Source organism: Streptomyces incanus (assembly GCF_042656345.1).
Classification (GTDB): Bacteria; Actinomycetota; Actinomycetes; order Streptomycetales; family Streptomycetaceae; genus Streptomyces; species Streptomyces incanus.
The window spans coordinates 114,747-168,566 of sequence record NZ_JBHSPC010000014.1; the positions used below are offsets into that span (position 1 = coordinate 114,747).

A 53,820-nucleotide genomic window follows, 5' to 3' on the forward strand; every position below is an offset into this window, starting at 1 on the left:
GAGCGTGTCCGGGAGGCGCTGGAGGCGGTGGGGGAACAGGTCAACGCCCTGGACGAGGAGGCGTATGCACTCGCCGATCGGTTCGGCTTCGCCTCGGAGTTCGTCAGCTCGGCGCAGTCCGAACTCATCGACTCCGAGGCCGAGTTGCGCCGCATCGGCACCGCGTCAGAGGTACACAGCGCGGCACGGACGCTGCGCGATCACCGGGGTGCTGCTCTGGCCACGTCGCCCGCAGCGGTCAAGGCCGAGGTCTCCTCGGCGCCCGGTTCCGAAACAGCGCAGCCCAACGCGGCCGGATACTCGCCGTGCGTCTCGGGCCCCCGGCGGTGACCCAGGTCGTCTTCATCACCGCCGGCCTGCCGCGCGCCCCGCCGGCCGTCCTCGCTGAAGCGTTTCCGTTCAAGCCCTCAGGAGTAGCCCCATGCGCTGTACGAGAGCCGAGCGCGCCCCGCCCCCGCACGCTCGCACACCCAAGGAACCGCCGTGCCCTCCCCGCGCACCAGCGCGCCCTCGACCACCACCGGATCGGACGCGCTCCTCTACCTCCTGTTCGGAGTCCTCGGCACCGCCGTGGCCTTCGGCTCCCTCGCCTGGCTGACCGGAAACCTCACCAACACCCTCACAGGAAACGGACCGTGGGCCCCGTTCCACGCCACCGACGCCCTGCTGCACCCCGACGTGCTGTGGCCGAACCTGAACACCACCGCGCTGCTGATCGGCGCCCGCGTCGTTCCCGGCATGCTCACCATGGCCCTGATCACCACCGGAGCGGTGCTGTGGACGCGCTGGCGCGGCGGCTCAAAGTCCGGCCTCGCCCGCAAGGCCGACCTGGCACCCCTGCTGGACAAGGAGATCGTCGCCAAGGCGAAGAGCCTGCGTCCGTCTCTGGGCGGCCGGGAGATAAAAGAGGTCGCTCCCGCTGACCGCGGCGTCCTGCTCGGCACCCTCGACCCCGGTCGTGCCGAGGTCCGCGCGTCCTGGGAGGACGTGATCGTCGCGATCATGGCCCCGCGCTCCGGCAAGACGTCCGGGCTCGCGATCCCAGCGATCCTTTCGGCGCCCGGCCCGGTCCTGCTCACCAGCAACAAGGCCGCGAACGACGCCTTCACCGCCACCGTGGACGCCCGCGCCGAGGTCGGCGCGATCTGGACCCTCGACCCCCAGCAGATCGCCCATCATCCCCGCGAGATGTGGTGGGACATCCTCGCCGACGCCCGCGACCTCGCCGGAGCGAAGCGCTTGGCCGGGCACTTCGTCACCGCGAGCGTGGACGATTCCAGCGGCTCCGACTTCTGGTCCACTGCCGCGAGCAACACCCTCGGCGCCCTGTTCCTGGCCGCCGCCAGCCACCGGCGGCCGATCACCGACGTCCTGGCCTGGCTCGCCATGCCGGCCGACCGCACCCCGGTGGACCTGCTCACCGACGCCGGCCACGACGCGGTCGCCGCCCAGCTCCAGGGCACCGTCTCCGGCGCGACCGAGACCCGTGACGGCATCTACGAAACGGCGCGGCAGTACGCGAGCTGCCTGCTCGACCCCGATGTCGCCGCCTGGGTCACGCCGGACGAGGACCTCCCCGAGTTCCAGCCGTTCGCCTTCGCCACCTCCCGCGACACCCTGTACCTGCTCAGCAAGGACGGCGGCGGCAGCGCCAGCGCGATCATCGCGGCGGCGGCCGATGCCGTGATGCGCGCGGCCGTGATCGTCGCCGAGCGCTCCGGCGGTCGGCTCGACCCGCCAGCCTTGTGCGTCCTCGACGAGGCGGCGAACGTGTGCCGCATCTCGGACCTCCCGGACCTGTACAGCCACCTGGGCAGCCGGGGCGTGATCCCGATGACGATCCTGCAGTCCTACCGGCAGGGCCAGCGGTGTTGGGGCGAGGCCGGCATGGACGCCCTGTACTCCGCCGCCACCGTCAAGATCATCGGATCGGGTATCGACGACGCCGACTTCGCCGACCGCCTCAGCAGGCAGGTGGGTGACCACGACGTCCAGACCACCTCGGTGTCCACCAGCGAGGGCGGCAAGTCAACCTCGGTGAGCATGCGCACCGAGCGGATCCTGCCGCCGGACGCGATCCGCGCCCTGCCCAAGGGCAAGGTGCTGCTGCTGGCCACCGGCATCCGGGTCGCCATGCTCAACCTCAAGCCCTGGTACAAGGAGCCCTCCGCCAAGGTGGTCGGCCCGGCCTCCGCCCGCGCCACGAAGGCGATCACCGAGCGGGCCCTCGCGAAGAACATCGGCCGCGACGAGCTCGGGCTGTCGGCATGAACGCGCCCACACCGCGTCCCCAGCGGCTGCCCCACTCTCCGGTCGTTCTGCGCAGCGGCCAGTGGTGGCTGATCGGAAGGACCGGCTCGGTCCCCGCCTCAGATCCCGCCTTCACCGCCGTCCTGGACGACTTCGCCCAGGCGATGGCTGCTGCCGACCGGACAGTCGCCAGCCTCCGCCTCCGGCAGAGCGAGCCCTCGTCACCTGATCCGGGAGACCGTCGATGAACCCGCTGCTGAGTGCCGAGCAGGCGGTTCTCGGCGCCGTGCTCCTCGACCCCGACCAGCTCTCGCACCTGGACTGGCTCGCGCCGGATCACTTCTACCGACCCGTCCACCAAGCGCTGTTCGGCGCGCTCCGCAAGCTCCGCAGCGACGGTCACCCTGCACTCTCGGCCGATGGTCCGCTGCCGCTGTCGTGGGTGACCGACGCGGTCGACGAGGCCGGCCTGCACGTGCGAGGGCTCACCGCGGCGTACGCCCACACCATGATCCAGGCGTGTCCACGCACCGAGCACGCCCCGGTGTACGGCCGTATGGTGCTGGAAGGAGCGATCCACCGCACCATCGCCCAGCACGCGATCCGTCTCCATCAGGCGGCTCGGGCCGACGCCGTCCAGGGCGAGGTCGAGGGAGCGCTGCGTACGGCGGACGTCCTGAACGGAGTGCTCACCGACCTTGCACGCCGCTGGGGAACCGACCCCCGTCCGGTCGCGCCCACCGGTGCGCCCACTGCCGCCTCGGCCGTCCCGCCGCCGGTCCGGGCCGACCAGGTCGCCGAGGACGAGCGGTTCCTCCTGGCCGTCCTCACCGAGCAGCCGAGGGCCATGGACGAGGTGGTGGCCTGGCTACGGCCGGGCGACTTCGCCGACCCGGCCCACGGGCAGCTCTACCGGTGCCTGAGCGCGCTGCACCACCGGGGCGAACCCATCGACCGGATCACCCTGCTCTGGGAGGCCCAGCGGCGCGGCCTCCTGGCCGACGGCACCCTGTCGAGCGAGCGACTGGCCGCCGTCTGCGACGGGATGGTCCCAAGCAGCGCCGACTGGTTCGGGCACCGGGTGATGCGCTCCTCGCTCACCCGCACCGCAGCCGCCTCCGCGCGTGCCATCCGGGCCCTGGCTGAGGACGAGGCCCTGGGCCCCGGCCGGCTGATCAACCACGCCCTGCACGCACTCGGCCCGCTCGACGAGGTGCGTGCCCGCTGGGCGACCGCGAACGGCAGCCCGGTTCCGAAGCCCGGGGCCTCCGCTCCATCAGCGGGCGGACCACCTCCCGCCCGGGTGCAGGCCGCCCGCGCCCGCAGCACGCCACACCCAGCCGTATCACCCCCAGCCCCGACCGGCCCTGTCCCCGCGCCGGCCGCCGCCCGGTCGCCCTCGCGCGGCCACCCCTGACACCTCACCGCCCAGTACACCTCCCCTTCCTCTTCAGGGACTTCGCGTTGACTGACACTCCTCCCTCCGCTGCACCGGCCCATCGCGCCACGACGTCGGACTTCGTCGCCCCGGCGCGTCCCCCGCTGATCGGGTCGCTCTGCTCGGGGTACGGCGGCCTCGACCTGGGCGTGCAGTCCGCCTTCGGCGGCACGCTGGCCTGGCACGCCGAGGTCGATCCGAACGCCTCGCGCATCCTGGCCCGCCACTGGCCCGGCGTCCCCAACCTGGGCAACATCACCACTGTCGACTGGTTCGCCGTCCCTCGGGTGTGTGTCCTGACGGCCGGCTTCCCCTGTCAAAGACGTCTCGGTCGCCGGCCGCCGGGCCGGACTCAACGCCCAGACCCGCTCCGGGCTCTGGCTGCACGTCGCCCGTGCGGTCCAGACTCTCCGACCCTGCCTGGTTGTGATCGAGAATGTGCGCGGCCTCCTCACCTCACCCGCCGGTGCCCCTGGCGACGTGGAACCCTGCCCGTGGTGTCTGGGAGACACCGCAGGTCAGCCTGCTCTGCGGGCACTCGGTGCCGTACTCGGATCCCTGGCCGACATCGGGTACGACGCGAAGTGGCTCGTGCTTCGCGCCTCCGACGTCGGGGCCCCGCACCGCCGCGAGCGCGTCTTCCGTCGCCTGGCCCGCCGGACATCCTGCTGAAGACGCCCACCAGCAACATCGGCAGGAACGGCGGTTCGCAGCATCCGTCGAAGAGGAAGAGCGGGGGTCACGGGCCGAACCTGGCCGACGAGGTCGAGTGGCTGCTGCTGCCGACCCCGAAGGCGTCGGACGGGACCAAGGGCTCGCCGAACCAGCGGCACGGCAACGGCGACATGACCCTGCCCAGTGCGGCGGCGTCACTGCTACCCGCGCCGAGGGCCGGCGACACGGGCACACCGGGCCGCCGTCCCGGGAAGGGATGGCGACCCCCCTTGTCGGCGGTGGTCCTGCCGCTCTGGGCGGAGCAGGCGCCGGAGACCGAGGAGCGGACCGGCGATGGGGCGCGTACGGAGCCGCCATCACCCGATGGGAGAGGCTCACCCGTCCCGCCCCGGCCCCCACGGACGCGGCTGGTCGGCTCCGCGCCGACTTCGTGGAGTGGATGCAGGGCCTCGACGCCGGCTGGGTCACGGCCACCCCGGGGCTCGGGCGTCCGGCTCAGCTCACCGCGCTCGGCAACGGCGTGGTCCCGCAACAAGCCGCTCGGGCGTTGCAGTTGCTGGCACCACCCTTCCCTCGCTGTCCCCGCTGCACAGGCAAGTAGCGCTCCACTACCGCGTTTCTCCGGCCAGACCAACCCGCGGTTTCTCCGGATCCTCTCGGGCATGTCGCCGTCCCACAGATGGAGCACACTCCCATGCCCGACACCAGCCCGACCACCCCCGACCCCGAGCCGTTCCGCGTCTCCGACGGAGACCTCGACGACCTCGCCAGCACCCTCGCCAAGACCATGGCCGAGGTCAGGCAGCATGGCGTACTCCTCGACCGCCTCGGCTCCGAGCCCGAATCCGCTGCCGTCCAGCCGGCGGACGAGGCTCCGGAAGCCGAGGCGGTCGACGACAGGCAGGCCGACGGACCCGCCTCGGTGTTCATCCTCGCCCTGGGCGGGGAGGCGTACGCCGTCGAGCTCGCCGGCCTCAGCGACTGGGTGAACCACCTCTTCCTCCCGGTGTACGGCCGGGAGATCAGTACGAGCCGTCCGTGGTGCGCGCAGTGGCACGAGCACCCCGAGGCCGTGGCCCGGCTCCACGCGCTCTGGCTCGCCTGGCAGCAGTTCACCGACACGGAGGCCGGCCTGTCCGGCCCGTCGACCTGGCACCGCGACCACCTGGACCAGACGCTGGCGCACCTGCGTGCCCCCGACGGGCCCTTCGCGGCCTGTACGACGAGCGCGAGCCGCCCCAACCATCGCGTGCTGGCCGCCCCCGCACCCGAGCAGACAGTGGTGACGGCGTGAACGCCTTCGACTTCGACCTCGCCGACCTCGTGCCCGCGGACGAAACCTCCGAGGACGCGATGGAGACTTTCCGGGCCGGCGACCTGACGGTGCTGTCCCAGCACCACACCGCGCCCGACGGCTCCCACAGCTTCGTCCTCGCCCACGACCGGTCCGTCACGTGGGGGGTACCCGGCGAGCCGCAGCTCGTTGCGATCGCGGTCGCACGGGATCTCAGCCGGTCCACGTTCACGTTCGAGACGAGCCACCACGCCACGGCGTCCTTCGCCCAGAACTGGCTTGCAGAACGCGGCTGCCCGCTCGATCGAATCGCTCTGCGAGGTGGCGACTACACCGAGCCCGCCGACGACCTCACGGTCCAGGTGGAACAGCAGATCCAGAGGTCGGGCACGCGCTACGAGGTCCTCGACACCTATACCTCCGACTACGACCCCAGCGAGGCGTGGACGCTTGTCCGCGACTCCCGCGCCGCCCAGGCGCCGGTTCGTCTCTTCCACGAGGAGTGGGACCACGACGCCGGCACGTACACAATGCGCGAGGGCGCCTTCGCCGACGTCGGTGCCGCCCAGACCTGGCTGGACGAGCGCAGCGGTCCGCTGCCCGAGCCGCCGGAGTACAGCGATCACAACGGCGCCGTCGTCCGGGCCCGCATCGCCCGCATCGCCCTCGCCCGGTCGGCCGGTGCCTCCGCGACGCCGCAGACCGGCCTCGACGCACCCCGCACGACCCCGACGGGACCGGTCCAGCGTCCGGTACGGGGGAGGCTGCTGTGAGCCGCGCCCGCTTCGCCTTCGCCGCGCACCCCGACGCCATCGCCGACCTGCGGCAACTCCCCGACGGAATTCGCGACCTGGCGCTGCTGGAGCTACAGAACCTGGTCCACGGCAGCGACGACTGCCTGCCGTTGAAGGGCCGTCTCGCCGGCTTCCACAAGGTCTACGTCGACCCCTCCGTCGCCTACCGGATGGTCATCCAGTTCCGCCCGGCCCCGCCGACCTCGACCCACAGGCGCGAGATCTACCTCGTCGCCGCCGGCAGCCGCAAGGACTACGCGGTCTACCGCGCGGCCCACCTGCGCACCGGCCCCCGACAGAACGTCGAGACGGATTCCGCCACGGAGGCCCGCGTGCAGGCCGCCCGGTACCGGTCGTCCACCACCGTCGGCCGGCCGACGGCAAGCCACGCAAACCCTCCGACAACGGCACCTCCCCCGGCTGCTGCGCCCCGAAAGGTTCCCCAGCGATGACCACCGACCGCACCCTGCTGACCCGTACCGAGCTGGCGGACCTCCTCACCGATGCCGCGCAGAGCGTCTCCGGCATCCTCACCGCCGAGTACCCGACGGCCGCCGCCCGCTCCTACCTGCACCCCGTGCTGGGCGCGCTGGCCGCCGGGCCCCGGGTGGTCGGCGAGCTGAACGACCGACTCGAAGGGTTCGTGGCCGCCGAGCCGCGTCCCGCCACGCCGGCGGGCCTGTTCGCCCTGGCCTCCTACGCATCCGCGCTGGGGTGGCTCACCGAGTCCCTCGCCGAGCTGACCGCCTCGGTCGACGAGATCTGCACCCGCGTAGGCATCCCCACGGAGCCCAGCAACCCGGCCGTCTCCGCGTACGGCGACACCGAGCGGGACGACGAGTTCGACTTCACATTCAGCGCGCTGGAGCTGCAGGCGATCCGCACCGCGGCCGAGGCCACCGGCCTCGCGCCGGACGACTACGTCGAGGTGCTGTCACAGTCTCTGCTCGCCGCCTCCCGGATCACCGACGCCTGCATGGAGATCTCCAGCGGTCTACTCGAAGACGCCGCGTACGTGCTCGACGAGGCAAGCGACCAGATCTGGCTCGGCGGCGGGCCCAAGGGCCTCCCCACGTTGGTCCGCTCTTTGCTCGCCCGGATGGAGGCGGCGGAGTGAACCCGTACGACGCGACCACGCACCCCGGAACCCACCTCGTCGCCGAGACGCTCGGCGTCACCGAAGTCAGCACACTCAACACCACGTACAGCCTCGGTGATCCGCTGTACCGGGCTGCGACACGGGTGATCGGCACTGCGTACGAGTTGGACGAACTGCACAGCCGGGTGACGCACGCGGCCAAGGATGTTCTCCGGCTACTCGAACCCGTCGGTCTCGGTGAACTCGACGGCGCACGGGTGTCGTACGCGCTGCTGCGGACCGCGGCCCCCGAACTCGGAGACCTTCTCGCGCAGCAGGACCGGGCCTACGGCCAGCTCGTCGAGTCCATCTCCGCCTACCGGCGTCTTCTACCCGCGCCAGATTCGGCTCAACGATCGACGAACAAGGGCCCAGGGCCGGCCCAGAAGACGACTTCTGACCGGGATGACGACTGGGCCGTCGCGAGGGATCGCCGGCTCGTGGCTCTCGAAGCCGTTGAGGCTGGCGACGTCCGGCTCCGCCGGACCGCGATCGGCAAGGACGCGTACGTCTCGCGGGAGAAGACCCAGCGACAGGCCCCGGCGATCTGGCCAGAGACCGTGCAACGGCTGGTCGCCGAGGGGTTGTTGCACCAGGACACCAGCGAGGGCCTGTACCGGCCCGGCCAGCTCCTCTCCCTCACACCGCAGGGCGAAGCCGCCCTGCGTGATGCTCGCGAGACGACGACGCGTGTGTCCGCCGCCCTCGGCCGCAGCACCACCCCGGCCAACTTCGTCGCCCTCTCGGACTCAACCGCCGTGCCCGTCGCCAGGACATCCCTCACGTCCTCCCGCTCCCGCTGACCCATCCCGACAGGACACCACCATGCCCACCCCCCCCCCACACATTCTCCATCGCTGCGATCGACGCTCAGCGCGTTGAGGACGCGCTTGCCGGGATCGGGCCGGAGTGGACCACTTGGTCGGCGGTGCCCCTGGCCCAGGCCGATGCCGGCCAGGCGCTGGGGGCCGTCTACGCAAGTGTCGAGCACTGGAGCGAGCCCGTCGCCCTGCGGAGGGCCGCGTCGGCCCCGCGTCCGGCAGCGACGGCCACGCGCACCCACGCCGGCGTCCCGCTGGAGGCGGGGACGGACTGTGCCCGGACCGTGGCGGCCCTGCGGCGGAGCGCCGCCGCGCCGAACATCATGTTCAGCCACGCGCCCCAACCGCAACCGCGAGTGCCGGCGACCGTGACCGCCCAGCTGGCACCGGGCCGGGGCCGGTGACGGTCGTGAGAACCAGAAACCACTCGTCGCTGCCACGGCGTCCACGTGCGCTCCAGCCGCTCGTCCTGCCGCACACGCGGCCGCGTTCCCCTCTTTCACTTCCGGAGCCTCGACCATGCACGTCCCTGATGACCTGAACCGGTACCAAGAGGTGCTGGTCAGCCCCATGTATCTGGCCGGCTCCAACGGGACCGGCGAGGCCGGCTTCGCCCCCGTCGCCCACTGGCCTCACCACTACCTCGACGAGGGGCCCTGTCAGCTCCTCGTCACCTCGCCCGACCAGCGGATCAGGATCGGCTGGTTCGGCGACGACTTCGAGCTGTGGAAGATCAGCGCGGCTACCGAGGCCGCCTCCGCCACCCGCTGGACCGCCACCTTCAACCACGTCACCCCGGCCGAGATCGTCGCCGGCCTCACCACCGCGCTGGCCCACGACTACGCCGAGGCCGACGCCTACGACAGCAACGGACGCTTCCTGGCGCACCCTTCGATCTACTGGGCTGACGCCGTCCGGCCGCTGACCGATGCCGGCTGGACGCGCGGCGTCCCCGACTCGCCCGGCACCATCGAGATCGTCGCCCCCGACGGCCAGGCCGGCGCCGTTATCGACAGGCACGACCACGGCCCGGACGACGAGACCGTCACCTTGTGGGCCGGTCCACCGGGGTGGGGCACTCGGGCGGAGGCCGTGTTCACCGCTCGCACCCCGTCCCACCTGATCGCCGCGACAGCAGCCGTGATGGCGGAGTCGGCCCCGGTGATCCGTGAACGGCACCAGATCGACCGGCGGATGCAGCATCTGGTCACGATGACCCCGGTGGCCCCGGTCACCCCGACCGCCGATGCTCAGGTCTCCCGCGCTCCGACTCCGCTGGACGTACGCCGTACGGCGGTCACCCAGGCCGTCCACCGTGCCGCGCGGGCTCCGCGCACGGCAGCCGATCTCCGGGTGATGGCCGCCCAGAGCCGCTCCGCGGGTGCGGTGCAGAACCGCTCGGGCAGCCTCGCGCCCGCAACCACCGCCCGGCTGTCGGCCAGGTCGTCGACGTCACGGCACGGCCGCTGACTCCGGGTCCGGACCTCTCCGGAATACCGCACCACCCGAAACCGTCCCTGCACAACGGGAGTTCCGTCATGCCCACCACTACCATGCTCGACCAAGCGACGGCCATGATCGAGGAAGCCTGGGGCCGACCCATCGAAGTTCTGGAGGTCCTCGCAGTCCGCCACCCCAGCGAGGACCCGCTCCTGCGCTCGGCCATGCACACCCGTACGGCCCTGGCCATCACCGACAACGCGGTGACCGCCCACCAGGACCGTCTGCATACTCTGACCCGACGCGGGTACGTGCCGGACTTCTACGAGCTGGACCGGATCACCGAATCGGCGGCCAGCCTCCGCGTCGCCCACGCGGAGAGCCGTGCGTACCTCCAGGCGATCAGGCGTGTGGTCGAGGCTCGTGAGGCCGCCGTGCCCGTGGCCGAGGCCCCGGCGGTTCGGCTGGCCCAGGCCGCTGTCGCCCGCTCCGGGCAGGCACCGCACGCCCCGGGCCGCGTACCCGAACCGTCCTCTCCGTCGGCCGTCGTCGGGCCACCGGTGCCCACCACGGGGCCACGTCGCTGAACGGTCAGCGCGGGCCCTCGTCGCGGTGGGCGTCCTCGGCGCGGAGGCCCACCGCGCGGGCCAACTCCTCCATCGTCAGCTCGACGCGTCGGCCTTCCGCGATCCGGCGCTCCACCAGCTCCTCGTCCGGCCACCGGTCGGGCTGCGCCCCGACGCCCCACTGGCCGTCGGCGACCATCGCGATGTCACCCACGGTCCACGGCCGCCCGGCTGCGCGGATCTTGCGCTCCAGCCCGGCGCCGTCCCGGTGTCTGCTCGCCTCGGCCATTCCTGCTCCCCCTTCGGTCCCGTGCGGCCCATCGCCGCAACCCCGGTACGACAACCGTGGTCGCCGATCCATTCCCGGCCTCCAGTCACCTGCTGGCAACCTCGAGTTCGCCCATGGCAGACGTCGTCCCCAGGGAAACGACTACGTACTTCGGCACGCTGCATGCCAACGTACGGGTGTGGGGAAAACCGCAGGTCAACGAAGGGATCGTCTAATCGTGAGCACCTCCGCTACCCTCCTGCCCGCCGTCGTCCGCCCCGCAGCGAACGACCACCACTGGCTCTCCTCCGACCACTGCGCCGGTCCGGTGCTCGATCTCCTGGGCGCTTTCGGGTGGGCGATCGTCGACACCCCGGAGGCCAACGTCCACGCGGCCAGTCCCGACGGCCGTGTCTACGTCGGTTGGCTCCCCGAAGACCCGGCTGCGTGGAAGCGCGACATCGTCTGGCACGTTCGGGTGCAGCCCGCCGACGGCGACCTCTGGGTCCAGGAGGTCGGTCTCCACACCCCGTCCGAGGCCGTCGCCGGGTTCCTCGCCGCCCTGGTCGCCCATTCCTCGCGCTGACCGCCGGTCAGACCCCTTCGCCCTTCTTACCGGCTGCCCCGCCGACTCCGACGTCGTCGGGCCGACCGGCCCCGTCACCTCCCACCGCTCTCGGAGATTCTCTTGCCCCAGTACCTGACCGTCGGCCACCTGCTCCGCCAGCTCCAGGAACTCGACCCCGACCTGCCGGTCCGCCTCGCCGTCAACCCCGACTTCCCCTTCGCCCACTACGTGGGAGCCGACGTCGTCGTCCGCGGCGGAATGGCGTACATCGCCGACGACGGACAGGAGGACTACCTCCCAGTGGGGGCACGCGCCGCCCTCGCCTGGGCCTGACCAATTCCTTCAACACCACGGAGGCTCCTATCTCGTCGCGGTCTCGCCCCTCGTCTCTCCTTCCGCTGCACGACCTCGCCGTACGTCCCATGCCCGACGGCGTGCGCGGCGCGCTCGTCCGGCGTGTCTCCACCCGGCACGACGGCCCCCTCGACGTCACCTGGCTCGCTGCCAGAACTCCCGGACTCCCCCTCGGCCGCATCCGTCTGCACTGGGAGCCCGCCTCCCTCACCGGCTGGGACGTCACCGCCCACCTGGGCCTGGCCACCAACGAGGTGCACCTCGCCTCCTGGCCCGCCGCCCCGGAAGACTGGCCGCGCCTGGTCCGCCCGACCCTGTACGAGGTGACCGGCCTGTGCGCCGCCCTCACGTTCGCCACCGACGCCCTCGACCTCTCGAACCGCCTCGCCGGAGTCTGACCGAGGACCACAGAAGGCCGCCCCGCGCCGATCAGGCAAGGGCGGCCTTGCCATGCGCCCATCCGTGCGTTGCGTACGCTCGACCCGACGAACAACAGAGGACACCATGGCCGACAACCAGCAGCTCTGGGGATACCCGGAGATCGCCGCCCACCTGGGTATCAGGGTCGGCGCAGCCCGCAGCCGGAAGAGCCGAGGCAGCCTGCCAGCACCCGACGACGAGAGCATGCCAAACCGGTCCCGCTGGAAGCCGTCCACGTTTCAGATCTGGAAGCCGGTCGGCCGGGGATTCCGCAGCGATCTGCACGGCTCCTCACGGCAGGGGGACACACCGTCCGACTGACCGGACCCGTGGTCGACGTAGGCTGCGGACACGACGCCCGATTCGCAGATGCCCTCCCCGCCGTTCCCTTCGACCGACAACGCCGTGCCGGGTTGACCGTCAGCAACGCCAACGGGTCGGTCCGCAGCAGCAGAGCCACCGTGGAGGAGGCCATCCTGCATGCGGTGGTCCACGGCTGGTACGAGGGCCATGCCCAGGGGCAGGACGAGTGCCCTGGGTACGACTTCCGGGACGGGCTGCCGAAGGACACAAACCGCGGCTGACCACCCGATTGATCCCACGCCATCCGTCTCGGCGGAGGTAGATGATTCCCGGTTTGCGACATTCCCCGACACGCCTGGCCGAGCGGGGGCCTGCCAGCTCGAACAGCTCCGGCCTCTGCAGTGTAGACAGATTCGACATCAAGTTTGGCCTCCCTGGCAGCCCATTACTCCAGACGGATGAACCACCACACCACGTCGCCGCTTGCGGCTACGGTGGGCGCGTCGTTTCAGAAGGAGGGGAAGTGCCAGAGCTACGGTGGCAGGTCGTGGCCGAGAGTCTCGAACGTAAGTGCAAGGCGCCGACGGCCGAGCAGATCGCCATCGCACGCGCCTTAGCCCTGTCCCTAGGACAGGCCACACCCACGCTGGTCGCTGCCGCCGAGCTGCGCGTCCTGCTTCGAACGCCTCTGGGACTCGCGCTCGCCGGGGACTTCGGCGACGACGAGTACGAAGTCCTCCTCGATCTCGCGAACCGCACCGACCTGGCGGTTCCCGACATGGACAAACTCGGGTGCCGGGAGGTGCTTAACGCCTGGCTGCGCGTCGCCCGTGACCGCGAGTCCGCCGCCGCCCTGCGTCGGCTAGAGCCTGCGGTCGATGACGTTGTCACCGCTCGCGACCGGCGCAAGGGGCCGGATGTGCACGGCGAGATCTCATCAATCGGCGCTAATGGCCGACTGCACTTCCGGGGCGGCCATGGGCTCGGCACTGCCCCGCACCGGGTCACCCACATCACCCGTCCCGGTGAGGACGGCTATCTCGATCAGCTCCATCTGGCCCGCGAACACGCCGCTGCGGTTCAGAGCAACCCGGCTCGGATCACCCGAGCCCAGGAGGCACAGCTGGAACGCTGGCGGATCAATTTTCCAGCGACCCCGGCGGCGATCGAGGCACTGCACAACGCACTGGAGACAGCGGACGACGAGGCCGCGATGCAGCGGCTCCTGGAGAAGCACCCGGCGCTGCTGGCAGGTACCGTAGTGGGCACCCACGACACCTGGATCCGGCCCCAGGTCCAGCTCGGGAACCACTACATGGCCGACTTCATGATCGCCGGTCAGACCTCACTCGGAGTTCGGTGGACGCTGGTCGAACTGGAGAGCCCGGTCAGTCGCCTGACCAACCCCGGCAACAAGCGGGCGACGGCCACCCTACGGCACGCGGTCGACCAGATCGAGGACTGGCGCAGGTGGCTGTCCACCAACCTGCACTACGCCCGCTCCGCGCGCGACGCCGACGGACTGGGCCTGCCGGGTATCACGGCCGAAGTCCCAGGTTTGATCATCATGGCCCGCGAGACCTACGACGACGCAGCCGCCGAAATCCGGGAACTGCATGCCCGACGCTCCCACATCCAGGTACGCACCTACGACTGGCTGTTGCGCATCAACGAATCCCCCGACCCTCTGCGCCGAGACGCCCCCGACCAGCGCCTTCGGCTCGCTTGAAACCAACCACCACATCCCCTACCGGCTTCGCGAACACCGGAGGCGTCCCAGGGAAGTGGAGCCGCCCTTCGGGGCAACAGAGCGGGCGGCAAGCGGATGCTGCCGTTGCATGCGCTGCAATAGCGCTCGCTACTCCAGATAGATGCCGGCGAAGACGCCGTCGAAGCCGAGCGCGACCAGGCCCGCTTCGACGCTCGGGTAGGTCGTCCCGTTCGGGCCGCCGATCAAGGCGTCGAAGTCGGCGCGGCTGATCTCGGGTTCGAGCCGCTGGTCGCCGCATCGGCAGCGGATCCAGACGTTGCGGCCGTGATTGATGAGCAGCCAGTCGCGTCGGGCCTGGCAGGCGGAGCACAGCACGGGGATGCCACCGAGGGCGAGTTCGCGTGGGTGGCCGACGCAGCGAATCGCGCCGGGGCCGTCGGCCGGCCGCGTCTCGTACTGGAGGTGTAGCAGGGGGTCGGTGCCGGTGGGGAGGACGGGCAGCGCGGGTACCGGCTCTGTGGTGCGGTCGGTGGTTCTGAGCACGAGCGTCATCTCCCGGTCGTGGGTCCTGTTTTCATCCCTAACAGCCGGTGGAACCGGCTGTCCAAACACTTCGTGGCATCCGGTCGGTCAGTAGCCAGCTGTCCGGAGGAGCTGGTCAACGACGTGGCGGGCGGCGGTTGTGGTCCGGGACAGCCGGGCGCGGCACCGCTGCTGGGGCGTTCCGTTCGATGGTGCGGCTGGTCGAGGTCTTGGCCTGGCGGGTGCCGCCCTGCGGGCGGGGCGGAGCTTCGCCGGGGTGTGCGGGGAGCTGGGCGATGTGGCGAAGGCGCCAGACCAACACGTCGTTGACGTCCTCGGCGGTGTCGAGTTCGCGCATGTCGATGGCCTGGCGCAGGAGGGCTTCGGGGTTGTGGCCCGCCTGCTCGGCCTGGGCGAGGGTGGCGACCAGGGCGTCGGTCCTCGTCGCCCTGCCGCCCGCTCGTACGTCCTGCTCTGGCAGAACCGCGCGAAGGGTGGCTTCGTGCGACCGGCGTTGGGGCTCGGGGAGAGCGCGGCCTTGGTCGTGCAGCACCCGCATCGGTGTGGCGGCGGCCCGGCGGTATGCGGTGCGCAGGTGCTCAGCGGCCTGTCGGGAGGCGTGGGCCTGCTGGGCGTGACCGCGGGCGGAGTGCCAGCGGGCGGCGGCGAGGGTGACCAGGACCAGGGTGGAGACGAGCATGGCGGTGGTGCCGCCGTCCTCGCCCCTGCCGAGCGCGCCGCCGGCCTGGACGATGCCCCGGGCGGCCGAGCGGAGAGCCCGGGTGTCGGCGAGTTCGGCGCGGACGTGGCTGCGGGTCGCCCGATCGAACGCGCGAGCGGCGGCAGCCAGCTCGGCGCGGGTGGCGGCCGGGGAGGTCTGGGCGACCGCGTCCAGGAGTTCTCCGACGCCGACGAGTTGGGCGGCGGCTTCGCCGTCGTCGTCGCGGTCCAGGAGCACGGCGGAGCGTTCGGCGATGCCGGTGGCGCTCCGGCGTGCACCGGCGGGCGGAGACCAGTCCGTCCGGCCGCCGGTGGCCGAGGGCGTTGTCAGCTCGGGGGTGCCGTCGGTCAGCCGAAGGCGGATCTTCGGCAAGGAAAGGTCGGGGGCCAGCTTGGAGCCGGGGTACCAGACCGGTTCGCCGTGGCGGTTGCGGTCGCCGGGCAGGGCGACGTTGTAGCCGATGACGTCGCCGGACGGAGCGGTCCGCGTCTTCACGCGCAGGCCCGCCTCCCGGAGCCGGGTGAAGAACTCCTCTTCGGTGGCCGCGCCGGCGAGGGCCTGGCGGACGGCTTCGCGGAGCGTCTCACGGGGGGCTTCGGGGCGACCGGTGCGCTCGGCCTTGAAGCGTTCAGCGCTGGTGGGGGTCTTGGCTCCGGTCCCGTCGCCGGGCTTGAGGCGGCGCAGACCCATGTCCTTCTCGATGCGTCGGCATTCCGCCTGGGCCTTCTTGAAGTCGTAGTTCATCCTCGGGCGGCGCAGGTCACCTCGGACCATGGTGGCCAGGATGTGGATGTGGTCGTCGGCGTGGCGTACGGCGACCCACCGGCAGCCGTCCGGGTCGCCTTCGGGGGCGAGGTTGACGGCGTGGACCAGGCGGCGGGCGACGGTGTTCCACTCGGCGTCGCTCAGGGTCCGGTCGCCGGGGTCGGTGCGGACCGAGCAATGCCAGACGTGCTGGGTGGGCGCGCTGTCGCCGGCTTGCTTGACCCGCAGGTCCAGAGCGGCGGAGAGGCGGGCGAGGGTGACCTTCGGATCGGGATCGGAGCTGGTGTCGCGGCCGGGGTCGGGGGCGAAGCCGTCCCAGCTCCCGACGAGGTGGGGGTCGACGTGCTCGTCGCGCTTGCCGGGGCCGTACAGGTAGACGAGCAGGCCGTGGGTTCGCGAGCCGCGCCGGATCTTGGGGACCATCAGGTTCGCCTCCTCACCAGGGCGTCGGCGGTGTCGTCGACGCGGGCCAGGAGCCGGGTCAGGGTTGCGAGGGCGTGGTCGAGTTCGCCGGGGCGGGGCTGTCCGCCGGCGTTGTGGACGTGGGCGATCTGGTTGATGTTGTTGCCGATCCGGGCCAGGGCGGTTCGCAGGGCGACGAGTTCGTCGATGGCGGTGTCGAGACGTTCGTCGGTGTGCAGGGCGGTCGAACCGCGGGCGGCGGCGAGGCCGGCGGTGGCGAGGAATCGGGCGACGGTGATGCCGCGCTGTGTGGCGGCGACGACGATCTCGGCGTGCTCGGTGTCGGAGAGGCGGGTGGTCGTCTTACGGGTGCGCTCGCTCGGGTTGCGGCGGCGGCGGCGCGGTGTGCGGTCGGGGAAGGCGGGCGTGCTGGGGCGCGGCTGCTCGCGGTGGTCGTCGCGGTCGGCTTCTCCTCCCGTGACCGGCGTTCCCTGGTGCCGGTCGCCCGGCTGGTCCCCGTGCGCCCTCGCTCGGGGACCAGCCGGGCCTCCCCTGCCCTCCAGGGCGGGGGCAAGTGCGTGCGACGGGCCGTAGGACCGTCGCACGCGACAACTTGCTCCGCCTGGAGCCGTGTTGGGGTCACGCTGCGGTCCGGACGTGGTGGCCGCCGGGTCGTTGGCGGTCACCGGCCCGTCTCCGCGTCCTGCTGGTGGACGTCGCGGACGATGTCCTCGATCCAGTCCATGGCCAGGACCGGGTGGTGCAGGGTCCAGGGGCGGCTGTGTCGGCACCGTTGCACGGTCCAGGTGTTGTCGGGACCGGATTCGGCGCGGTGGAGGTGACCGCGCTGGTGCAGGACGGTCAGCCAGGTGTCCACCTCGGCGGGTGTGGTGGGGCTCGTGCGCATGGCGGTGCTCTCCGGTTCGCGGGAGGAGGTCGTGGGGCTGGGTGGGTGACCGGCCGCGTTGTCCGGCTCGGTCACCCACCCCATGGGGTGTGCGGTCAGTTCCGGTCGGTGGTGACCGACTGTCCGTGCTGCTGGCGGAGCTGGACCATCAGGGCGGTCAACGTGTCGCTGGACAGCGGGATCTGCTGACCGCGGATCGCTTGGGCGACCACCTTGCGGGTCAGTTTGTCCTCGGCCCTGACCGCTGACCGGGCGATCTCCAGCAGTTCCTCGGTGTCCGGGTCAGGTCGCCGGCCACCCGTTGTCCGGGTGTCGCGGGCAGTGACCGATGGCGGAGTGACCGGCGGGAGGTTGGACGGGTGACCGGTGACCGGCTCGGTGACGGCCTTTCGGGCACTGACCGCCGGGGTGGTGTCCGGCTGTCCGCCCAGGTCAGCGGCCTTGGACTCCCGGTCAGGGTGACTGGTGTCCGGGCTGCTGCTGTCCGCTGGGGCACTGCCCCCGGTCAGTGTCCGGGCCCCTGGTGCCTGCTTGTCCGGGGACAGGCGGGACCGGTCGGTCAGGGCGGTGACCGGCTGTCCGGCGCAGACCTGACCGGGCTGCGGCTGCGGCCGACCGGCCCGGTCAGTCCGAGTGACCGGGATACGCTCGGGATGACCTGCCTGGCCGAGGCCATCGCGGTCACTTCGGTCACTGTCCTTGACCGGTCCCCGGGCGATCAGGATGTACAGGTGCACCGCTCCGGCCAAGGCCAGCGGGGCGATGGTGGACAGCACCGCGACCACCATGTCTCCGAGCCGCAGCCCGGTGGCCGAGGTGCTCTCTTCGTTGAGCCTGACCGCGTGCAGCGCGTTGGCCCAGATGCTGGCGGCGGTGGCCGTGCCGAAGAGCGTCCAGACGTAGAGCCGGGCGCGCAGCGGTGCGTCGCGCAGGACCAGCAGGGCCCGGACGCCGTACGCGATGAACCCGTCGATCACCAAGGGGAAGAGGTAGGTCAGCAGCCCCCGGACGTGGACGGCGACGGCCATCTGCTGCAGGGCGTCGTAGGACAGGGCGCATCCCGCACCGCCGAGGGCGATGACGACCGCGCGGTCCCACCGGGTGACGTGCGCCGTGCTCGGCGCGCCGGCGGTGCTCACGCCGCCGCTCCGAAGTCGTCGCGGCCCAGATGCCTGCCGTCGGTCTCTGAGGGTGGGGTGCTCTTCGTGGTCTGCTCCAGGTCTCGGTTGCGCAGGGCTCGGCGGGTTTCGCGGTAGAGCTTCTGGGCGTGTTCCTCGCTGATCTTCAGAAGCCAGGCCAGGCGCTGTTCGGTGAGGCCGTGGCGGTAGGCGGCGCGGACGACCGCGCGACGCTCGGCCTTGGTGAGGTGGACGTCGCGCCCGGCGACGGTCGCGTTGACGCGGCTGTAGTCGAGACGGTTGGCGAGCTTCTCGTGCAGCGGCGCACGCTCCTCCTCGGTCATCCCGCCACGGATGCCGTGGGTGTCGCCGCCTTCGAGGGCAGCGTCCAGGCAGGTTTGGCGAACCGGGCACTGGCCGCAGAGCCACTTCGCTGCGGTGATCTTGGCGGTCTCGTCGGGCTCGGGGAAGAAGAGTTCGGGGTCCACCGGGTTGTACTCGGTGCTCTGGCAGACGGCCTGCTCCTGCCAGGTGTGGTCGCCGAGCGACCGGTAGCGGGCAGGGTTGATCGTCGTGGGTGTCATGCTGTTGCTCCGATCACTCTCCGCGCGCGGTGGGCGTCGGCGGAGAGGTGTTGCTGGTCGAGAAGTACATGGGGCGGCGCGCCGGGTGCGCGGCCCGGCGTGGCGGCCTGCGGCAGCTCAGGCGGCGTGGGGCTGACGTCTGCGGTCGACGGGCTCGAAGGTGACGCGGGTGGTCATCTCGGCGAGACGGGAGGCGACCCGGTCCCCGAGGTGTCCACGGAGGTCGCGCATGGCGAGGTTGCTGGTGATCAGCGTGGGGAGCATCAGGTTGTACCGGCGGTTGATCAGCCGGTAGGTGATCTCCTCGACCCACTCGGAGGTCTTGGCCGCGCCGAGGTCGTCCAGGATCAGCAGCGGGCAGCGGCTGACCGTCTCGAGTCCGCGTTCGGTGTCGTGTCCGGGGCGCGGGCGCAGGTCCGCGTAGAGGTCGGCGGCCGTGGTGGCCCGCCACCTGACTGCGATGCCCGCTTCGACGAGGGTTCGGACCGCGCCGTACACCTGGTGGGTCTTGCCCGCGCCGGTGACGCCGGCGAGGAGCAGGCTGGGGCCGGTGGTGATCTCTCGTCGCGCGCCGGGGTTGGGTGCCTCGACCCGCGCGATCACGTCGCGGGTCCAGGCCAGTACCTCGGGGTGGTCGGCGCGGGCGGTCCGGTAGCGCGGGGGCATCCGGGAGTCCAGCAGGCCCAGCGGTGTGTAGGGCCGGTCCTCGTCCGGGGCGTCGGGGAGGTGCTGTGGGTTCATGCCCCGGGCGGTGAGGATCCGCTGCAGTCGCTGGAGGGCTCCGGCGCCGAGGAGCTCGGGCTCGCGGCTCATCACAGCTCCTCCGCGTAGGCGGCGGCCGCGTCGACCGGGTTGGTCCACGCTCGGTGCGTCACACCGGGTCGGGATCCCGTCTGGGCGGGGACGCGGGCGTTCATGGCGTCGTTCACCAGGCTCGGCAGCCGCGAGGGATGGCCCTGGATCTCGGCGTAGCGAGCGAGGCCGACGCGGATGTGGTCCACGTCGATGCCTTCGGCGAGCAGTTTCTTCAGCAGGCGTCCGAGGTGTCCGAGGACGTCACCGGGCGGGCGCTGGGTACAGGAGCCCACGTACTCGGCGAGGAGGTTCCCGGCGGTGACCGTGCCGTCGGGCGCTGTGCGCCCCGTAGGTGAAGACGATCCAGGATCCATGATCCTGGATCCGGACGTCGAGGCTTCGGCGAGGTTTCGGGGAGGGTTCGTCGAAGCCTCTGCGAACCTTCCTTGACCTGCGGGTTCCCCTTGCGCTGGGGAGACCGTCCCGCTGGTGTCGGGATGCGTGTTGTCGCCGGTGCCCGGCACCGTGGTGCGGTCGCTGTGCGGACGTGCGAGCTGTGCGGGGTGCGGGTCGACGGCTCGGTGAGGGTTCACCGAGGGCTCGTCCAGTGCTCCCCGGGTGTTCGCCTCGGCCTCGACGCAGACTCCCTTGCACGGGCCGCACCTCTTGTCTCTGTTGTGGGAGACACAGACCGGGAACCGGGACTGGCTGGGCCGGTCGATCTTCTGGTGCTCGTACCAGCCGGTGATGTGGAGGTAACGCTTGCCGTCGCAGCCGGTGTACCGACAGATCAGTCCGGCGTCGGCGAGCTGCTGGAGGTCCTCCTCCACGTGTACGGGAGTGTGCTCGGCGCGCAGCGGCCACAGGAGGCCGGCGATGATCGCCGGGTTGTCCCGGTGCCGCCCGTGGTCGTCGGACTGGGTGAACAGGCCGACGTAGGTGACGACCGCGGTGACCGAGCAGGCCGCGACCCGTTCGTTGACGAACAGGTCGGGCTTGACCGTCCGGATGCGGGCCATCAGCGCTCCCGGCGAGCTGGACGACGCTGGAGCCGTCGGCACCGGCCTCGCTCCGAGGCTGCCGGGATTCCCCTGCTGGGTGGGCGCATGTGATACTCCGTCCTCGTGGACGGGGCTGCGTGGTTGTCGCCTGCAAGCTTGGCCACGCGGCCCCGGATCATTGGATGCCCTCGGCGAGGGCAGCCGACGGATGCCCGGGAGTTGGCGCTCCCGGGCATCGCCGTTCGGCCCCACCCCGGCCTGGACCGTTTTCATGAGTGGATGGCACGATGATCACACTAGACTGAGATGGGGCGCTGCTGTCAACCAGCGAAAATGAAGACAGGACAGCCATCCACCCCAGTGAAGGCGAAGCGACCGGAGGACGGCCACGATGGACCACCAGGACAACCCACCTGCGACACAGGCGGGCAGAGGGGCCACACTTGCCGGTCGCCTGGACCGGTTGTTCACCACCGTCCACCCGAAGGGCCGCAGCCCTTACAGCTACGAGGAGGTGGCGTCGGGCATCCGCCGACAAGGCGGCCCGACCATCTCCGCGAGCTACATCTGGCAACTGAGGACCGGCGCCAAGGACAATCCGACCAAGCGCCACCTCGAGGCCCTCTCCACCTTCTTCGGCGTGAAGCCCGCCTACTTCTTCGACGACGACGAATCGGAGAAGATCGCCGCCGAACTCGACGCACTCGCCGCCATGCGCGATGCAGGCGTGAGATCAGTGGCCCTCCGTGCGTCCGGACTCTCCGACAAGAGCCTCAAGATCATTTCCGAATTCATCGAACGCGCCCGCGAACTCGAAGGCCTCGGAGTCCCCGACGAGGGCTCGATCACCGACGTTAATTCCAGTGGCAAACATCACGATGACGTGAACTGATGCCCCATTAGCAAGGATTCGCCGCCCTACTTGCATGCGATTGTCCGCATTAACCCGGCGCAATCGTCGACCCTTCAGATGTACGACCGGAAATGATCCATATACTCGGCACGGCATCGCGGCAGTGGTCGCACGTTCGAGAAGTATCGGAGTCGGAGGGCAGATGAAGTCCGGCCGTTCGGGGCCTGCCCAAGATCAGGGAATCCGGCTCGAATCCGTTCTGGACGATCTCGATCTTCCGGATCCCTTCAAGATCGAGGAACTGCTCGCCCGCGTGTCCAAGAAGCGCGGTCGTCCTATCCATCTGCACACGTTCCCAGCGATCACCGGTGACGAACTGCCCTGTGGAGCCTGGCTCGCCACGGAGAAAGCGGACCACATCCTCGTGGAGGACGCCACCAGCCCCCTCCACCGGGACCACATCGTGCTGCACGAAGTCAGCCACATGCTCCTCGGACACACCCCTCGCCAAACCCTCAGCCGTGCCTTCCACCACCTCGACGCCGACCTCGTGACGGGTGTCCTCGGCCGCACGAGCTACGAAACCGAGGAAGAGCGGAGCGCGGAGACACTCGCCGGCCTCATCGCGACCCGTGCCGCTCTGCGTGGAAACGGCGACCGGACCACCCCCAGCACCTTGCGCCGGCTCAATGCCGCGCTCAGCGACTCCTGAGACTCCCCCACAGATGATCGACGCGATACCCGCCGTCCTGCTCTGGGCCGTCACTCTCTGGCGTGCCCGCTCCGCCTTCCGGAGACCCGAACGACTCAGTCTCTGGCTGGCCTTCGCGGCACTCGCCGTGGCCATGACGGTCCGACCAGTCGCCATCGCGTCGGCGGTCGACGAGCACCTGCACGTCACCAACCTGTCGTTCCTGATCAAGCACATATGCGGGACTGTCGCGGCGGCGTCGGTCCTCACCTTCGTCGCCGACATGGCCGAGTCGAAGACCGGGATGCGCGTATCCAGGCTGTACAAGGCCATACCTGTCGTCACGGTCGTCCTGCTGGCTTCCTGCTTCTTCGCCACCCCCCAGCCTCACGAGGTGGACGACCTCCTGGCCGACTACGCCGACCATGCCGCGATCCTCGCATACGGCGTCGTATGGACCTCCTATCTCGGCGCCGCCCTGCTGAGCGCCACGCTGCTCTGCTTCCGCTGGGGGCGCCGCCCCGACAGCGGACTTGTCGGCCGAGGGCTGATCCTCGTCGGTACTGGCACCACCGTCGGCCTCGTGTACGCCCTCCACCGCGTCGCCGTGCTGTTCATCGACTACGTCGGCAACAGCCCGCTCGGCGAAAGCGTCAATCACACGCTCAGTACCGGCCTGCTCTTCCTGGCCCTGCTGCTGATCGTGCTGGGCAGCACCCTCCCCGCCGTCCCACGCGTCCTCGCCCGCGTCCGGGCCCACTGGCAGCTCGTGGGCCTCTACCGCCTGTGGCGCACCCTCACCGACGCCGTCCCGGAAACCCGGCTCGACGCACCACCGAGCCGCGCCGCCGACGCCACCAATCCACTGCGTACTCACGACCGGCTGTACCGGCGCACCATCGAGATCCGCGACTCGATCCTCGCTCTCGCCGACCACGCCCCGGCTGAACTGCGCGGACGGGCCTACGACCACGCCACCTCCCTCGGCTTCATCGGCGCGCACGCCGACATCACCACCGAGGCCTGCTGGCTCGCTGTCGCCCGCGAAGAGCGGCTTCGCGGCGCGGCCACCGGTTCCGGCGAGCCTTTGCCCCCAGCCAGCGGAGGTCGCGACCTCGCCACCGAGATCCGCGCCCTCACCACCCTCAGCACCGCCTACCGCTCCCGCGCCACGCAGGACTTCCTCCGCGCCCACCTCGAGGAGACACCGGCATGACCACCGCCACCCAGCTTCCACCCACTGCCGCCGCTCCTGCCGAGAGGCGCTCCGCGCGCCTCGTCACCGAACTCCTGGCGCCCGCCAACCTGGTCATCGGCGTCCTGCTGGCCATCGGCTGGCACTCCACCAACTCCCTTGCGGGTGCGGGCTGGGGCCTGCTGGCCGGCGCCTTCTGCGGCGGTCTGCCGATCGCCTACATCGTCGCAGGCGTCCGCCGTGGCCGCTGGACGGACAAGCATCTCAAGGTCCGCTCCCAGCGGTGGATACCGCTCTTCGTCACCCTCGGTTCCGTCCTCGTCGGCACGGGCCTGCTCCTGGCACTCGACGCGCCTCGCGAGGTCGTCGCCCTGGTCGCCGCCATGATCGCCGGCCTGGTGCTGACCATGGCGGTCACCGTCTGGTGGAAGGTCAGCGTCCACACCGCCGTCGCCTCCGGCGTCGCCGTCGTCATCACCGTCGCCTACGGCTGGTGGGCCGCCCTCCTCTTCCTCGGCGTCGCCGCCGTCGGCTGGTCCCGGGTCTCCCTCCGCGACCACACGACGGCGCAGGTGATCGTGGGCACCATCCTGGGCGGCACGGCGGCAGCTGTGGTGTTCGCGGGGCTGCGCTGACCCGTCTGGATCAGGCAGGCTGTGCTCGATGGGAGGAGGTCGGTCGCGAGGTCTCGGACCAGGATCTGACCGCGTCACGCGGGTGCAGAACTCTCTGCCGTGCCACAAGTGAAGACCGCTCTCCCGTGCTGGCTGAGGAGGCGCTCAGCTCGCGCCAGGTCCTCCCGAGTGTCTACCGCTACACCGTCGTCCAGAACGGGGACCATGTGCACGACGTGGCCGTGCTCGACGAAGCGCAGCATCTCCACACCCTCGGCCCGCTCCAAGGGACCCTGCTGCAGTCGTAGGAACTGCTGGAGACCTGGACCGGAGAAGCCGTACAGACCCAACTGACGCAGGTACTTCGGGCGGTCGCCTTTGGGATAGGGGATGGGCTGGCGCGAGAACATCAGGGCCTCGCTGCGGGCCGTGACGACGACCTTGACGACGTTGTGGTCCAGGACTGCGCCGACGTCGACCAGCTCGGTGTAGGCGTTCACGGCGAAGATGCCCGGCGGCGTGTACTCCAGGGCCTCGGAGACGTCGTCGATGGCGGTCGGCGAGATGAACGGCTCGTCGCCCTGGACGTTGATGTACCCCTCGGCCGGCAGGCGCTCGGCGACCTCCGCGACGCGGTCGGTACCGGTGAGGTGCCCTCCGGTACGGAGGCAGTCGATGCCCAGTCCGCGACACGCCGCTTCGATGCGCTCGTCGTCCGTCGCCACGATGGCTCCGTCGAGCCGTTTGGCCTCCAGGCAGCGCTGGTGGACGTGCCAGAGCAGCGGCTTGCCGCCGAGGAGGGCCAGTGGTTTGCCGGGGAAGCGCGAAGCACCCCAGCGGCAGGGTATGACGGCGATGTGCCGGCGCGGTTTGGCGCCGGTCGGTCGGGCTGTGGTGGCGGCCACGGAGTCCTCCTGGTGAACGGGTAGGAGTGGGGGCTTCAGGTGAGCTGGGCAAGCTTGGCGCGGACGGTGGGTGAGGCGGCGTTCGCGAACGGCCGCCACTGGTAGCCGTCGACCTCCTCCTCCTGAAGCGTCACCGCGTGTTCCGCACCGAGGTGGAAGGCCCAGCGGAAGTCCACGTGGTGGTGAGCCGGCTCGTTCTTCGACGGGTTCGCGTCGATCGCGTGCACGTCGATGTCGAGGGGGATGTCCTCGTGGCCGGCGAGGGGGACGACGGCGCTGGGCGGGATGCCGGCCTCCTCGTGCAGTTCGCGCAGGGCGGCGTCGCGCAGGTGCTGATCAACCGGTTCGTTGTGCCCGCCGGGCGCCAGCAGTTTCCCGGACGCCTTGTGTGCGATGTGCAGCACGTGCCGTTCGCCGTTGATGAGGATGGCGCTGCAGGTCACATGGGTGGGGAAAGTCTTGCGGCTGGTGGGGGCGTCCGTGCCGGCGAGCGCGGCGAACAGCAGAGTCAGGGAGTCCCGTTCGTTCGGGTGGCGGGCGAGGTACGCCTCCGTGACGGTGCGGATGTGGTCGGTGGAAGGGGGCAACGAAGTCACCTTTCGAAGTGGCGGAGCCAGGTTCTGGCGATGGTGTCGCGGTCGGCCGCCGGCATCTCGTGCAGTCCGGGCTGGAAGCGGGCGTGGCTGAGTGCGGCGGTGGCAGCGAGTATCTCGGCTTGGACGAGGTGGATGTAGGTGCCGACGGCGGCGCCGTGCACGAAGTTGACGGCGCCCCCGTCGGCGAGAACGTAGAAGTAGTGGCCGGTGACCTCGTAACGGGTCAGCTGGGGTCCGACGGGCTGGCGTTCGTAGAGGTCGTCGAGGCTGCCGAGTTCGAGTTCGTCCTCGGAGGAGGTCGCCGATCCGAGGTACGCGCCGTTCCGCAGGGCGGCGAAGTCCTTGTGCCGAAGGGCGAGGTTGCCGGTGGCGCACAGGACGAGTTCCGCGTCGTGGACGGCCTCGGTGGTGGATGCGCTGGTGTGGAAGCCGAGGGATGCCGCCTGTACCCGCTTGACCGGATCGTTGTCGTACACGGTGACGCGCAGGTCCTGGGCGCGCAGGGTCTGCGCGATGGCGCGGCCGATCTTGCCGAAGCCGATGACGCAGGCGCTGCGGCTCGTGAGGATGTCCCCGCGGGCGCGGACGAGGGCGTCGGTGGAGAACACGATGGACCGGCCGACGAGGTGGTCCTCGCAGTCCTTGAGCGGAGAGCGGGCCACGGACACGACCGGGCACGGCAGGGAGCCGAGCGCCTCATACCGCTGGTGGCCGTTCTCGGTGTCCTCGACGACGCCGAGGATGCGGCCGGAGAACTTGTTCACTAGGGTGTCGAGGCTGGCCGCGAAGTACCCACCGATGTCCACCAAAACGACGTCCTGGCCGCCGACCGTGTCCTCCAGGTAGTCCAGGGCCTGTGTCTCGTCGGTGAACCGCTCCCGGGTCAGGTCGTGGACCGGCAGGGTGCGGCGGACGGTGTCAAGGGTCTGCTGGTGGATCGACCTAGGCTTGGGGAGGACCGCGCCGATCGTGGACACCGCGGTCATGGCGCGCAGGAATGCCGGTCTTTCCGGGAGCAGGTGCGTGATGACCAGCGTGGTGACCGTCTCGCCGGCGGGGAACTGCGCGGTGATCCGCCGGAAGAAGGCGTCCAGCCGCGCTCGCTCGGGGGTTTCCATGAGCACTCCTCTCGGGCTCCGAGGCGTAGGGCTACGCGGCCCGGCTGTAGTCCGGAATCTGGGCAGCCAGGGCCTGCATGTGGGCGCGCAGTCCGCTGTGGAGGTCGACTCGCGGCTGCCAGCCGAGGACTTCTCCGGCGAGGCCGGGGTCGGCGCGGGTGAGGAGGACGTCACCGTTGCGCGTGTGGTCCTGGTGGAGCTGGATGTCGCGGCCGGTGAGGCTGGTGGCGATGTTGATCACGTCCAGCAGCGATGCGTTCGATCCGCCGCCGACGTTGATGGCGCCGTGAGCGGTCGGGACGACGGCGGCGGCGATCGTGGCGGCGATCGCGTCGTCGATGTAGGTGAAGTCACGGCGCTGGTGGCCGTCTCCGTACAGACGCAGGGGTTGTCCGGTCAGGGCGGCGTGCAGGGCGCGATGGGTGAACATGTCGGCTCGCTGCCGGGGGCCGTAGACGGTGAAATACCGCAGGGCGATGACGCTGGGGCCGATGGGGCGCTCGGCGTAGGCGAGGCAGAGCTGCTCCTCGGCCAGCTTGGTCACGGCGTACGGGGAGGCGGGCTTCGGGCGGTCGGTCTCGAGGCTCGCGCCGCCGTCGGTCGGACCGTAGACGCTGGAGGAGGAGGCGACGACCAGTCGGGGGACGCCGATCCGGGTGGAGGCGTCGAGGACACGGTGGGTGGCCAGCACGTTGGACGCGAGGTAGTCGCCGAACTGCGGTCCCCAGGAGGGCCGTACCCCGGGGATGCCTGCGAGGTGGAAGACCGCGTCGGCGTCGATCAGGAGAGGGTCGATCGCGCAGTGGAGGAGGTCCGCCGTGACGTGGTGGTATCCCGAGCGTCCCCGCAACGCAGCGAGGTTGGCGGCGGCCGTCGGGTCGGTGGACGGGTCTCGGCGGTCCACGCCGATCACGGTGGTACCGGCCTGGACGAGGGCGTGTGCGAGGTGGGAGCCGATGAATCCGGCGGAGCCGGTCACCACGGCCCGTCGGGGGGCAGCGTTGGTCGGGGGCTGCTCGTGCTGTGGCACGGGATCTCCAGAGAGGTGTCGTCGAAGGGGAAGGTCAGGTGAGCCGGGACAGGACGGTTCTGCCGTGCGCGCTGAGGGCGGGGTCACTCTCCTGGTGGCCCTTGACCAGGGCCGTGGCCGCCTCGATGGCGCCGAAGGACTCCAGGAGGTGTCGTTCGGTGTCGTTCGGCGGACGCCCGTAGCCGTCGAAGAAGGCGGTGCGGAGGTGGGGTGCGGATTGCCAGCGTCGGAATTCGAGCCGGGCGAAGTCACGGACCCGGGCGTCGCGTCGCATGTGCTCGAAGTCGCAGATGCCGAAGGTGTCGCCCAGCAGCCAGTTGCGCGGCTGGTAGTCGAGATGGCAGACCGCGCTGTCCATGTGGCTGGCGCCCAGGATCGCCGCGTGGTGCTTCAGCAGGTGCTCCTCGGCCGCGTCGAGCAGGTCGGCGCGGACGGCCCGATCGATCCACCGCTGGAAGCGCTCGGCGAGCGCGGCGCCGACGGCACCGCCCTGGGGCACGGAGGTGGCCCGGTGCAGCTTGCCGAGCACGTGCCCGGCCTCGTGGTGGGCCAGTTCCTCCTCGGGCGAGCCCGGGGCCACGATGTCCGCCCGTTCGCCTGCGAGTCCGGTGAGCAGCAGGGTGAAGGTGGCGTCGTCACAGCCGACCAGCTCCGGCGCGTGGCCAGTCAGATGGGTGCCCCACGCCCCGTAGGCGTGGAGTTCTCCGGCGTACCGGTCTCGCTCCGCGTGCTGTTTCGCGATGAAGTGACGCCCGTCGCTGGCGACCAGACGCACGACCCGGGGCGGGAGCGCGGGGTCCGCTGCGATCTCGACTGCGCCGAGGAAGTGGTGCGCCAGTCGTATCCGGGGGTCCGAGGTCGCGATCACGGTGTCGGCTCCGGCGTGAGGAGACTGAGGTGCTCGGTGTCGTTGTGCCGGTCGAGCATCCAGCGGGTCTGGCCCAAGCGGTTGCGGTGGTGCTGCCAGCGGGTGATGGAGGCGTGGTTGTGGGTGAATCCGGCCGGCGAGTCGATCGGGATGCCGAGCAGCAGGGTGTGTGCGGTGATCACCGTCTCCCCGTGGGCCGCGAAGATGACGCGCTTGCCGTGGTTCTCCTCGATGATCTGGCTCAGGTTCCTGCTGGCGCGCTTCAGGAACCCGTTCCAGGTGTCGGAGCCGGCGGCCCAGGGCGTGTCGGGATGCGCGTGCGGTCCGCCGTCGGCGGCCGTCTTCACCGCGTCCCAGGGCTGGCCGTCGGCATCGCCGTGGACCGGACCGTCGAGACGGTCGTCGTGGTGCACGGGGATCTGGAGCGTCTGGGCGATGATCTCGCCGGTCTGGACGAGACGGATCCGCGGGCCGGTGTAGACCACGTCGAAGGGCTTCTTCAGGTGTTCGGTGGCCAGGCGGCGTGCGGCCTGTTCGGCTTGGGCGTACCCGAGGTTGGTCAGGCCGGTGCACGTGCGCGGACCCCCGACGAGGCCGTCGGCGTTGCACTGGGCCTGGCCGTGCCGGACGAAGACGAGTTCGGTGGTGATCATGAGGCTCCTCGGTGGCTGAAACGGAGCGGCAGGCTGTAGCGGTAGCCGTTGCGGCCGACGTACGGGGCGGTGAGCACGGCGTGCAGGCCCAGGAAGCTGTCGAGCTGGCCTCGGTCGGTCGTGGCGAGCCGGGCGTCGTGGCGTCGGGCTGCCGCGTTGTACGCGAGCAGGGCGGTGGTGACGGCTTGGTCCGTGAGCGGTCCGTAGGTCAGATGGAGCGTCGCGATGAGCTTGGCGAGGTCGTAGCCCATCGGGGCGAGGGACAGGTCGTCGGTGTCGACGACGACGATGTCCTGCGTGCTGGTGATGACGAAGTTCCGCGGGTTGCTGTCCTTGTAGAAGGCGCATGGTCCCTGGGCGGTCGCTTCCAGCAGGCCGAGCATCGCGTGCAGGGCCGCCTTGTTCGGCAGATACCCCTGCTCGTGGCGTCGCCGTAGGGCGATCCTCCTGGGGCCGAGGTAGTCGTCGAACGTCGTGCCGTCCTGGAAGTGGTGCGGGGTGTCCAGCGACGCGGAGTGCAGGTCGCTGGCCCAGGCGGCACCGTGGGCGTCGCCCAGCAGTTCCGCCACGCGCGGGAGGTCCTCGGGGCGTACGGAGCGGCCCTCGATCCGTTCGAAGGTCAGGGCGTCCGGTCGGATGGTGTGGAGTGCCGGCTGCCGTAGCGGCTTCGCGTGCGCGTTGAGCCACCGGTAGTGGCGCACCGCCCCTGCCGCGCGCTCCGGTTCCGCGTAGTGCTTGGTGAAAGGCTTGAGGCTCATGCCGGCCCTCCTCCTTCGTTCGGCTGGGCGACGACGAAGGTGATACGGGACCGGGTGGTCAGCGGCTGGTCGGGGAGGAATTCGTGCAGGGTCGCGGCCAGGGCCCCGGGGTTGCCGTACAGGCCGGGCGCGAGGTCGTACTTGGGGTTGGTGGCCAGGTACTGCGCTGTGTGGTCGTGGCCGTCGAAGGTGAAGACGTGCTCCTCGTCCAGGACGGCGATCACGTCGAGCGAGGAGGCGGCCAGTTCGGCGAGGTTGCCGCTGTGGGCTGCGGTGTAGAGGCTCTCGTGCTGAGCGGCACGCGGATCGAGGCCGGCGGAGGCGACCAGCTGATCCATCTCCTGGTAGCTGTCGAGGCCCTTGGTGACGAGCACGGCCAGACCCCCGGGGGCGAGGACCCGGGCGATCTGCGCGACGACGTCCTCGGGGTGCGGCGAGTGGTAGAGGCAGAAGGCGGCGACGACGACGTCGCTCGACCCGTCGGGCAGGGGGAGGTCGTGGAAGTCGCCTTCGACGAAGTCCACCTTGCTGTCGGGCAGCTCTTCGGCGCGCTTGCGGGCCTGGGCGAGCAGGGGGGAAGCAGCGTCCAAGCCGACGACGCGCTGCGGTCGGAGCTGCTCGGCGATGACGAGGCTGCTCGTGCCGCGCCCGCAGCCGATGTCGAGCACCACGCCGAGCCGGTTCGGCTGCCCGTGATGGGTCTGCACCAGGCTGACGATCGTCTCGGGTACGGGGCGGCCAGCGGTCTTGGCACGCATCAGGGCGCTGGTCCGCCCGGCCAGCCGCGAAGCATGTCCGTACAGCTCCCGCTGCCGGGCGGGACCCAGGAACGGGTTGGGCTCGTTCATGCCGCACCCCCTGACCGGGGGAGCGGACCGTTCAGGACTGCTCGGCGGCCACCTTCCGCAGCCAGCGGCGCGCCTGGCGCCGGTTGGCCAGCAGCACCACATCGGCGCCGGAGCCGAACTCCTCGATCTTCGCCATCACGCGGGGCCGCATCTTGCGCCGGTACGTGGCGACGTACTTGATCACACCCCAGTGGATGCGGTTGTGTACTCCGTTGCCCTTGTGCCCGGCACCGTGCCGGATCTGCCGGGAGAAGATCCCGTACAGCGCCGCCACGGTCGACACGTCCATCAGGACCACCGTGTCGCAGGCTTCGAGCCGTACCTGCAGCGTCGAGTTGTAGTTGCCGTCGATCACCCACCGCGGCTGCGCGACCAGCTCGCGCTGCACGTCGGTGAACTTGTCCATGGGCAACGCGTTCCACTCGTCGTCGTAGAACGCGGCGTCCAAGTGTGTCACCGGGGCGTCGAGGATCCTGCCCAGCTCGCGGGCCACGTGGGATTTGCCGCTGCCTCCGCAGCCGACGATGGCGACCTTCTTCATGGTGCTCCAGCGTAGAGAGGTTCGGGTGTCCGGCGGACCCATCCTCCGGGACACGCCCGGATGCTCCGGGCGCCGTGGTCGATCGAGCGGTCTGCATCAGGCAGCTCCCCGCTCGGTCGCGGTGGCCTGGACGAGGCCGTGCAGGACGGACTCCAGGGTGTTGACCTGCTTGCTCAGGCCGAACAGGCACAGGCGGTCCACGCACACGGCGATCAGGGCGGCGTGCTGCTCGGTGCCGGCGATCTCGCGCAGGTAGGAGAGGCGTTCGAGCACGTCGCTGCCGGAGCGCACGACCAGCTCCTTCGGGACGAACCGGTCGGCGAAGCGGATGTCCGCCGGGGCCAGCGGCAGGCAGCCGGCGAGCACGGCCTCGAAGATGCGCTGGGTCATCTGCCCGACGGCGGCGTACCGCTCGGGCAGCATGAGCACCGTGGCCAGGGACCGGCCGTAGATGCCGGCGGCGGCCTCGAACGGGATCCGGCCCACGAAGCGGACGTGCGGCCAGCGGCCGGTCTTCGTCCACTTCCCGGCGACCAGGTGCTCGACGCGGGCGGCGGCCGGGGCGAAGAAGCGGTCGAAGGGCTCGTCGCGGTCGTACTGGTTGCCCACGTAGCCGAGCGCGAGATCCCGAGGCCGCGCCGCCAGGGTGAGGGGATCGGCCTGGGCGAGGAGGTCCTCGGCGACGGGGAAGAGCAGCGAGTGCGCGCCGGGGGTCGGCGCGAGCGCGGCCTCGCAGACGCGGGTGTGGGCCGTACGGCGCCACACGCTCTCGGCGCGCAGGGTGCGGTCCTTGTCCCAGATCACGGTGGGCGTCTGACACCGGGCCGTGTAGTGGTTGATGAGCTGGGCCTGCCGGTGGAGGTCGCAGGTGTGCCCCTCGCTGCCGCACACGGTGGTGTTGCGGCCGGGGATCGCCCAGCGCCACTCCAGGAACAGGGCGTTGATGCCCGGCAGGCCGTCGTCGAAGGTGTACGCGCCGCCGAGGTCGTCGTCGGCTTCGAGGCGGTCGCGGTCGGCCTGGAGGAAGACGATCTCGTGACCGCGGGCAAGGAGGGCGTCGATGAAGGGGCGGCGGTGGCTGCGGCCTCCGTCGGGGGTGTCGGTGACGCCGTTGCCGAGGAAGCCCCAGAAGCTGTATCCGATCTTCATTTGGTGATCCACCGCCCTTCGAGGAGCAGGGCGTCGAGTCCGGAGTTGGCCAGGCAGTCCAGGGCCATCTCGGGTGTCCCGCAGATCGGCTTGCCCTTGACGTTGAGGGAGGTGTTGATCAGCACGGGTACGCCGGTCCGGCGGCCGAAGGCGGTCAGCACCGCGTGCATGAACGGGTTCTGCGACCGGGTCACGGTCTGCAGGCGGGAGGTGCCGTTGGTGTGCACGATGGCCGGCACCCGCTCGCGCGTCAGGTCTGTCACCCCAGAGGCCATGGACATGTACGGCGCCAGCTGGCCGAGAGTGAAGAACTCGGCGGCGCGCTCGGCCGGGACCATGGGGGCGAAGGGCCGGAACGGCTCGCGGAACTTCACGGTGGCATTCAGCCGCTCGACGACGCCGGGCTCCAGCGGGGAGGCGAGGATCGAGCGGTTGCCCAGGGCGCGCGGCCCGGCTTCGACCCCTCCCTGGAAGAGGCCGGCGATCATGCCGTGGGCGAGCTGGTCGGCGAGGAACTCGGCGGTCTCATTGCCGAGGGTCTTCTGGTGGAGGCCGGGCCAGGGGGTCAGGTCGAGGGGCTGGTCCTCATAGGAGGGGCCGAGGTAACAGTGGCGGGCGATGCCGGCGACCGGGCGAGGCGTACGCGCATCGACGTGCACGGCGAGGGCGGCCCCGATCGCGGTTCCGGCGTCCCCCGGTGCAGGCGGGACGAACACCTCGTCGAAGATGTCGGCATCGATGATCTTCCCGATGCTCACGCAGTTCGTGGCGACGCCGCCACCCACGCACAGGCGCCGGGAGCCGGTGAGCGCACGGGCGCGGCGGGCGAGGTGGACCATCACCTGCTCGGTCCGCTCCTGGAGGGCAGCCGCCAGGTCTCGGTGGACGTCGGTGAGCGGTTCGCTCGGGTGCCGCTCGGGGCAGGTCTCGGCGACGAACCGCCTAGATGTCCTCGCGTATCCCGAGTTGAGGGTGCGCGCCGGGAAGTAGCCGGGGTGGATGCGGAAGCCCGTGGCCGTCGTGCGGACGGCCGTGGTGAACAGGTGGCGGAACCGGGCGGGGTCACCGAGGGCGGCCAGCGCCATGACGGTGCCCTCCTCGTCGCCCCGCCGCCAGCCCAGGTGCTCGGTGACGGCGCCGTACACGTACCCGAGGGAGGCCGGGTCGTTGATCGCTTCCAGGGTCCGGACGCGGGGACGCGGAATGCCGTGACCGTGGGCGATGGTGGTGGTCTGCCGCTCGCCGAGGCTGTCGACCACGAGTACGGCGGCTTCCTCCCAACCGGAGGCGGCGAAGGCCGTGAGCTGGTGGGCGCGGTGGTGCAGGACCGGTGTGACGCGGGCCGAGGGGAACTGGCTGCCGAGGACGCGCAGCCGCCGCCGGGTCCGCAGGGCGACCTTGGCGAACCCGTGGGCGCGGGCCAGGCTCCGGTCGCGCATCGTCGGCGAGAGCGCCAGGTGCAGGGCGGCGGGCGACTCGGCGAGGTAGCGGACGGGCTGGAAGTTGTAGGCGACGGCGTCCACGTCGGTGGCGCTCAGCTTGGCCTGGTCGAGGAGCCATCCCACGGCGCGGGCCGGGTAGAGCTTGGTGTGCTTCTGCGCGGAGAGGCGTTCCTCCTCGACGAAGCCGACGAGTTCACCGTCCACGAGAAGGGCGGCCGACGAGTCGTGGGTGTACGAGCACAGGCCGAGGATGACGGAGGGGGTGCGCTTCATGACGGCGGTCACCTTGCCCCGGCCGTCGCGGCGCGCTTGGCCGAGCGACGCTCCAGCTCTCCGTACCAGGCGGTGAGGGCCTGGCCAAGGGGCCCGTCGATCGTGTCGGCCGCCCGCCATGCCTGCTCGTGCTTGCCGTCCTTCCACAGCCGGTAGCTGCGCAGCGTCTCGGCCATCGCGTCCCAGCCGGGGTGGCCGGTCACGTCGCGGGCCTCGACCTGGTCGAGCAGGCCGGAGAATCCTGTCCAGGGCGTTCGCAGGTCGGGCATGATCTCGCTCGCCGAGAGCGAGGTCAGCGCGTCGGCCTGCTCGATGTGCTGGTCGTAGATGTGCAGCGAGCCGATGTGCAGGTGGAACTCGCCGAGTTCCGCGTCGAGCCATCCGGCGACCAGCTCGTGCAGCACGGTGTAGAAGAACACGTCGTACGGCATGCCGATCCATACGTCCTGGCCGCGCATCATGGTCGCCATGTGCAGGCGGCCGGCGCGCAGATGGAACCGGAACCCGAGGGTGCAGGGCACGTCCTTGTGCCCGGCGGCGTCCTGGGCCGGGTCGTAGAGCTGGATGAGAGCTCGCCGGGAGTCGGGGTCGGCCTGGAGGATCTCCACGACGCGGGCGAGTTGGTCGAGCTTGCCGGCCCAGTTCCGCATCCTCGGGCCGTACGCCCCCAGGAGGACGCCGTCGTCGGCGAACTGCCGCAGCCGGTTGTTGTAGTCGAAGATCCACGGGGCGTCGGATCCGGACAGGTGCCAGACCGTCTCGGCGACGGCGAAGGCCGGATTCACGATGCGGGCGGGCGGGGCGTAGAGCAGGCGGGCACGCGGCTGGGTGAGCAGCAGGTGCACGTCGCGGACTTCGTGGGTGGCCATGCCCCGGGGGCTGATCCTCTTGCCGGATCTGGCCAGCGTGACGGCGCCGGAGAACAGCTCGGCCATGCTGTCGGCCATGAGGTGTGTCATCGGACGGATGCTCCTTCGTCCTCGGGCGACGCAGTGGCCCCCGGGTTGTGGTGGGTGGATTCGCCGGCCCTCGGGCCGGAGGCGGCACGGTCGGTGATGAGCCGGGCGATCCGAGCGGCGCTGTCGCCGCGCCACCGGCACACCGCGTCGAGGGCCGCCTGCGGGATCGGCGTACGTGCCTCGCGCACGCCGGAGAGCGCTTCGGCGACGTCACCGGTGCCGTCGCACCGGGTCGCCAGTCCGTGACCGGCCAGGTCCAGCGTGCGTTCGCCCGGCGGGCCGATTTCGAGGACAGGGACGCCGAGCAGCGCGGCTTCGATACCGCATGTCGAGTACGCGCTCGCCAGGGCGTCAGCGCCTGCGAGGCAGCCTCGTGCTCCGACCCGGGGATCGGCCACCGCGACGGGCGGTCCGCCGTCCCGCTTCAGCAGAGCGGCGAAGGCGTCGGCTCCCTGCGCCGGGTGTGGAGCGATGACGAGCCCCCAGTCGCCGTCCGCCTTGGCGAGCCCGTCCAGGAGGAGGTCCGCGTGGGACTTGAGGTGATCGGGGCTGAAGGGCTGGCAGGCCCACACCGCGATTCGGGCGGGCGCGCGGCGGTCCCCCCGAGCCAGCAGCTTCTCCAGGTACCGCCGCTGTGCCTGGCGGCCCAGGCCGACGAGTACGTCGAAACGGGGCTGCCCGAGTACGTGCACCTCGGCGTCGGGGTGGCGCGCCCACGCTCGGCCCAGAGCGAGGTCCCGGTCGCCCATGACGATGATGTCGCGGCTGTGCAGGGCCGGCCAGGCAGCAGAATCCGCCGTCCACGCTCCGTGCTGGACGTGTACCGAGTTCGCGCCATGTCGCTCGGCGGCGTGAGCGGCCAGCACGCCCAGGGGACTGGTGTCGTTACTCAGGAGGACGGTGTGCGGCCTGGTGGTCGACAGCAGGTCGTCGAGCCAGCTCTCCGCTCGCACCAGGGTCCGCCACGACGGCTGGGTGCAGCCCCCGTTGGTCTCGACTAACACGGACAAGAGCCTTACAAGCCGCGCAAGTTGAATACCGTGGCCCCCTACCTGGACGACGTGCTCGTCGTCGGGCCGGTGGAGGCCCTCGGCGGTGCCGGAGCGGGTGAAGAGGTCGCTCGGAGCCGAGCGCAACTCGATGCCCGTGACCGATCCCGCGCTGCACCGCTCCGTGGGATCGGTGGCGAGATCGAGCAGGAGACTCTTCTGCCCGCCGCGCTCCAGTTCGGCGAGAACCGGGGTCAGCGTGGCAGCGTGGCGGGAGGTCCACGACAGCGCCAGAACGTCTTGTCGTCCGAGGTCCGAGGAGAGTGGACTCGACTCCGTGTTCGCCGTACCTGTCCGGGCGCGGTTGCGGAGCTGGGCGGAGCGGGTCGGGTTGTGCGGTGCCGCAGCCCCGAGCAGGTACGCGACGCCGGACCAGGTCACGGTGTAGGCCAGGTACTCACGCGAGCTGCTCGAACGCAGTCCCACGAGTCCCTCGTGTGGGGCCAGGGACAGGGGCCCTGGGGCCGAAGCGAACGGCGCCCATGCGTTCAGGGACAAGAGCTTGCGCACGATCTCGGCGACGAAGCGCCGCACGGGAACCTGCTGAACGTGGAGCCAGCCGGCTCCGCCCGGGGTGGAGGCCAGCGAGGCGCTGTAGCGGTCGAGGGCGGCCATGACGTCTTCAACACCGGCGCGCAGTACCTGCTTGTCGACCGCCGTTGCTTCCAGTTCCGCGGTGTGGACGTGGTCGGTTCGCGCGTGCGCCAGGGCGCCGCTTCCGACGAGAGCCCATGTCGGCTTCCCGGCGTAGGAGGAACGGACCAGGCCCAGGCCACCAGTCGTGCGGGGACTCACACCTTGCTCCCCTCGACGAGCTGCTTGGCGGGGAGGAGAAGGCGCAGCAGTTCCCTGGGCGAAGCGGCCGTCTCGGGGGCGGGAGCCGTCGGCTGCCCGTAGCCCCATCCAGCGTGCACATAGGCGACCCCGGCGCGGGCGGCGGACTCCTGGTCGACCGCCATGTCCCCCACGTAGACGGCGGCGGCGGGGTCGACTCCCAGATCGACCAGGGCCAGGAGGAGCGGATCCGGGGCCGGCTTCGTCCGGCCCGCTCCCGCGGGCGTGCGTATGGTTGCGAAGGGACACCCGAGGCGCGCGAGGAGCGGGGCCGCGCGGTCGACGTGCTTGGACGTCACCACGCCCAGCCGCCAGTCGGCGGCCACGAAGGCGTGGAGCGTCTCGACGATGCCGGTGAACTCCTGCGCGAGGTGCGCGGTGGCCCCGGACTCCGCCTCGTACGTCCGGCGGACTGCCTCGGCGTCGGTCACACCCAGTCGGTGCATGATGTCGCCGAACTCGCGGCCCAAATGGCGCTCGTAGTCGTGGAACGGGAGCGCGACGCCATGGATCTCTTGGACCCTCCGCCACGCCTTCCGCATCACCGGACGTGTGTCGAGCAGGACGCCGTCGAGGTCGAGGAGAAGAGCGCGCGACCTGTGGTCGCTCGGCGCGGCCGGAGCCGGTGGCGATTCGTGAGCGGGAACGGTCATGATCATCCTCTCGTCAGGGGTGGCCGTCGCGCCTCAGAGGGCCGAGGCCGGTTCGAGTTCCAACTCGGGCTACTGGGCCGGGCCGCCGGCCTCCTCGAACGCCGCGTCGAGCAACGCCACGTGCATGCGGTCACGCCGGCCTCGGGACTGCAGAGCACGCCCGCGGCGGGACAGCGCCCACGCCTTGAGGGCTGTCGGGTCCTGCATGAAGTTCTTCGCGTTCTGCCGCAACACGGCGGGGGTGAACACACCGAGGTTGAGGCCGGTACGCCAGAACTCGAGCCACCACTGACACATCAGAAGAGGACCCGATTCGTCGTCCTTGACGTGATCGGGATGGTTGCGCACCCGTATCGGATCCAAGTCCGGTTGAGTCGTCACGACTTCGAGCATGCGGCCGTGGGTCTGATGCGCCGCCAGCTCCAGGGACTGGCGGTGCTGCAGGTACCGCTGGGCGGTGTGTACCGCGGACGCGAGAGCGATAGTGGCGGCCAGAGCGAGAACGGGACGGTTCATTTGCGACCTTTGCTCGCGGGTAGATGTGGTGGTGCAGGGCGACCGGCGAGGGGCAGGGGCGACGGCTTCGGGGCAGCGGCGTACGCCGTCGCGCTCGCTTGAGGGCGGCCAGGCTGCGTCCGGCGGCCCGTCAGTCGAAGACGAGGCCGCTCCGCGCGGCGCGGCCGGCAGCCGGGAGAGCCGGTGGAAGCGAGCGAGGGCGAAGCCACCCCCCTGCACCTCGCCGGCGGGCACGGCGAAGAGGTCGAGTCCCTCTTCGCTGGGCGCCTTCGGGGCGGCCTCCCGAATAGCAAGGAGCGCTTCGCCCTGCTCGCGGTGCGGCAGAAGGCGCGGCGCCCGATCGGTGTCCCTCGAAAGTCATGGTCAGCCCTCGGTCAGAAGTATCTGAAGGTGATGGCGAGCGCGGCGCTCACGGTGGTGATGAGGAGGACCTGGGCGCTGATCTGCCTCCAGCCCCAGCCGTTCCTGTCCATCCAGCGAAGTGGACGCCTTCAAGTCGGCGCGATGGGCTCCTCGGAGATCACGAGGTGGAGAAACGCCCGGCAGTGCTCACCCAGGCGCCTGATCGCGACGTGGTACTCGTCATCATCGGAGCTGATGTTGTGCCGGTCGAGGACGATCACGCCCTCCGCCAAGCCGTCACGGAGCTGCCGCTCGGCTTCCCGCCAACCCGGGCGCTGCCACGGGGGCGTGTAGACGCCCCGGCTCGCACGGGAAGCGGGGAAGTACGTCGTGGTCACTGGGACGGCGACATCGTGGAGCCGAGCGCCGATCGCGTAACCCTGCTGCTCGGCCTCAGCCTGTAGCGTGCCCCAGTCCTCGTCGGGGTGGGCCCCCGGACTCGGTACCAGGCTGTACGCCAGCACGCGCAGCGGCTGATCATCCTTCCTGAGATCCTGCCTGTCGACGACCTGCCGGAAGAAGTGCTGGCGGAACGCACGGAGTTGGCCAGCCCGGTACTGGCGCTTCGCGGGGAGTGGTGTGCGGGGCCACCTCGGACGGTCCTTGCCGGCAGCCGCCGACCCGCCGGCCGTCTGCTTCTCACGACCCCGGCCGAGGGCAACAGGGCTCAGCACGTCGGGTCCGAGCTTGACTGCGTCGTGCGGCGACATGGGGGTGCCTCCGTAAGAGTGGGGATGACCGCGTAGGTAGTTCGGCCGCTGTCCGCGACGCCCCACCGAAGCGACAAGCAGGCGACGAGGTACAGCCCTCGACCACCGAGATCACTGGCACCAGCACGTCGTCGCCTGGCCGGCGCGGTGCTCTCGTCGGTGACCCAGATCCGAAGCTCGTGGTTGTCGTGCCGCAGTCGCAGGCGGACGTCCCCAGAGCCGTGGGTGATCGCGTTGGACACCAACTCCGAGACGACGAGTCGGGCGTCTTCTGCCAGAGCGTCCGGCAACGACCACTGCCTCAGCACGGTGACCGTGGTTCGTCGCGCCTGAGAGACGTGTACACCCGCCGGCTCCATGACCATCTCGAAGACGCGAGAGGTCAGCGGACACTCAGCAGGTGCGGTGCCGGCGACGCTGGTGCCGCCGCCATCACCCCCCGGTCGGGTTGGCGTTGCTGTCCGGTGCGTGGTCATGTGCCCATCGCACCGTGGCTTCGTGATCCGGAACAGGGGAAACCGGAGGGGGGAAATCTTTGTCAAGGGGGAAAAATCAGGGGGGAGTTGGGGAGAGGATTGGATTTCTCCCACCGATAGAGGTCAGACTCATGGCAGTGGATCCGTTTGCCGAGCTGCTCCGTCACCTGCGGCTGAACGCGGAGCGAACGCAGGACGAGCAGGCACATGCGATCAACGCCGCTTCCGGCCGGGCAACGATGACCCGCCGAGAGGTCGGTCGGTACGAAAAGGGCGCCAACGTCCCCACGGACCACACACTGGGGAACATCGCTTTGGCCTGCGGCGTCCCGCTGGAGCCGCTGCTGCGCGAGGCGAAAGCCGCCCGCGCCAGGCGGCGAGAGAGAAACAAGGCCGAAGGGGAGGACCTGGACGACGTGAAGCGCCGAACGTTACTGGGAGGCGCCGTCGTCGGCGCGGCTACGGCTGCTGAGCCGTGGGGCCGGCTCGCCCATGCACTCAGCAGGGGCTCCAAGATCGACCCTGTCTCGGCGGGCGTTCTCATTGATCATGCGGCCCGGCTGCATGTGGACGAGCTGAGCGAAAGCGCACGCAGCCTGCAGGCTCGGGTCGAGTCGCACCTGGACGCGATCACCGCAGCCCTTCCCCGCGCCGGCACCCATGAGCGAGCGCTGACCATCGCGGCGGGAGAAACCGCAGCTCTTGCCGGGTGGGTTGCCTGGGATCTTGGAGAGCACGACAAGGCCGCCGTCTATTACGGAGTGACCTCGGAGTGCGCAAAGAAGGCCGGGCACCCCCCTCTGCGCGCCCTGGCGCTGGGCTACGCGAGCTACGGCGCCCCGAACCCTACGAAGGCGCTGGAGATGCTGTCACAGGCAGCTCAGGACGTGCGCGGGCGCGGCAACGCAACCGCTGCAGCGTGGGCCCTGGGCCGGTACGCGGAGGAAGCCGCTCAGTCAGGGGATGACGCCGGCGCTCTCCGAGCCCTGGAACAGGCGAAGTTCGCTTACGACTTCGCCGACCATACGAGTGAGCAGGCGTGGGTCCGTTTCGTGACGCCGTACCGGATGGACTCCTTAACGCTCTCGGTGTACGGCGAACTCAAGCGTCAGGAGCTGACGGCCACAGCCGACTCCGCGGTCGAACGCCTCGGTGGGGAACTGCCCGACTCCGGAGTGGTCGTCCTCGGGGACCTGGCGTCGGCACTTCTGCGCGGCGGCGACGTGGACCGCGGGGCCTACGTCGCGCACCAGTTCGCAGCGGCAGCGGAGTCCAAGCCCAACACCATGGGACGTCAGCGGGCGCAGGCCATCGCTGCCGGGCTCCCTGACACGGAGCACGACCTGGCCAGCCACCTGCTGACGTTCGCGTCCTCGTGAACCGCCGCACCGTGCACGCTCGCCAAGGGCGAGGCGCTGGGCGGCGTGTCCTACTGCGGGTGCGTCTCGTCGACCACCCAGGCCAGGTATGCCTCTGACCCTCCGGTCACAGGCAGCGTGACCCACTGGGGGACGTCATACGGGTGCTTCTCGTGTACCCACGCTTCCAACGCTGGGAGGCGGTCCGACGACGTCATGTACGAGATTCGCCACTCCTGAGCCGCTTCGACCTTCCCCTTCCACCAGTAGAAGGCCGTGATAGGCGCATCGATGTGAACGCCCGCCGCCAGCTTGCTCTCAACAGCGCCTCTGGCGAGGGACTTCGCCTGCTCCTCGTCGTCACTGGTCGTCTGCGCGATCACGATCTCGTGGTCCATGCGGCTACCTCTCCAGCTCGGGTACCACGACCCTACCCAGATGTTCGACACTGGTAGGCGGGTTGGTTTCGCCCATGAGAGGTTCTGGTCCAACTTCTGTGGAGCTCCGTCGTGCGCTCTCGTTCTTGCTTTGGGTCAACGGACTGACCTGCTGGATCTTTTCGTGGTTGAGCCGGCTCGCTTGCTCACCGGTCTTCTTCCGGGGCTTCAGTACGCGATTCGATGCCCGCAATGGCGACTTCCTCGCGGTTGCTCAGGGAGAGGCCGCAGAAGGGGCAGGAGAAGGACTCGACCGTTCCAACGTCGACAACCCCGCCGGGGTGGATACACGACAGCTCCCACTCATTGCAGCGGCAGGGTACGGGGCTGAGGCTCCCGTACACGTTGCCGCCGTAACCGCAGGCCGGGCACTCACGCCACCACACATGGTCACCGCTTGCCCGGCTGCTGATCAGGCAGCCTCTTTGGTCGAGGTAGATCACCACGTCAACCAGGGGAATATCTCGGTTGCGATTCTGCACGTCGACGAGTCCCGCGATTACACCTGAAGCGATCATGACCTTGACCGTTACAGCGGTATGGGACCGCTGCATGACGCCGGGCTCGTCGTGGGAGGCCAGCGGCGCAGGGAGCGGGAGCACTCCGTACTCTACGAGCAGCCTCTCGGCGGCTTGTCCGGCTTGGGTTCCCTCGATCCGTAGCGCGGTGACCAGTGCAGCGTCCAGCGCACTGCGGGTGATGTCTCCTTCGAGCTCCCTGGACATTGTGGCCTCGTCCCAGGAAGCGGCCTCAATGCCTGTACTCAGGGCTACCGAGATCGCAGAGCGGGCACGCTCGCGCGCGGCGAGCGCAAGTTGTTGGGCGAAGGATTCCAGCAGGGGCCGTTTGGCCGGTCCTGAGGGGGCGGGCATTGAGGCAACCTGGCTCAGATCTGCAAAGACGCTCGCGTATTCGCCCCAGAAGTCTGCCGGGTCCAGGCCCAGCTCGGCACGCACAGACTCGACGACCTGGACACCTGTTTCGACGACCTTCCTGACGGCCATTTCATCGAAGTAGGCAGAGTGCGCGACGCCGTTGCGGGAGTCTGCGAACGGTCGAAAAGTCCGTTCATCCACTGGCATACGGCCGTGCATGAAGACGGCTGCAGTCTTGAAGGCTTCGAGGATGCCGATAGTCCTTGCCTCAGAGAGAGGCTTGACGCCATTCGCATCCCCATGCCCAAGGGAATGGAAACGGAAGGACTGATCGCCCTTCTCGGCAATCAACAGGGGGTTGTGACGGCATAGCAATGCTTTGAGGATGTGTTCGCATCCGACACCAGCGTGTAGGACAGCGAAGGCGTGGTTCTCTTGTCGCCACGAGTCCAGGGACGCGCGCAGGAACCGGCTCGCCATCTCGGTGAAAGTCTTCTCGTTCAAATTTTCCGTCTCCCTCAACCCGATCTTGACTCAGTGGTCGGGCTTTCGTCCAGCACGGGCCCTGTCGAGATTCCTAGGGGCAGCCCAAGTCGAGGGGCAGCGTCGTGCACGCTACGCTCCGGGCCTGCCGGCTTGATGTCTCCCGAACCGGCGTGGGAGGGCTACCGGTTCTCAGCTCCTTCCTCAACTCTCCGTGGTGACAGCTCGACGACCGCGAAAAAGCGCCGCTTCGACATCACTGTGATGGCCCAGCAGGTCGGCCGCGACCATCCGGCAGGTGTTGCCGAAGCGCAGCACCTGCCGGGCACTCACCCTGCTTGGCAAGTGCATAGCCAGTGGACCATCCGATCATCAGCGCTCTGTCCGAGATGCCGGAATCGATCACAGCCGGTAGGGCCAGTAGCTCGTAGCCCGTCAATCCTCGGATACGTGCTGGCGCTGCGGACCGCGACTGACGCCTCCTATCTCAAGAATCCGGTTCGTCCAACTCGCCCTTTCTCCGCAATCTCGTCCTGTCATCGCCCCACACGACAGGAGTCGACCCATGCCGGAGCCGCGCGGAGCATCCCGGACCACCTTCTTGAGCCTCCCCAGGGCTGCCGAGTACCTCGGTATCTCACCCAACACGTTGTACGTCTGGCGACACCGCCGACAGGGGCCTCCCAGCTTCCGCATGGGACGGCGCGTGATGTACCGGATCACGGCGCTCGACGACTGGGTCTGCGATCAGGAGCGAGCGGACTCCCGCTCCAACCGCGCCCTTGACCCGCTGAACCAGAAGCCGCAACGGCGCTCGAAGGCCGTGAAGTAGCGCGGTGGCTTACGCGGCCGTCCTCCCCCGAGAAGAAGTTCTCCGCACGGGGATTGGATCGTGCCGCAGATCGCGTTAGCACCGACCAGCTCATGATCACGCACCACTGGAGGGCCCCGTCATGGCGGGTTATATAGAAGACCGATGGCTTAAGAAGCGCCCCGACAAGCTGACCGGGAAGCGGGAGCGGACCGCGATCTACGGCACCGGGAAGCGCTACCGGGTGAAGGGGATTCCCGGCATCCAGGACCGGTCGTTCCACACGAGCGAGGACGCGAAGCAGTGGCTCGCCAGCGCCAAGACGGACTCCAGCCGTGGCGAGTTCGTCGACCCCCGCAAGGGGGAGATCCTTCTCGCCGACTACATCGTCGAGCACTGGTGGGCGGGCCGCTCCGACGAGCCCTCGACGGCGGACCCGATGCGCAGCCGCATCTGGAACCACATCATCCCGTTGGTGGGCGACTACGCTCTGCGTGAGATCGACGCCTCCGCTCTACGGACCTTCAAGGCAGGACTGCTCACGAGGGTCGAGGAGTCGACGGCAGAGGTGATCTGGGGGCACCTGTCCTCGATCCTCGGCAGTGCCGTCGACGACCAGCGTCTGCTGCGCAACCCGATGAAGGTGAAGAACAGCGTCAAGCCCCCACGAGCGATCGACAGCAAGGCCAAGGCGTGGTCACGTGAGGTCGTCGACGCCGTCCGCGCGAAGTTGCAAGACCGCTACCAGATCGCGGTCGATCTAGGCATCGGCCTCGGGCTGCGCCAAGGCGAGGCATTCGGTCTCGCCGAAGAGGACTTCGACTTCGCGGCTGGAGTCGTCCACGTCCGCCGCCAGCTCAGGTGGGACATCAAGGGGCGCCCCTACTTCTCGCTCCCCAAGGGGCGCAAGACACGCGAGGTCCCCCTGCCGGCCAATCTCGCACTCCGGGCCCGAGCTCACTTCCGCCGGTTCCCGTCGACTTCCTGCACGTTGCCCTGGCGGAACCCGGAGGCCCCGACCACCGCGCTCGAGGAGCGCCAGCGGAAGCCGATCACGGTCGACCTGGTCCTCACCTCGTCGCACGGCAACCGCATCTACTACCGCACCTGGAACGACCGCAGCTGGAAGCGTGCGCTCGCCGCCGCCGGGCTGATCGAGCCCGTGGGCGAGAAGGTGCGGCACGACGGCGACCGAATCCGCCGGGTCCCGCGCTATGCGGCCCCACGCGAGGACATGTTCCACGTCCTCCGCCACACTTACGCGAGCGTGCAGCTGGAGGCCGGCGAGTCGGTCGTCAGCCTGTCCAAGTGGCTCGGGCACTCGACACCGAAGGTCACGCTCGACCACTACGCTCACTTCATGCCCGGTGCGGGGCAGCGAGGGCTCGCCGCGATGGACGCCTGGCTACGGGACCCCTCCCGGCCGAAAGTCCCTGAGAAGTCCCTGCTGGCACGCAGGGCCACTCGGCTACCCTCGAACATGCAGGTCAAGGGCATAGTGCGACAGGGCGCCGACATGTCCGTCAAGTACAAGGAGACGGCGCGGGGCGGGCTGGCGGTGAACATCATCGAGTGCTGAGGGGACGGGGCGCGACCTGCGCGCTCGCGTCCTTCAGCGCTGTCGGGGGATTCCCTGTCAGCTTGGCGGAAGTCCCCGGAAGTCCCCGGAAGTCCCCGGAGGTCCCACGGCATGGGCATCCGGCCCGGGAGCCGTGGTCTCCTCGGTCACCGTTCCACCCGTCCTGACCGTCGGCCGCCGCCAGGATGTGCCGCATCGAGCCCCTGATCCCACTTCCGGCGTCCGCGGTGATACGCAGGCCGGGCCCGGTCGAAGTCGGCACGCCGGTACAGCCGGGCTCCCGCGCGTACGGTGTCGCCGACTGGTTGGTGGCAGGCGGCGGACGCGCCGCCGACGAGCAGCACGAAAGGAAGCGGGCCGTCCCTCACACGGGCATGACCTGCACGTCGTACTGCGGGATCCACTTGTCCCTCGTCATCAGGGTCATCCCTTCGGTCTGCGCTTGAGCGACCAGTATCCGGTCGAAGGGGTCCCGGTGATGCGCCGGAAGCCGGCCTGCCCGCACCCCGTGCCCAGCGGTGACGGGCAGGCCGGTGAACTGGCTGTCGCGTACCCGTTCGGCCAGGTCTTCCGGGCCTGCCAGTTTTCCGAGGGACTGTTTGATGGCGATCTCCCACGGCGATACGGCGCTGACGTACACCGCGGGCTCGGTATCGAGCAGGTCCTTGATCTCACCGGACAGCTCAGCGGAGTCGTCCAGCCACCACAGGACCACATGGGTGTCGAGCAGCAGTCGCATCAGCGCATCCCGAAGGCGTCGGCGATGTCGTCGGGCAGTTCATCGAAGTCGTCGGGGATGTGGATCCGCCCCCGGAGCGAGCCCCGGCCGGTCCGCTTCACCTTGGGGCGCAGCGGTACCACCTTGGCCACCGGCTCCCCGGCCTTACTGATCACGATCTCCTCACCGGTCGCGACCTGCTCCAGGATCCGCGAAAAGTGGGTCTTGGCTTCATGGACGTTGTACTGACGGGCTGCTTCCATGCCTGCCTCACGATACGGCCACCGGGTGGACTAAGTGCTGGACTAAGGATAGCTCCCAGAGGGGCACACCGCACTCATCGCGTTCCCGGCCCGGCGGTCACGCCGGCGTTGCCGGTTCACCGTTCCCAAGACCGGGCGGGGGTGAGTCCTGTTGCCGGGACTCACGCTCGGCCGCCTGCTCCGACGGCACCGGGCGCTCCCCCGCCGCCTCGAGGGCGCGGGAGGCGCCCCCGGGCCGCCCGCGTTCGCTCCGCGTCCAGGCGCGGCACGACCCGCGATCATGGTCCGACAGGGCTTGGGCGGCCCGACGACCGCAGCGGTCGCTCCGGTCATTACGGGGCGGCTCCCTCCGTTGCCCGATCGGATGTCCGAGGGCGCGTCAGTTGGAGCGGGGTGATCACCAGCAACTCGGCCACGAGGCGTCGAGGCCCGGGTACTCCGTCGTGACCACCAGGCTCTTTCCGACGTGCCCGGCGGCCGTGGCCGGATGACGGCTGACGTTGCCGGCCACGCCGGCGAACGCCCGCAGGGCCCCGGCGGCGCGGCGACCGCACACGGCCGTGAACCAGGTCATCGGGCGTCGAGCATGCGGCTCACCGCATGGCCGTGTCCGCACAAGGAGACGGCACACAGGTTGAGGACGGGGCGTCGCGGACGGCGTATGTTGTTCTGGCTGGTCGGGTTCTGGTCCGGGCATGGGGTCCGGTGTCCTGTCGGGGATTGGTGAACATGGTTGCTGGTCGTGTGGTGCGGTTCGACGCCGTACGGGGTTACGGGTTCATCGCTCCGGAGCACGGCGGGGAGGACGTCTTCCTCCACGTCAACGACGTGCGGATTCCGGAGCATCAGCTGCGTCCCGGGGTCACCGTGGAGTTCGAGATCGAGGAGGGCGACCGGGGGCTGAAGGCCTCGGGCGTGCGACTGGCCCAGGGGGCCGGCCCGGCGCCCTCCGCCGGGGCGGGCAGGCATCCGGACGGCGAGGACCCGCTGTGTGACGTGCTCACCGCCGAGGAGTACCTCCAGGAGGTCACGGAGGTCCTGCTGTCCGCCGCGCCGACGCTGACCGGCGAGCAGATCCTCCAGGCTCGCCGCGGGCTGCTGCAGTTCGGCAAGACCCACGGCTGGTGCGACGGGTGAGCCGGGGGCGGTGCGCGGGTCGGGGGGCAGGCGCAGCATCTCGGTGGGGAAGTAGGGGGACCACCGGTCAGGGCGTACGGGTCGGCCGCGGTGACGGTGGTGGGCGCGGGTGTGACAGCCGCAGCAGGAGCAGGCGGCGCTGCGGAGGGCCGACGTCGACCGGGCCCTCGGCGTCGCTCACCTCGAGCGGTCCCCGTACGCGAAAGGCGAGTTCGTTCGCGGCCCCATGACCCACCGAGACTCCCACCGGACCACACCCCCGACAGGTTCTGCTCAACACCCGGAGCCACCGCGCCCCGGGCATCGACGTGCGCCAATCCACCTCGTTCTTCGGGTAGTTCACTCGCGCCAGGCAACCAGCACATGACGGACAGAAGACATCGGAGGTGCTCCGGGAACCGGTGTGGCGTGCGAGGCCGGACCGCCGTTCCCCCACAACGGTGAGAAGTTGATGTGTGCACTACGTTCGCGGGCGTCCCGTGTCACGGTGGGGCAGTGATCTCACAAGAGGAATGATCCGTCCGACTCCTCCGATTCCCCTTCCCCCACCAGCACTTCAGGGAGATCTCATGTTGCGCGGCGTCGATGTGAGTTCGCACCAGTCCTCGTCCTACGACACGGACGGGCTGTCCTTCGCCTTCGTCAAGGCGACGGAGGGCAGTTCGTACGTCAACCCCAAGCTGTCCGCCCAGACGGAGCGGGCCCGCGAGGCCGGGCTGGTCGTCGGCTTCTACCACTTCCTGTGGCCGGGCGCCCTGACGGCGCAGGCGGAGTACTTTGTCTCCAAGGCCCCCGAGCGGCAGGGCGACATCCTCGCCGTCGACTGGGAGACGACCGGCGAGGGCACCCGCGCGAGCAACGCGGAGAAGGACAGGTTCCTCCGGAAGGTCAAGGAGCTGCGCCCGGACCACCGGGTGATCCTGTACTGCAACCGGGACTTCTGGCTGAACGTCGACACGACGTCCTACACGGGCGACGGGCTGTGGATAGCCGACTACGTCACGGCGGGCAAGCCCCGCATCAAGGCGAAGTGGCGCTTCCACCAGTACACCGACGATCCCGTGGACATCAACCTCGCAGCCTTCCCCGACCGCGCCGCCCTGAAGGAGTGGGCGGACGGCGCCTGAGGGGCCGGGGCGCCGGCCGCGCGGGCGGGCGCTCCGATGGTGAGCGGTTCGGTGCCGTCTCCGGTCATGGCCTCGAGCCTGTGCCTTCCGGTGGGGTGAGACCCGAGGCGTGACAGGCTCAGCGGTCGGTGATGCGCATGTCGAACCAGGTCGTCTTGCCCCGGGGCAGGAGGTCGACGCCCCAGCGGTCGGCGAGGGTGTCGACGAGGAAGAGGCCGCGGCCGCTGATGTCCAGTTCCTGGACCGGCATGAGGCAGGGCAGGCCGCGGGACGGGTCGCGGACTTCTACCCGGATCCAGCGGGGGCGGCGGCGCAGCCGGAGGCCGAAGACGCGGGCCCCGGTGTGGCGCACCGCGTTACCGACGAGCTCGGAGACGAGGAGGACGGCGTCCTCGGTGGTCGCCGCCCCGAGGCCCCAGTGGCGCAGGATCACGACCTGGGTGAGTCGGCGGGCGATGGCCGCGGACTCCGGACGGGACGGCAGGGGCACCTCGGCCTGTGACGGATCGCCGAACAACTCCAGCGCCTTCTGCGCGTGTTCGTCCTCGACCGTCGGCGACCAGCGCGACGCGGTCGCACGTCCGTCTCCCCGCGGCTGTTCCCTGCCATCCAGCCCCGCCATGCCCCCATCATGGACGTCCGGCGGAACGTCCGGGGCCGTTCCGCCGGAATGCGCCCCTCGCACGCCCCCACCACGGGGCAGTCCAATGGCATATGCCCCTGACGCTTCGGGGGTGCCGGTGACCCGTACGGCCTGCGGAAACGGTTCGCTGCGCGGCAATCGACAGGCTCCCTCGACACGGCAGGCTTAAGGGTGCGTTAAGGCTCCCATAAACCGCCCCATCGAGGGACCCGGATCAGACATCGCGTCAATTGCAAGCCTTCGGAGGGAGGTTCAGAGGAACTTCGCCTTGCCGGGGCCGTCCTCCACGAAGCTGCGCATCCCCCGCTCGCGGTCCTCGGTGGCGAACAGGCCCGCGAACCAGTTGCGCTCGACGGCGAGGCCGGTGTCGATGTCGGTCTCCAGACCGGTGTCGACCGCCTCCTTGGCCGCGCGCAGAGCGATCGCAGGACCCTTGGCGAGCTTCGCGGCCCATGCGTGCGCCTGCTCGTAGACCTCGGCGGCGGGCACCACACGGTCCACCAGGCCCAGCGCCAGCGCCTCGTCGGCCTTCACCTGACGGCCCGTGAAGATGAGGCCCTTCGCCCTGGACGGGCCGATGAGACGGGCCAGGCGCTGGGTGCCGCCGGCCCCCGGGATCAGACCGAGCAGGATCTCGGGCTGGCCCAGCTTGGCGTTCTCCCCGGCGATGCGGAAGTCCGCGCAGAGCGCGAGCTCGCAGCCGCCGCCGAGCGCGTAACCGGTCACCGCCGCCACCACCGGTTTGGGGATGCGGGCCACCGCCGTGAAGGAGTCCTGCAGGGCGCGGGCGCGCAGGACCATCGCGGTGTGGTCCATGGCCTGCATCTCCTTGATGTCCGCGCCCGCCGCGAACACCTTCTCACCGCCGAAGATCACCACGGCGCGCACGTCCTCGCGGCGCGTGATCTCCTCGGCGAGTTCCTTCAGCCGGTCCTGCGTGGCGACGTCCAGCGCGTTCATGGGAGGGCGGTCCAGGCGCAGCGTGCCGACGCCCTCGGCAACTTCGAGATGTACGGTCATGGCAGCAGGTTAACGGCGACTAACGGCAACCGGACCGGTGCCGTCGATCACACCCGGCCGGGAGCCTGGGGTCGCCCCCGGCCGGACACAGTACGGCGACCAACGCCGACGGCCCCGGTGCCGTACCTCACACCGGGGCCGTTGTACGCCGCATGCCGCACGTCGCACGTCGCACGGAGGGAACGTCCCCCGCGGGTCGCGCGGAGGGTCGTGCGGTTACTTCTTCCACTTCTCCCAGGACATGTTCCAGCCGTTGAGGCCGTTGTCCGGGGCGATGGTGGCGTCGTTGGAGTTCTTCACGACGACCACGTCGCCGATCATGGAGTTCGCGAAGAACCAGGAGCCCGGTGCCGTCTTGTCCCAGCCGCCGCGGGTGTCGCGCAGGCCGATGCAGCCATGGCTGGCGTTGTAGTTGCCGAAGGCGCCGCCGCCCCAGTAGTTGCCGTGGATGAAGGTGCCCGACGTACTCAGGCGCATGGCGTGCGGGACGTCCTTGATGTCGTACTCGCCGCCGAACCCGACCGTCTCGCCGTTCATCCGGGTGACCGCGAGCCGCTCGCTGATGACCATGTGGCCGTTCCACGTCTCGGTGCCGGGGGCGCCGGTGGTGACCGGGATCGTCTTGACGACCTTGCCGTCCCGCTCGACCTTCATGGTGAGCTTCTTGGCGTCGACGACGGAGACCTGGCTGCGGCCGATGGTGAAGGAGACGGTCTTGGTCTGCTCGCCGTAGACGCCGGGACGGCCCTCGACGCCGTCGAGGTCGAGGTCGACGGTGACCTTGGTGCCGGCCTTCCAGTACTTCTCGGGGCGGAAGTCGAGGCGGTCGTTGCCGAACCAGTGCCCCTCGACCTCGACGGCCGGCTCCGTCGTGATGCGGATGGCCTTCTCGACGTCCTCGGGGTGGGTGATGCCCCGGGTGAAGCGGAGCGAGAACGGCATTCCGACGCCGACCTTGGAGCCGTCCTCCGGGGTGAAGGTGCCGACGAAGGTGTTCTTCGGGGTCAGCGTGGTGAAACCGGAGTCCTCGGCGGCGGTGCGGCCGGCGGAGTCCTTGGCGACCGCGTGCACGGTGTACTTGGTGGAGGCGGCCAGATGGGTCGACGGCGTCCAGTGGGCGCCGTCGCCGGATATCTCCCCGTCGACCCTCTCGCCGTCCGGGTCCTTGACGACGACCTCGGTCAGCTTGCCCTTGGTCGCGTCGACCTTGAGCGCGCCGCTGGTCTTCACGGACTCGGCACCGTCCTTGGGCGCTATGCCTATGACCGCCTCGGACTGCTTGCTCTGTGCCGCGGTGGAGTCCTCGGCCTTGCCGTCGTCCGGGCCGGAGCCCGAGCCGGTCCCCCCGCCGCCGCACGCGGTGACCGCCAGCATCACCCCGAGTGCCAGCGCGGCGAGCTTCCTGCCGCCGCGCCTCCGCGCGTCAACCGACGCCCCCGATATCGGCCCCACGTTCACTTGTTTTCTCCCCTCGGCGGGCCTGGCCCGGCCCGCGCCCCGCACGCCCCTCGCGCGCCTCGGCGCATAGTAACCACAGGCCAGGAGGGTTGGACGCGGCCGGTGTGTCACCGTTCCGTTCCAAACTCCACCGGCCCACGGAGCACAACCTGGACGCCCTTTCGGCCATCCGCGCGTGAGGACGTTTCAGGGCGTCGGGTTCACTTCACGGCGCCGCCCTTCGTCCACTCCTCCCAGGACATGTTCCAGCCGCCGAGGCCGTTGTCCGGAGCGACCGTCCGGTCCTTGCTGTTGACCACCTCGACGACGTCGCCGACGAGACTGCGGTCGAAGAACCAGCCCGCCGGGGTGCCCGCGCCGCCGCCCTTCACATCGCGCAGGCCCACGCACCCGTGGCTGACGTTGATGTCGCCGAAGACATCCTCCTCGGCCCAGTAGTTGCCGTGCAGGAAGGTGCCGGAGTCGGTCAGGCGGATGGCGTGCGGGACGTCGGGGATGTCGTACTCTCCGCCGAAGCCGACCGTGCGGCTGTCCATCCGGGTGACCTCGAGCATCTCGGTGATCACCATCTTCCCGTTGTACGTGGGGGTCTTCGGCGCCCCGGCCGTGACCGGCACCGTGGCGAGCACCTCGCCGTCCCGTCGTACCTCCATGGTGTGCCGGGACGCGTCGACCACCGAGGCCTGGCCGCGGCCGACGGTGAAGGAGAACGTGCGGTGCTGGAGTCCGTAGAGGCCGGGTGCGCCCTCGACGTCCCGCAGGTTCAGTTCGACGGTGACCTCGGTGCCGGGCTTCCAGTACGTCTCGGGCCGGAAGTCGAGGCGTTCCTTGCCGAACCAGTGCGGGCGGATGTCGACGGCCGGGCGGGAGGTGACGCGGACGGCGCGTTCGACCGCCGCGCGGTGGACGATCTCGCGGTTGAACGCCAGGGAGACGATCATCCCCGTGCCGACGACGGAACGGTCCTCCGGGGCGACGTAGCCGATGAAGCGCTGCTCGGGGACGTATGTCGTGAAGGTGGTCCGGCGGGCCGAGCGGCGCCCGTCGTCGTCCAGGGCGACGGCGTCGACCGTGTACTTCGCGGCCAGCGCGAGCCGTTCGTCGTCGGGCTTCCAGGTCTGCCCGTCGGCGGAGATCCGGCCGGGGACCGGGGTCTCCCGTGCGTCCTGGGACCGGACGACCTCCACCGACTCCAGCCGGCCCTCGGACACCCACACCCGTAGCGCCCGGTCGGGGCGCACCTCCTTGCCGGCGTCGGCGGGCACGACCCGGATCACCTCCTCGGGCCCCGGGGGGCCGAACGCCCCTGCGATGGGGCCGTCCGAGGTACAGCCGACGGCCCCGGCCAGCAATCCTGCCCCTGTCATTGCGGCGGCCAGTGCGGCCCTCGCGCGCCGTGCGCGCCCTTGTACGTGGCTCACGCGCTACCCAACGACGGTGCCCACCGTGGGAAACGACCATGCGTCCCCCCGGGAACAAGTCGTCTCCGCCCGGCCATGTCCCCTGCGCCCCCAAAGGGACACGCGTGTGCGCCCCCGCCCGGGGGCAACGCGAGGGTGCGCCCCCGGGGAACGTCAGGGTGCACCCGGGGAAACGTGAGTGCGCGGCACGCTTTGGGCAGAACTGTGGAGAGGACGACGCGTCGGGGAGCCGCGGCCGGAGCCGAGGAACGCCCGGGGAACCGGGCGGCCGCACTCCCCTGCCCGCCGTCGTCCCATGATGAGCCGCGGGGAGGCTGACAGGTGTCCAGCGCAGCCGAGCAGGAGGCGGTGGCCGGGCAGGAGGCGGTGACCGGGGACCGGGTCACCGGCGACGGGCGCCCGGCCGTCGCCGTGAACGGCGTGCGGGCGGCTGCGCCTCCGCCGGAGGCGGTGCCGGTGTGGCCCGGCCCGGCCGCCCCGCTGGGTGCCCACGTCCGGACCG

Annotated in this window: 62 protein-coding genes and 2 pseudogenes (2 of these 64 running past the window's edge); 29 read left to right on the forward strand and 35 right to left on the reverse strand. The window is 70.2% G+C overall.

Annotation, left to right across the window (positions count from 1 at the left end; translation table 11 throughout):
- The 13 genes and pseudogenes from ACFP2V_RS05350 to ACFP2V_RS05410 form a co-directional block, all read left to right on the forward strand.
- On the forward strand, positions 1-330 hold the final stretch of the coding sequence (locus tag ACFP2V_RS05350) for a hypothetical protein (RefSeq protein ID WP_381206171.1). It extends 399 nt beyond the left edge of the window; only the last 330 of its 729 coding nucleotides appear in the window; its start codon lies off the left edge, out of view; it ends in the stop codon at positions 328-330.
- A 153-nt stretch (positions 331-483) separates the two neighbouring features.
- Positions 484-2,271: a type IV secretory system conjugative DNA transfer family protein gene (locus tag ACFP2V_RS05355; RefSeq protein WP_381206174.1), complete on the forward strand. Its 1,788-nt coding sequence runs from the start codon at positions 484-486 to the stop codon at positions 2,269-2,271.
- 223 nt (positions 2,272-2,494) lie between these two features.
- On the forward strand, positions 2,495-3,667 hold the full coding sequence (locus ACFP2V_RS05360) for a DnaB-like helicase N-terminal domain-containing protein (RefSeq protein ID WP_381206177.1): 1,173 nt from the start codon (positions 2,495-2,497) through the stop codon (positions 3,665-3,667).
- Positions 3,668-3,837: 170 nt separating this feature from the next.
- Positions 3,838-3,939: pseudogene (locus ACFP2V_RS05365) on the forward strand (DNA cytosine methyltransferase); the annotation flags it as partial.
- A 121-nt stretch (positions 3,940-4,060) separates the two neighbouring features.
- Positions 4,061-4,360, forward strand: a pseudogene (locus ACFP2V_RS05370) (DNA cytosine methyltransferase); the annotation flags it as partial.
- A 697-nt stretch (positions 4,361-5,057) separates the two neighbouring features.
- Positions 5,058-5,657, forward strand: a complete 600-nt coding sequence (locus ACFP2V_RS05375) for a DUF4913 domain-containing protein (protein WP_381206180.1) — start codon at positions 5,058-5,060, stop codon at positions 5,655-5,657.
- Complete coding sequence (locus tag ACFP2V_RS05380; protein WP_381206184.1) at positions 5,654-6,430, forward strand: glycosyl hydrolase; 777 nt, start codon at positions 5,654-5,656, stop codon at positions 6,428-6,430. The genes ACFP2V_RS05375 and ACFP2V_RS05380 overlap by 4 nt, the downstream gene beginning before the upstream one ends.
- A complete protein-coding gene (locus tag ACFP2V_RS05385) occupies positions 6,427-6,903 on the forward strand; it encodes a hypothetical protein (protein ID WP_381206187.1) in 477 nt (158 codons plus the stop codon). Before ACFP2V_RS05380 ends, ACFP2V_RS05385 begins: the two co-directional genes overlap by 4 nt.
- Positions 6,900-7,568: a hypothetical protein gene (locus tag ACFP2V_RS05390; protein ID WP_381206190.1), complete on the forward strand. Its 669-nt coding sequence runs from the start codon at positions 6,900-6,902 to the stop codon at positions 7,566-7,568. Before ACFP2V_RS05385 ends, ACFP2V_RS05390 begins: the two co-directional genes overlap by 4 nt.
- Entirely contained in the window at positions 7,565-8,392 is an 828-nt protein-coding gene (locus tag ACFP2V_RS05395; protein ID WP_381206193.1) for a large ATP-binding protein, read from the forward strand. The genes ACFP2V_RS05390 and ACFP2V_RS05395 overlap by 4 nt, the downstream gene beginning before the upstream one ends.
- 125 nt (positions 8,393-8,517) lie before the next feature.
- Positions 8,518-8,814: a hypothetical protein gene (locus tag ACFP2V_RS05400; RefSeq protein WP_381206196.1), complete on the forward strand. Its 297-nt coding sequence runs from the start codon at positions 8,518-8,520 to the stop codon at positions 8,812-8,814.
- Positions 8,815-8,929: 115 nt separating this feature from the next.
- Complete coding sequence (locus ACFP2V_RS05405) at positions 8,930-9,880, forward strand: SPDY domain-containing protein (RefSeq protein WP_381206198.1); 951 nt, start codon at positions 8,930-8,932, stop codon at positions 9,878-9,880.
- A 68-nt stretch (positions 9,881-9,948) separates the two neighbouring features.
- Positions 9,949-10,437: a hypothetical protein gene (locus tag ACFP2V_RS05410; RefSeq protein WP_381206201.1), complete on the forward strand. Its 489-nt coding sequence runs from the start codon at positions 9,949-9,951 to the stop codon at positions 10,435-10,437.
- Between the two features lie 4 nt (positions 10,438-10,441).
- Here ACFP2V_RS05410 and ACFP2V_RS05415 read toward each other — a convergent pair whose 3' ends face one another.
- Positions 10,442-10,705: a hypothetical protein gene (locus ACFP2V_RS05415; RefSeq protein WP_381206204.1), complete on the reverse strand. Its 264-nt coding sequence runs from the start codon at positions 10,703-10,705 to the stop codon at positions 10,442-10,444.
- 217 nt (positions 10,706-10,922) lie between these two features.
- Here ACFP2V_RS05415 and ACFP2V_RS05420 point away from each other — a divergent pair, with 217 nt between their 5' ends.
- The 6 genes from ACFP2V_RS05420 to ACFP2V_RS05445 all read left to right on the forward strand — a co-directional run bounded on the left by ACFP2V_RS05420 (position 10,923) and on the right by ACFP2V_RS05445 (position 14,058).
- Entirely contained in the window at positions 10,923-11,270 is a 348-nt protein-coding gene (locus ACFP2V_RS05420; protein WP_381206207.1) for an SPDY domain-containing protein, read from the forward strand.
- Between the two features lie 102 nt (positions 11,271-11,372).
- Complete coding sequence (locus ACFP2V_RS05425) at positions 11,373-11,585, forward strand: hypothetical protein (RefSeq protein WP_381206210.1); 213 nt, start codon at positions 11,373-11,375, stop codon at positions 11,583-11,585.
- 89 nt (positions 11,586-11,674) lie between these two features.
- Entirely contained in the window at positions 11,675-12,004 is a 330-nt protein-coding gene (locus tag ACFP2V_RS05430; protein WP_381206213.1) for an esterase, read from the forward strand.
- 106 nt (positions 12,005-12,110) lie between these two features.
- Positions 12,111-12,347, forward strand: a complete 237-nt coding sequence (locus ACFP2V_RS05435) for a MarR family transcriptional regulator (protein WP_381206215.1) — start codon at positions 12,111-12,113, stop codon at positions 12,345-12,347.
- 92 nt (positions 12,348-12,439) lie between these two features.
- On the forward strand, positions 12,440-12,610 hold the full coding sequence (locus ACFP2V_RS05440) for a hypothetical protein (protein ID WP_381206218.1): 171 nt from the start codon (positions 12,440-12,442) through the stop codon (positions 12,608-12,610).
- Between the two features lie 242 nt (positions 12,611-12,852).
- Positions 12,853-14,058 (forward strand): Shedu anti-phage system protein SduA domain-containing protein, encoded by a 1,206-nt coding sequence (locus ACFP2V_RS05445; RefSeq protein WP_381206221.1) that lies wholly within the window; start codon positions 12,853-12,855, stop codon positions 14,056-14,058.
- A 129-nt stretch (positions 14,059-14,187) separates the two neighbouring features.
- Here ACFP2V_RS05445 and ACFP2V_RS05450 read toward each other — a convergent pair whose 3' ends face one another.
- From ACFP2V_RS05450 to ACFP2V_RS05485, 8 genes are all read right to left on the reverse strand, one after another.
- The gene (locus ACFP2V_RS05450; RefSeq protein WP_381206224.1) at positions 14,188-14,592 is read right to left on the reverse strand and encodes a hypothetical protein; all 405 of its coding nucleotides are present in this window, start codon (positions 14,590-14,592) and stop codon (positions 14,188-14,190) included.
- A gap of 106 nt (positions 14,593-14,698) precedes the next feature.
- Complete coding sequence (locus ACFP2V_RS05455; RefSeq protein ID WP_381206229.1) at positions 14,699-16,471, reverse strand: relaxase/mobilization nuclease domain-containing protein; 1,773 nt, start codon at positions 16,469-16,471, stop codon at positions 14,699-14,701.
- Positions 16,471-17,055: a MobC family plasmid mobilization relaxosome protein gene (locus ACFP2V_RS05460; protein ID WP_381206233.1), complete on the reverse strand. Its 585-nt coding sequence runs from the start codon at positions 17,053-17,055 to the stop codon at positions 16,471-16,473. Before ACFP2V_RS05460 ends, ACFP2V_RS05455 begins: the two co-directional genes overlap by 1 nt.
- A 77-nt stretch (positions 17,056-17,132) precedes the next feature.
- The gene (locus tag ACFP2V_RS05465; RefSeq protein ID WP_381206401.1) at positions 17,133-17,357 is read right to left on the reverse strand and encodes a hypothetical protein; all 225 of its coding nucleotides are present in this window, start codon (positions 17,355-17,357) and stop codon (positions 17,133-17,135) included.
- A 95-nt stretch (positions 17,358-17,452) separates the two neighbouring features.
- Positions 17,453-18,496 (reverse strand): DUF2637 domain-containing protein, encoded by a 1,044-nt coding sequence (locus tag ACFP2V_RS05470; protein WP_381206236.1) that lies wholly within the window; start codon positions 18,494-18,496, stop codon positions 17,453-17,455.
- Positions 18,493-19,059 (reverse strand): WhiB family transcriptional regulator, encoded by a 567-nt coding sequence (locus ACFP2V_RS05475; protein ID WP_381206239.1) that lies wholly within the window; start codon positions 19,057-19,059, stop codon positions 18,493-18,495. Before ACFP2V_RS05475 ends, ACFP2V_RS05470 begins: the two co-directional genes overlap by 4 nt.
- Before the next feature lie 117 nt (positions 19,060-19,176).
- The gene (locus tag ACFP2V_RS05480) at positions 19,177-19,872 is read right to left on the reverse strand and encodes an ATP-binding protein (protein ID WP_381206242.1); all 696 of its coding nucleotides are present in this window, start codon (positions 19,870-19,872) and stop codon (positions 19,177-19,179) included.
- On the reverse strand, positions 19,872-20,873 hold the full coding sequence (locus tag ACFP2V_RS05485) for a hypothetical protein (protein WP_381206245.1): 1,002 nt from the start codon (positions 20,871-20,873) through the stop codon (positions 19,872-19,874). The genes ACFP2V_RS05480 and ACFP2V_RS05485 overlap by 1 nt, the downstream gene beginning before the upstream one ends.
- Positions 20,874-21,246: 373 nt before the next feature.
- Here ACFP2V_RS05485 and ACFP2V_RS05490 point away from each other — a divergent pair, with 373 nt between their 5' ends.
- From ACFP2V_RS05490 to ACFP2V_RS05505, 4 genes are all read left to right on the forward strand, one after another.
- Positions 21,247-21,747: a helix-turn-helix domain-containing protein gene (locus tag ACFP2V_RS05490; RefSeq protein ID WP_381206248.1), complete on the forward strand. Its 501-nt coding sequence runs from the start codon at positions 21,247-21,249 to the stop codon at positions 21,745-21,747.
- Between the two features lie 163 nt (positions 21,748-21,910).
- Positions 21,911-22,420: a hypothetical protein gene (locus ACFP2V_RS05495; RefSeq protein ID WP_381206251.1), complete on the forward strand. Its 510-nt coding sequence runs from the start codon at positions 21,911-21,913 to the stop codon at positions 22,418-22,420.
- A gap of 13 nt (positions 22,421-22,433) precedes the next feature.
- Complete coding sequence (locus ACFP2V_RS05500; protein ID WP_381206253.1) at positions 22,434-23,615, forward strand: MAB_1171c family putative transporter; 1,182 nt, start codon at positions 22,434-22,436, stop codon at positions 23,613-23,615.
- The gene (locus ACFP2V_RS05505) at positions 23,612-24,229 is read left to right on the forward strand and encodes a phosphatase PAP2 family protein (protein WP_359735407.1); all 618 of its coding nucleotides are present in this window, start codon (positions 23,612-23,614) and stop codon (positions 24,227-24,229) included. Before ACFP2V_RS05500 ends, ACFP2V_RS05505 begins: the two co-directional genes overlap by 4 nt.
- A 74-nt stretch (positions 24,230-24,303) precedes the next feature.
- On the opposite strand, the gene ACFP2V_RS05510 is transcribed toward ACFP2V_RS05505, so the two are convergent.
- From ACFP2V_RS05510 to ACFP2V_RS05590, 17 genes are all read right to left on the reverse strand, one after another.
- Positions 24,304-25,113 (reverse strand): 3-deoxy-manno-octulosonate cytidylyltransferase, encoded by an 810-nt coding sequence (locus ACFP2V_RS05510; protein WP_381206257.1) that lies wholly within the window; start codon positions 25,111-25,113, stop codon positions 24,304-24,306.
- Positions 25,114-25,148: 35 nt separating this feature from the next.
- On the reverse strand, positions 25,149-25,709 hold the full coding sequence (locus ACFP2V_RS05515) for an NUDIX hydrolase (protein WP_381206259.1): 561 nt from the start codon (positions 25,707-25,709) through the stop codon (positions 25,149-25,151).
- Positions 25,706-26,827 carry an adenosylhomocysteinase gene (locus tag ACFP2V_RS05520; RefSeq protein ID WP_381206262.1) on the reverse strand — a complete coding sequence of 374 codons (1,122 nt, stop codon included), beginning with the start codon at positions 26,825-26,827 and terminating at the stop codon, positions 25,706-25,708. The genes ACFP2V_RS05515 and ACFP2V_RS05520 overlap by 4 nt, the downstream gene beginning before the upstream one ends.
- A 31-nt stretch (positions 26,828-26,858) precedes the next feature.
- Positions 26,859-27,857: an NAD-dependent epimerase/dehydratase family protein gene (locus ACFP2V_RS05525; RefSeq protein WP_381206265.1), complete on the reverse strand. Its 999-nt coding sequence runs from the start codon at positions 27,855-27,857 to the stop codon at positions 26,859-26,861.
- Positions 27,858-27,891: 34 nt separating this feature from the next.
- Positions 27,892-28,725, reverse strand: a complete 834-nt coding sequence (locus tag ACFP2V_RS05530) for an aminoglycoside phosphotransferase/kinase family protein (protein WP_381206267.1) — start codon at positions 28,723-28,725, stop codon at positions 27,892-27,894.
- Positions 28,722-29,378 carry a histidine phosphatase family protein gene (locus ACFP2V_RS05535; protein ID WP_381206270.1) on the reverse strand — a complete coding sequence of 219 codons (657 nt, stop codon included), beginning with the start codon at positions 29,376-29,378 and terminating at the stop codon, positions 28,722-28,724. The genes ACFP2V_RS05530 and ACFP2V_RS05535 overlap by 4 nt, the downstream gene beginning before the upstream one ends.
- Positions 29,375-30,136, reverse strand: a complete 762-nt coding sequence (locus ACFP2V_RS05540) for a phosphotransferase (protein WP_381206273.1) — start codon at positions 30,134-30,136, stop codon at positions 29,375-29,377. The genes ACFP2V_RS05535 and ACFP2V_RS05540 overlap by 4 nt, the downstream gene beginning before the upstream one ends.
- The gene (locus tag ACFP2V_RS05545) at positions 30,133-30,984 is read right to left on the reverse strand and encodes a class I SAM-dependent methyltransferase (RefSeq protein ID WP_381206276.1); all 852 of its coding nucleotides are present in this window, start codon (positions 30,982-30,984) and stop codon (positions 30,133-30,135) included. Before ACFP2V_RS05545 ends, ACFP2V_RS05540 begins: the two co-directional genes overlap by 4 nt.
- Before the next feature lie 31 nt (positions 30,985-31,015).
- Entirely contained in the window at positions 31,016-31,525 is a 510-nt protein-coding gene (locus tag ACFP2V_RS05550; RefSeq protein ID WP_381206279.1) for a P-loop NTPase family protein, read from the reverse strand.
- Positions 31,526-31,621: 96 nt separating this feature from the next.
- Positions 31,622-32,674 (reverse strand): glycosyltransferase family protein, encoded by a 1,053-nt coding sequence (locus ACFP2V_RS05555; RefSeq protein WP_381206281.1) that lies wholly within the window; start codon positions 32,672-32,674, stop codon positions 31,622-31,624.
- A complete protein-coding gene (locus ACFP2V_RS05560) occupies positions 32,671-34,389 on the reverse strand; it encodes a carbamoyltransferase family protein (RefSeq protein ID WP_381206284.1) in 1,719 nt (572 codons plus the stop codon). Before ACFP2V_RS05560 ends, ACFP2V_RS05555 begins: the two co-directional genes overlap by 4 nt.
- Before the next feature lie 8 nt (positions 34,390-34,397).
- Positions 34,398-35,348, reverse strand: a complete 951-nt coding sequence (locus ACFP2V_RS05565) for a thymidylate synthase (protein ID WP_381206287.1) — start codon at positions 35,346-35,348, stop codon at positions 34,398-34,400.
- Positions 35,345-37,192 carry a hypothetical protein gene (locus tag ACFP2V_RS05570; protein WP_381206291.1) on the reverse strand — a complete coding sequence of 616 codons (1,848 nt, stop codon included), beginning with the start codon at positions 37,190-37,192 and terminating at the stop codon, positions 35,345-35,347. The genes ACFP2V_RS05565 and ACFP2V_RS05570 overlap by 4 nt, the downstream gene beginning before the upstream one ends.
- Positions 37,189-37,884 (reverse strand): HAD family hydrolase, encoded by a 696-nt coding sequence (locus ACFP2V_RS05575; protein WP_381206294.1) that lies wholly within the window; start codon positions 37,882-37,884, stop codon positions 37,189-37,191. Before ACFP2V_RS05575 ends, ACFP2V_RS05570 begins: the two co-directional genes overlap by 4 nt.
- Positions 37,885-37,953: 69 nt before the next feature.
- Positions 37,954-38,400 (reverse strand): DUF6082 family protein, encoded by a 447-nt coding sequence (locus ACFP2V_RS05580; protein WP_381206297.1) that lies wholly within the window; start codon positions 38,398-38,400, stop codon positions 37,954-37,956.
- A 491-nt stretch (positions 38,401-38,891) separates the two neighbouring features.
- Positions 38,892-39,512, reverse strand: a complete 621-nt coding sequence (locus ACFP2V_RS05585) for a hypothetical protein (protein ID WP_381206301.1) — start codon at positions 39,510-39,512, stop codon at positions 38,892-38,894.
- Entirely contained in the window at positions 39,470-39,988 is a 519-nt protein-coding gene (locus tag ACFP2V_RS05590) for an ATP-binding protein (protein WP_381206306.1), read from the reverse strand. Before ACFP2V_RS05590 ends, ACFP2V_RS05585 begins: the two co-directional genes overlap by 43 nt.
- A gap of 131 nt (positions 39,989-40,119) precedes the next feature.
- On the opposite strand from ACFP2V_RS05590, the gene ACFP2V_RS05595 reads away from it, so the two are divergent.
- Positions 40,120-41,367, forward strand: coding sequence for a helix-turn-helix domain-containing protein (locus ACFP2V_RS05595; protein ID WP_381206309.1), 1,248 nt, complete (start codon positions 40,120-40,122; stop codon positions 41,365-41,367).
- A gap of 50 nt (positions 41,368-41,417) precedes the next feature.
- Here the strand turns inward: ACFP2V_RS05595 and cutA are convergent, their stop codons facing one another.
- Together cutA and ACFP2V_RS05605 are read right to left on the reverse strand one after the other, a co-directional pair.
- On the reverse strand, positions 41,418-41,744 hold the full coding sequence (gene cutA, locus ACFP2V_RS05600) for a divalent-cation tolerance protein CutA (protein WP_381206312.1): 327 nt from the start codon (positions 41,742-41,744) through the stop codon (positions 41,418-41,420).
- Between the two features lie 185 nt (positions 41,745-41,929).
- Positions 41,930-43,162, reverse strand: a complete 1,233-nt coding sequence (locus ACFP2V_RS05605) for a hypothetical protein (protein WP_381206315.1) — start codon at positions 43,160-43,162, stop codon at positions 41,930-41,932.
- 544 nt (positions 43,163-43,706) lie between these two features.
- Between ACFP2V_RS05605 and ACFP2V_RS05610 the strand changes: the two genes are divergently transcribed.
- The gene (locus tag ACFP2V_RS05610; protein WP_381206318.1) at positions 43,707-43,973 is read left to right on the forward strand and encodes a helix-turn-helix transcriptional regulator; all 267 of its coding nucleotides are present in this window, start codon (positions 43,707-43,709) and stop codon (positions 43,971-43,973) included.
- A 121-nt stretch (positions 43,974-44,094) separates the two neighbouring features.
- Positions 44,095-45,531, forward strand: a complete 1,437-nt coding sequence (locus tag ACFP2V_RS05615; protein WP_381206321.1) for a tyrosine-type recombinase/integrase — start codon at positions 44,095-44,097, stop codon at positions 45,529-45,531.
- A 364-nt stretch (positions 45,532-45,895) separates the two neighbouring features.
- Here ACFP2V_RS05615 and ACFP2V_RS05620 read toward each other — a convergent pair whose 3' ends face one another.
- The 3 genes from ACFP2V_RS05620 to ACFP2V_RS05630 all read right to left on the reverse strand — a co-directional run bounded on the left by ACFP2V_RS05620 (position 45,896) and on the right by ACFP2V_RS05630 (position 47,086).
- Positions 45,896-46,270 carry a type II toxin-antitoxin system VapC family toxin gene (locus ACFP2V_RS05620; protein WP_381206324.1) on the reverse strand — a complete coding sequence of 125 codons (375 nt, stop codon included), beginning with the start codon at positions 46,268-46,270 and terminating at the stop codon, positions 45,896-45,898.
- Positions 46,270-46,512 carry a type II toxin-antitoxin system Phd/YefM family antitoxin gene (locus ACFP2V_RS05625; RefSeq protein WP_055606765.1) on the reverse strand — a complete coding sequence of 81 codons (243 nt, stop codon included), beginning with the start codon at positions 46,510-46,512 and terminating at the stop codon, positions 46,270-46,272. The genes ACFP2V_RS05620 and ACFP2V_RS05625 overlap by 1 nt, the downstream gene beginning before the upstream one ends.
- A 397-nt stretch (positions 46,513-46,909) precedes the next feature.
- Positions 46,910-47,086 (reverse strand): hypothetical protein, encoded by a 177-nt coding sequence (locus ACFP2V_RS05630; RefSeq protein ID WP_381206328.1) that lies wholly within the window; start codon positions 47,084-47,086, stop codon positions 46,910-46,912.
- A gap of 155 nt (positions 47,087-47,241) precedes the next feature.
- On the opposite strand from ACFP2V_RS05630, the gene ACFP2V_RS05635 reads away from it, so the two are divergent.
- Positions 47,242-47,649, forward strand: a complete 408-nt coding sequence (locus tag ACFP2V_RS05635) for a cold-shock protein (RefSeq protein ID WP_381206331.1) — start codon at positions 47,242-47,244, stop codon at positions 47,647-47,649.
- Positions 47,650-48,218: 569 nt separating this feature from the next.
- Complete coding sequence (locus tag ACFP2V_RS05640) at positions 48,219-48,776, forward strand: glycoside hydrolase family 25 protein (RefSeq protein WP_381206334.1); 558 nt, start codon at positions 48,219-48,221, stop codon at positions 48,774-48,776.
- A gap of 118 nt (positions 48,777-48,894) precedes the next feature.
- Here the strand turns inward: ACFP2V_RS05640 and ACFP2V_RS05645 are convergent, their stop codons facing one another.
- The 4 genes from ACFP2V_RS05645 to ACFP2V_RS05660 all read right to left on the reverse strand — a co-directional run bounded on the left by ACFP2V_RS05645 (position 48,895) and on the right by ACFP2V_RS05660 (position 53,318).
- The gene (locus ACFP2V_RS05645) at positions 48,895-49,398 is read right to left on the reverse strand and encodes an ATP-binding protein (RefSeq protein ID WP_381206337.1); all 504 of its coding nucleotides are present in this window, start codon (positions 49,396-49,398) and stop codon (positions 48,895-48,897) included.
- A 273-nt stretch (positions 49,399-49,671) separates the two neighbouring features.
- Positions 49,672-50,439, reverse strand: a complete 768-nt coding sequence (locus ACFP2V_RS05650; RefSeq protein WP_381206339.1) for an enoyl-CoA hydratase/isomerase family protein — start codon at positions 50,437-50,439, stop codon at positions 49,672-49,674.
- A 216-nt stretch (positions 50,440-50,655) separates the two neighbouring features.
- Positions 50,656-51,897 (reverse strand): L,D-transpeptidase, encoded by a 1,242-nt coding sequence (locus ACFP2V_RS05655; protein ID WP_381206342.1) that lies wholly within the window; start codon positions 51,895-51,897, stop codon positions 50,656-50,658.
- Positions 51,898-52,097: 200 nt separating this feature from the next.
- Entirely contained in the window at positions 52,098-53,318 is a 1,221-nt protein-coding gene (locus tag ACFP2V_RS05660) for a L,D-transpeptidase (protein ID WP_381206345.1), read from the reverse strand.
- A gap of 321 nt (positions 53,319-53,639) precedes the next feature.
- Between ACFP2V_RS05660 and glgX the strand changes: the two genes are divergently transcribed.
- Positions 53,640-53,820, forward strand: partial view of a glycogen debranching protein GlgX gene (glgX, locus tag ACFP2V_RS05665; RefSeq protein ID WP_381206348.1) — the start only. 2,108 nt of this gene lie beyond the right edge of the window; only the first 181 of its 2,289 coding nucleotides appear in the window; the start codon lies at positions 53,640-53,642; its stop codon lies beyond the right edge, outside the window.

Bases quoted from the DNA above. Each gene is read 5' to 3' on its own strand.
- ACFP2V_RS05560 (WP_381206284.1), bottom strand. From the start codon at position 34,389: ATGAAGCGCACCCCCTCCGTCATCCTCGGCCTGTGCTCGTACACCCAC.
- ACFP2V_RS05535 (WP_381206270.1), bottom strand. From the start codon at position 29,378: ATGATCACCACCGAACTCGTCTTCGTCCGGCACGGCCAGGCCCAGTGC.
- ACFP2V_RS05450 (WP_381206224.1), bottom strand. From the start codon at position 14,592: ATGACGCTCGTGCTCAGAACCACCGACCGCACCACAGAGCCGGTACCC.
- ACFP2V_RS05500 (WP_381206253.1), top strand. From the start codon at position 22,434: ATGATCGACGCGATACCCGCCGTCCTGCTCTGGGCCGTCACTCTCTGG.
- ACFP2V_RS05455 (WP_381206229.1), bottom strand. From the start codon at position 16,471: ATGGTCCCCAAGATCCGGCGCGGCTCGCGAACCCACGGCCTGCTCGTC.
- ACFP2V_RS05620 (WP_381206324.1), bottom strand. From the start codon at position 46,270: ATGCGACTGCTGCTCGACACCCATGTGGTCCTGTGGTGGCTGGACGAC.
- ACFP2V_RS05475 (WP_381206239.1), bottom strand. From the start codon at position 19,059: ATGACACCCACGACGATCAACCCTGCCCGCTACCGGTCGCTCGGCGAC.
- ACFP2V_RS05615 (WP_381206321.1), top strand. From the start codon at position 44,095: ATGGCGGGTTATATAGAAGACCGATGGCTTAAGAAGCGCCCCGACAAG.
- ACFP2V_RS05565 (WP_381206287.1), bottom strand. From the start codon at position 35,348: ATGACACACCTCATGGCCGACAGCATGGCCGAGCTGTTCTCCGGCGCC.
- ACFP2V_RS05505 (WP_359735407.1), top strand. From the start codon at position 23,612: ATGACCACCGCCACCCAGCTTCCACCCACTGCCGCCGCTCCTGCCGAG.
- ACFP2V_RS05585 (WP_381206301.1), bottom strand. From the start codon at position 39,512: ATGTCGCCGCACGACGCAGTCAAGCTCGGACCCGACGTGCTGAGCCCT.
- ACFP2V_RS05540 (WP_381206273.1), bottom strand. From the start codon at position 30,136: ATGAGCCTCAAGCCTTTCACCAAGCACTACGCGGAACCGGAGCGCGCG.
- ACFP2V_RS05545 (WP_381206276.1), bottom strand. From the start codon at position 30,984: ATGAACGAGCCCAACCCGTTCCTGGGTCCCGCCCGGCAGCGGGAGCTG.
- ACFP2V_RS05490 (WP_381206248.1), top strand. From the start codon at position 21,247: ATGGACCACCAGGACAACCCACCTGCGACACAGGCGGGCAGAGGGGCC.
- ACFP2V_RS05555 (WP_381206281.1), bottom strand. From the start codon at position 32,674: ATGAAGATCGGATACAGCTTCTGGGGCTTCCTCGGCAACGGCGTCACC.
- ACFP2V_RS05430 (WP_381206213.1), top strand. From the start codon at position 11,675: ATGCCCGACGGCGTGCGCGGCGCGCTCGTCCGGCGTGTCTCCACCCGG.
- ACFP2V_RS05575 (WP_381206294.1), bottom strand. From the start codon at position 37,884: ATGACCGTTCCCGCTCACGAATCGCCACCGGCTCCGGCCGCGCCGAGC.
- ACFP2V_RS05465 (WP_381206401.1), bottom strand. From the start codon at position 17,357: ATGCGCACGAGCCCCACCACACCCGCCGAGGTGGACACCTGGCTGACC.
- ACFP2V_RS05485 (WP_381206245.1), bottom strand. From the start codon at position 20,873: ATGGCCCGCATCCGGACGGTCAAGCCCGACCTGTTCGTCAACGAACGG.
- ACFP2V_RS05520 (WP_381206262.1), bottom strand. From the start codon at position 26,827: ATGGAAACCCCCGAGCGAGCGCGGCTGGACGCCTTCTTCCGGCGGATC.
- ACFP2V_RS05495 (WP_381206251.1), top strand. From the start codon at position 21,911: ATGAAGTCCGGCCGTTCGGGGCCTGCCCAAGATCAGGGAATCCGGCTC.
- cutA (WP_381206312.1), bottom strand. From the start codon at position 41,744: ATGGACCACGAGATCGTGATCGCGCAGACGACCAGTGACGACGAGGAG.
- ACFP2V_RS05360 (WP_381206177.1), top strand. From the start codon at position 2,495: ATGAACCCGCTGCTGAGTGCCGAGCAGGCGGTTCTCGGCGCCGTGCTC.
- ACFP2V_RS05480 (WP_381206242.1), bottom strand. From the start codon at position 19,872: ATGAGCCGCGAGCCCGAGCTCCTCGGCGCCGGAGCCCTCCAGCGACTG.
- ACFP2V_RS05435 (WP_381206215.1), top strand. From the start codon at position 12,111: ATGGCCGACAACCAGCAGCTCTGGGGATACCCGGAGATCGCCGCCCAC.
- ACFP2V_RS05375 (WP_381206180.1), top strand. From the start codon at position 5,058: ATGCCCGACACCAGCCCGACCACCCCCGACCCCGAGCCGTTCCGCGTC.
- ACFP2V_RS05405 (WP_381206198.1), top strand. From the start codon at position 8,930: ATGCACGTCCCTGATGACCTGAACCGGTACCAAGAGGTGCTGGTCAGC.
- ACFP2V_RS05630 (WP_381206328.1), bottom strand. From the start codon at position 47,086: ATGACCTGGTTCACGGCCGTGTGCGGTCGCCGCGCCGCCGGGGCCCTG.
- ACFP2V_RS05390 (WP_381206190.1), top strand. From the start codon at position 6,900: ATGACCACCGACCGCACCCTGCTGACCCGTACCGAGCTGGCGGACCTC.
- ACFP2V_RS05550 (WP_381206279.1), bottom strand. From the start codon at position 31,525: ATGAAGAAGGTCGCCATCGTCGGCTGCGGAGGCAGCGGCAAATCCCAC.
- ACFP2V_RS05640 (WP_381206334.1), top strand. From the start codon at position 48,219: ATGTTGCGCGGCGTCGATGTGAGTTCGCACCAGTCCTCGTCCTACGAC.
- ACFP2V_RS05595 (WP_381206309.1), top strand. From the start codon at position 40,120: ATGGCAGTGGATCCGTTTGCCGAGCTGCTCCGTCACCTGCGGCTGAAC.
- ACFP2V_RS05645 (WP_381206337.1), bottom strand. From the start codon at position 49,398: ATGGCGGGGCTGGATGGCAGGGAACAGCCGCGGGGAGACGGACGTGCG.
- ACFP2V_RS05410 (WP_381206201.1), top strand. From the start codon at position 9,949: ATGCCCACCACTACCATGCTCGACCAAGCGACGGCCATGATCGAGGAA.
- ACFP2V_RS05415 (WP_381206204.1), bottom strand. From the start codon at position 10,705: ATGGCCGAGGCGAGCAGACACCGGGACGGCGCCGGGCTGGAGCGCAAG.
- ACFP2V_RS05590 (WP_381206306.1), bottom strand. From the start codon at position 39,988: ATGACCACGCACCGGACAGCAACGCCAACCCGACCGGGGGGTGATGGC.
- ACFP2V_RS05610 (WP_381206318.1), top strand. From the start codon at position 43,707: ATGCCGGAGCCGCGCGGAGCATCCCGGACCACCTTCTTGAGCCTCCCC.
- ACFP2V_RS05650 (WP_381206339.1), bottom strand. From the start codon at position 50,439: ATGACCGTACATCTCGAAGTTGCCGAGGGCGTCGGCACGCTGCGCCTG.
- ACFP2V_RS05625 (WP_055606765.1), bottom strand. From the start codon at position 46,512: ATGGAAGCAGCCCGTCAGTACAACGTCCATGAAGCCAAGACCCACTTT.
- ACFP2V_RS05635 (WP_381206331.1), top strand. From the start codon at position 47,242: ATGGTTGCTGGTCGTGTGGTGCGGTTCGACGCCGTACGGGGTTACGGG.
- ACFP2V_RS05580 (WP_381206297.1), bottom strand. From the start codon at position 38,400: ATGAACCGTCCCGTTCTCGCTCTGGCCGCCACTATCGCTCTCGCGTCC.